Origin of the sequence: Brevundimonas sp. (assembly GCF_046295595.1) — a bacterium.
In the GTDB taxonomy this organism is placed as follows: Bacteria; Pseudomonadota; Alphaproteobacteria; order Caulobacterales; family Caulobacteraceae; genus Brevundimonas.
Genome location: NZ_JBKBMX010000020.1, coordinates 1 through 55,207 on the forward strand (window position 1 = coordinate 1; position 55,207 = coordinate 55,207).

General features: G+C 70.0%; 50 protein-coding genes and 2 tRNA genes. 26 read left to right on the forward strand and 26 right to left on the reverse strand.

What is annotated here, in order from left to right:
- On the reverse strand, window positions 1-889 hold an 889-nt coding region (locus ACK4JY_RS12370; RefSeq protein ID WP_409606137.1), incomplete at its 3' end, for an outer membrane protein.
- A gap of 340 nt (window positions 890-1,229) precedes the next feature.
- On the opposite strand from ACK4JY_RS12370, the gene argB reads away from it, so the two are divergent.
- From argB to dapD, 3 genes are read left to right on the forward strand one after another with little or no spacing between them, the layout of a single operon-like run.
- A complete protein-coding gene (gene argB / locus ACK4JY_RS12375; protein WP_409606139.1) occupies window positions 1,230-2,156 on the forward strand; it encodes an acetylglutamate kinase in 927 nt (308 codons plus the stop codon).
- A complete protein-coding gene (locus ACK4JY_RS12380; RefSeq protein ID WP_409606141.1) occupies window positions 2,153-2,815 on the forward strand; it encodes a pyrimidine 5'-nucleotidase in 663 nt (220 codons plus the stop codon). Before argB ends, ACK4JY_RS12380 begins: the two co-directional genes overlap by 4 nt.
- Window positions 2,812-3,678 (forward strand): 2,3,4,5-tetrahydropyridine-2,6-dicarboxylate N-succinyltransferase, encoded by an 867-nt coding sequence (gene dapD / locus ACK4JY_RS12385; RefSeq protein WP_409606143.1) that lies wholly within the window; start codon window positions 2,812-2,814, stop codon window positions 3,676-3,678. The genes ACK4JY_RS12380 and dapD overlap by 4 nt, the downstream gene beginning before the upstream one ends.
- Here the strand turns inward: dapD and ACK4JY_RS12390 are convergent.
- Window positions 3,675-4,901: a PQQ-dependent sugar dehydrogenase gene (locus ACK4JY_RS12390; RefSeq protein ID WP_409606145.1), complete on the reverse strand. Its 1,227-nt coding sequence runs from the start codon at window positions 4,899-4,901 to the stop codon at window positions 3,675-3,677. The genes dapD and ACK4JY_RS12390 overlap by 4 nt on opposite strands.
- Window positions 4,902-5,087: 186 nt before the next feature.
- On the opposite strand from ACK4JY_RS12390, the gene ACK4JY_RS12395 reads away from it, so the two are divergent.
- A tRNA-Met gene (locus ACK4JY_RS12395) sits at window positions 5,088-5,164 on the forward strand.
- A gap of 63 nt (window positions 5,165-5,227) precedes the next feature.
- On the forward strand, window positions 5,228-5,521 hold the full coding sequence (locus ACK4JY_RS12400; protein ID WP_409606147.1) for a hypothetical protein: 294 nt from the start codon (window positions 5,228-5,230) through the stop codon (window positions 5,519-5,521).
- A 4-nt stretch (window positions 5,522-5,525) separates the two neighbouring features.
- Here ACK4JY_RS12400 and ACK4JY_RS12405 read toward each other — a convergent pair whose 3' ends face one another.
- A complete protein-coding gene (locus ACK4JY_RS12405) occupies window positions 5,526-6,149 on the reverse strand; it encodes a TlpA family protein disulfide reductase (RefSeq protein WP_409606149.1) in 624 nt (207 codons plus the stop codon).
- Between the two features lie 61 nt (window positions 6,150-6,210).
- On the opposite strand from ACK4JY_RS12405, the gene argH reads away from it, so the two are divergent.
- The 3 genes from argH to lysA are packed head-to-tail and all read left to right on the forward strand — an operon-like array spanning window position 6,211 to window position 9,108.
- Entirely contained in the window at window positions 6,211-7,575 is a 1,365-nt protein-coding gene (gene argH, locus ACK4JY_RS12410; protein ID WP_409606227.1) for an argininosuccinate lyase, read from the forward strand.
- The gene (locus tag ACK4JY_RS12415) at window positions 7,575-7,811 is read left to right on the forward strand and encodes a hypothetical protein (protein ID WP_409606151.1); all 237 of its coding nucleotides are present in this window, start codon (window positions 7,575-7,577) and stop codon (window positions 7,809-7,811) included. The genes argH and ACK4JY_RS12415 overlap by 1 nt, the downstream gene beginning before the upstream one ends.
- Window positions 7,812-7,815: 4 nt before the next feature.
- Window positions 7,816-9,108 (forward strand): diaminopimelate decarboxylase, encoded by a 1,293-nt coding sequence (lysA, locus tag ACK4JY_RS12420; RefSeq protein WP_409606152.1) that lies wholly within the window; start codon window positions 7,816-7,818, stop codon window positions 9,106-9,108.
- Window positions 9,109-9,542: 434 nt separating this feature from the next.
- Here the strand turns inward: lysA and ACK4JY_RS12425 are convergent, their stop codons facing one another.
- Window positions 9,543-10,076 carry a phosphoribosyltransferase gene (locus tag ACK4JY_RS12425; protein WP_409606154.1) on the reverse strand — a complete coding sequence of 178 codons (534 nt, stop codon included), beginning with the start codon at window positions 10,074-10,076 and terminating at the stop codon, window positions 9,543-9,545.
- Window positions 10,077-10,101: 25 nt separating this feature from the next.
- Window positions 10,102-10,995 (reverse strand): MJ0042-type zinc finger domain-containing protein, encoded by an 894-nt coding sequence (locus ACK4JY_RS12430; protein ID WP_409606157.1) that lies wholly within the window; start codon window positions 10,993-10,995, stop codon window positions 10,102-10,104.
- A gap of 66 nt (window positions 10,996-11,061) precedes the next feature.
- Between ACK4JY_RS12430 and ACK4JY_RS12435 the strand changes: the two genes are divergently transcribed.
- Genes ACK4JY_RS12435 through ACK4JY_RS12455 form a run of 5 tightly spaced genes read left to right on the forward strand, consistent with a single transcriptional unit; the run spans window position 11,062 to window position 14,598 of the window.
- On the forward strand, window positions 11,062-11,772 hold the full coding sequence (locus ACK4JY_RS12435; protein WP_409606158.1) for a cell division ATP-binding protein FtsE: 711 nt from the start codon (window positions 11,062-11,064) through the stop codon (window positions 11,770-11,772).
- Complete coding sequence (locus ACK4JY_RS12440; protein WP_409606160.1) at window positions 11,769-12,647, forward strand: cell division protein FtsX; 879 nt, start codon at window positions 11,769-11,771, stop codon at window positions 12,645-12,647. The genes ACK4JY_RS12435 and ACK4JY_RS12440 overlap by 4 nt, the downstream gene beginning before the upstream one ends.
- 9 nt (window positions 12,648-12,656) lie before the next feature.
- The gene (locus ACK4JY_RS12445) at window positions 12,657-13,286 is read left to right on the forward strand and encodes a YdcF family protein (RefSeq protein WP_409606161.1); all 630 of its coding nucleotides are present in this window, start codon (window positions 12,657-12,659) and stop codon (window positions 13,284-13,286) included.
- Window position 13,287: 1 nt separating this feature from the next.
- The gene (locus ACK4JY_RS12450; protein ID WP_409606163.1) at window positions 13,288-14,028 is read left to right on the forward strand and encodes a lysophospholipid acyltransferase family protein; all 741 of its coding nucleotides are present in this window, start codon (window positions 13,288-13,290) and stop codon (window positions 14,026-14,028) included.
- Between the two features lie 48 nt (window positions 14,029-14,076).
- Entirely contained in the window at window positions 14,077-14,598 is a 522-nt protein-coding gene (locus ACK4JY_RS12455; RefSeq protein WP_409606165.1) for a hypothetical protein, read from the forward strand.
- 1 nt (window position 14,599) lies between these two features.
- On the opposite strand, the gene pdeM is transcribed toward ACK4JY_RS12455, so the two are convergent.
- The 5 genes from pdeM to ACK4JY_RS12480 are packed head-to-tail and all read right to left on the reverse strand — an operon-like array spanning window position 14,600 to window position 18,846.
- Window positions 14,600-15,331, reverse strand: coding sequence for a ligase-associated DNA damage response endonuclease PdeM (gene pdeM, locus ACK4JY_RS12460; protein WP_409606167.1), 732 nt, complete (start codon window positions 15,329-15,331; stop codon window positions 14,600-14,602).
- Window positions 15,328-18,009 (reverse strand): ligase-associated DNA damage response DEXH box helicase, encoded by a 2,682-nt coding sequence (locus ACK4JY_RS12465; protein ID WP_409606169.1) that lies wholly within the window; start codon window positions 18,007-18,009, stop codon window positions 15,328-15,330. Before ACK4JY_RS12465 ends, pdeM begins: the two co-directional genes overlap by 4 nt.
- Window positions 18,006-18,179, reverse strand: a complete 174-nt coding sequence (locus ACK4JY_RS12470; protein WP_409606171.1) for a hypothetical protein — start codon at window positions 18,177-18,179, stop codon at window positions 18,006-18,008. Before ACK4JY_RS12470 ends, ACK4JY_RS12465 begins: the two co-directional genes overlap by 4 nt.
- The gene (locus ACK4JY_RS12475; RefSeq protein ID WP_409606173.1) at window positions 18,176-18,595 is read right to left on the reverse strand and encodes a type II toxin-antitoxin system VapC family toxin; all 420 of its coding nucleotides are present in this window, start codon (window positions 18,593-18,595) and stop codon (window positions 18,176-18,178) included. Before ACK4JY_RS12475 ends, ACK4JY_RS12470 begins: the two co-directional genes overlap by 4 nt.
- The gene (locus ACK4JY_RS12480; protein WP_409606175.1) at window positions 18,595-18,846 is read right to left on the reverse strand and encodes a type II toxin-antitoxin system Phd/YefM family antitoxin; all 252 of its coding nucleotides are present in this window, start codon (window positions 18,844-18,846) and stop codon (window positions 18,595-18,597) included. Before ACK4JY_RS12480 ends, ACK4JY_RS12475 begins: the two co-directional genes overlap by 1 nt.
- Before the next feature lie 141 nt (window positions 18,847-18,987).
- On the opposite strand from ACK4JY_RS12480, the gene ACK4JY_RS12485 reads away from it, so the two are divergent.
- The 4 genes from ACK4JY_RS12485 to hisC are packed head-to-tail and all read left to right on the forward strand — an operon-like array spanning window position 18,988 to window position 24,665.
- Window positions 18,988-21,831, forward strand: a complete 2,844-nt coding sequence (locus ACK4JY_RS12485; RefSeq protein WP_409606229.1) for an ATP-dependent DNA helicase — start codon at window positions 18,988-18,990, stop codon at window positions 21,829-21,831.
- Window positions 21,828-22,868: a DUF2125 domain-containing protein gene (locus ACK4JY_RS12490; protein ID WP_409606177.1), complete on the forward strand. Its 1,041-nt coding sequence runs from the start codon at window positions 21,828-21,830 to the stop codon at window positions 22,866-22,868. Before ACK4JY_RS12485 ends, ACK4JY_RS12490 begins: the two co-directional genes overlap by 4 nt.
- Window positions 22,868-23,551: a hypothetical protein gene (locus ACK4JY_RS12495; protein ID WP_409606179.1), complete on the forward strand. Its 684-nt coding sequence runs from the start codon at window positions 22,868-22,870 to the stop codon at window positions 23,549-23,551. The genes ACK4JY_RS12490 and ACK4JY_RS12495 overlap by 1 nt, the downstream gene beginning before the upstream one ends.
- Window positions 23,552-23,567: 16 nt before the next feature.
- Window positions 23,568-24,665 (forward strand): histidinol-phosphate transaminase, encoded by a 1,098-nt coding sequence (gene hisC / locus ACK4JY_RS12500; protein WP_409606181.1) that lies wholly within the window; start codon window positions 23,568-23,570, stop codon window positions 24,663-24,665.
- A 10-nt stretch (window positions 24,666-24,675) separates the two neighbouring features.
- On the opposite strand, the gene ACK4JY_RS12505 is transcribed toward hisC, so the two are convergent.
- The 4 genes from ACK4JY_RS12505 to ACK4JY_RS12520 all read right to left on the reverse strand — a co-directional run bounded on the left by ACK4JY_RS12505 (window position 24,676) and on the right by ACK4JY_RS12520 (window position 29,531).
- The gene (locus ACK4JY_RS12505) at window positions 24,676-24,882 is read right to left on the reverse strand and encodes a hypothetical protein (RefSeq protein WP_409606183.1); all 207 of its coding nucleotides are present in this window, start codon (window positions 24,880-24,882) and stop codon (window positions 24,676-24,678) included.
- 68 nt (window positions 24,883-24,950) lie between these two features.
- Window positions 24,951-25,760, reverse strand: coding sequence for a TIGR02186 family protein (locus ACK4JY_RS12510; RefSeq protein ID WP_409606184.1), 810 nt, complete (start codon window positions 25,758-25,760; stop codon window positions 24,951-24,953).
- Window positions 25,757-26,680, reverse strand: coding sequence for a sulfite exporter TauE/SafE family protein (locus ACK4JY_RS12515; RefSeq protein ID WP_409606186.1), 924 nt, complete (start codon window positions 26,678-26,680; stop codon window positions 25,757-25,759). Before ACK4JY_RS12515 ends, ACK4JY_RS12510 begins: the two co-directional genes overlap by 4 nt.
- A gap of 103 nt (window positions 26,681-26,783) precedes the next feature.
- Window positions 26,784-29,531 (reverse strand): hypothetical protein, encoded by a 2,748-nt coding sequence (locus ACK4JY_RS12520; RefSeq protein ID WP_409606188.1) that lies wholly within the window; start codon window positions 29,529-29,531, stop codon window positions 26,784-26,786.
- A 228-nt stretch (window positions 29,532-29,759) separates the two neighbouring features.
- On the opposite strand from ACK4JY_RS12520, the gene ACK4JY_RS12525 reads away from it, so the two are divergent.
- Window positions 29,760-29,954, forward strand: coding sequence for a hypothetical protein (locus tag ACK4JY_RS12525; protein ID WP_409606190.1), 195 nt, complete (start codon window positions 29,760-29,762; stop codon window positions 29,952-29,954).
- A gap of 60 nt (window positions 29,955-30,014) precedes the next feature.
- Window positions 30,015-30,524: a pyridoxamine 5'-phosphate oxidase family protein gene (locus ACK4JY_RS12530; protein WP_409606192.1), complete on the forward strand. Its 510-nt coding sequence runs from the start codon at window positions 30,015-30,017 to the stop codon at window positions 30,522-30,524.
- On the opposite strand, the gene argF is transcribed toward ACK4JY_RS12530, so the two are convergent.
- The 4 genes from argF to ACK4JY_RS12550 all read right to left on the reverse strand — a co-directional run bounded on the left by argF (window position 30,521) and on the right by ACK4JY_RS12550 (window position 35,418).
- Window positions 30,521-31,441 (reverse strand): ornithine carbamoyltransferase, encoded by a 921-nt coding sequence (argF, locus tag ACK4JY_RS12535; RefSeq protein ID WP_409606194.1) that lies wholly within the window; start codon window positions 31,439-31,441, stop codon window positions 30,521-30,523. The genes ACK4JY_RS12530 and argF overlap by 4 nt on opposite strands.
- On the reverse strand, window positions 31,438-32,613 hold the full coding sequence (locus ACK4JY_RS12540; protein ID WP_409606231.1) for an aspartate aminotransferase family protein: 1,176 nt from the start codon (window positions 32,611-32,613) through the stop codon (window positions 31,438-31,440). Before ACK4JY_RS12540 ends, argF begins: the two co-directional genes overlap by 4 nt.
- A gap of 972 nt (window positions 32,614-33,585) precedes the next feature.
- The gene (locus ACK4JY_RS12545; protein WP_409606196.1) at window positions 33,586-34,509 is read right to left on the reverse strand and encodes a M28 family metallopeptidase; all 924 of its coding nucleotides are present in this window, start codon (window positions 34,507-34,509) and stop codon (window positions 33,586-33,588) included.
- An 87-nt stretch (window positions 34,510-34,596) separates the two neighbouring features.
- Window positions 34,597-35,418 carry an ABC transporter permease gene (locus ACK4JY_RS12550; protein ID WP_409606198.1) on the reverse strand — a complete coding sequence of 274 codons (822 nt, stop codon included), beginning with the start codon at window positions 35,416-35,418 and terminating at the stop codon, window positions 34,597-34,599.
- Between the two features lie 409 nt (window positions 35,419-35,827).
- Between ACK4JY_RS12550 and ACK4JY_RS12555 the strand changes: the two genes are divergently transcribed.
- The gene (locus tag ACK4JY_RS12555) at window positions 35,828-36,346 is read left to right on the forward strand and encodes a GcrA family cell cycle regulator (RefSeq protein WP_409606200.1); all 519 of its coding nucleotides are present in this window, start codon (window positions 35,828-35,830) and stop codon (window positions 36,344-36,346) included.
- 484 nt (window positions 36,347-36,830) lie between these two features.
- Here ACK4JY_RS12555 and apaG read toward each other — a convergent pair whose 3' ends face one another.
- Window positions 36,831-37,238 (reverse strand): Co2+/Mg2+ efflux protein ApaG, encoded by a 408-nt coding sequence (gene apaG / locus ACK4JY_RS12560; protein ID WP_409606202.1) that lies wholly within the window; start codon window positions 37,236-37,238, stop codon window positions 36,831-36,833.
- Window positions 37,239-37,362: 124 nt separating this feature from the next.
- Between apaG and ACK4JY_RS12565 the strand changes: the two genes are divergently transcribed.
- Together ACK4JY_RS12565 and ACK4JY_RS12570 are read left to right on the forward strand one after the other, a co-directional pair.
- Window positions 37,363-38,394, forward strand: coding sequence for a 2'-deoxycytidine 5'-triphosphate deaminase (locus ACK4JY_RS12565; RefSeq protein WP_409606204.1), 1,032 nt, complete (start codon window positions 37,363-37,365; stop codon window positions 38,392-38,394).
- Window positions 38,395-38,573: 179 nt separating this feature from the next.
- Window positions 38,574-39,383 (forward strand): lipid A-modifier LpxR family protein, encoded by an 810-nt coding sequence (locus ACK4JY_RS12570; RefSeq protein ID WP_409606206.1) that lies wholly within the window; start codon window positions 38,574-38,576, stop codon window positions 39,381-39,383.
- Between the two features lie 123 nt (window positions 39,384-39,506).
- On the opposite strand, the gene ACK4JY_RS12575 is transcribed toward ACK4JY_RS12570, so the two are convergent.
- The gene (locus tag ACK4JY_RS12575; RefSeq protein ID WP_409606208.1) at window positions 39,507-41,273 is read right to left on the reverse strand and encodes a gamma-glutamyltransferase family protein; all 1,767 of its coding nucleotides are present in this window, start codon (window positions 41,271-41,273) and stop codon (window positions 39,507-39,509) included.
- Window positions 41,274-41,437: 164 nt separating this feature from the next.
- Here ACK4JY_RS12575 and ACK4JY_RS12580 point away from each other — a divergent pair.
- Window positions 41,438-41,514, forward strand: a tRNA-Arg gene (locus tag ACK4JY_RS12580).
- A 253-nt stretch (window positions 41,515-41,767) separates the two neighbouring features.
- Here ACK4JY_RS12580 and ACK4JY_RS12585 read toward each other — a convergent pair.
- The 5 genes from ACK4JY_RS12585 to ACK4JY_RS12605 all read right to left on the reverse strand — a co-directional run bounded on the left by ACK4JY_RS12585 (window position 41,768) and on the right by ACK4JY_RS12605 (window position 45,807).
- Entirely contained in the window at window positions 41,768-42,514 is a 747-nt protein-coding gene (locus ACK4JY_RS12585; protein ID WP_409606210.1) for an SDR family oxidoreductase, read from the reverse strand.
- Window positions 42,515-42,556: 42 nt separating this feature from the next.
- Window positions 42,557-42,910: a cyclophilin-like fold protein gene (locus ACK4JY_RS12590; RefSeq protein ID WP_409606212.1), complete on the reverse strand. Its 354-nt coding sequence runs from the start codon at window positions 42,908-42,910 to the stop codon at window positions 42,557-42,559.
- 133 nt (window positions 42,911-43,043) lie between these two features.
- Window positions 43,044-43,466, reverse strand: coding sequence for a cupin domain-containing protein (locus ACK4JY_RS12595; protein ID WP_409606214.1), 423 nt, complete (start codon window positions 43,464-43,466; stop codon window positions 43,044-43,046).
- 83 nt (window positions 43,467-43,549) lie between these two features.
- Window positions 43,550-44,629, reverse strand: coding sequence for an alpha/beta hydrolase (locus ACK4JY_RS12600; RefSeq protein WP_409606215.1), 1,080 nt, complete (start codon window positions 44,627-44,629; stop codon window positions 43,550-43,552).
- A gap of 14 nt (window positions 44,630-44,643) precedes the next feature.
- Window positions 44,644-45,807 (reverse strand): MFS transporter, encoded by a 1,164-nt coding sequence (locus ACK4JY_RS12605; protein ID WP_409606217.1) that lies wholly within the window; start codon window positions 45,805-45,807, stop codon window positions 44,644-44,646.
- A gap of 152 nt (window positions 45,808-45,959) precedes the next feature.
- Here ACK4JY_RS12605 and ACK4JY_RS12610 point away from each other — a divergent pair, with 152 nt between their 5' ends.
- Entirely contained in the window at window positions 45,960-46,856 is an 897-nt protein-coding gene (locus ACK4JY_RS12610; protein ID WP_409606219.1) for a LysR family transcriptional regulator, read from the forward strand.
- 6 nt (window positions 46,857-46,862) lie between these two features.
- Here the strand turns inward: ACK4JY_RS12610 and ACK4JY_RS12615 are convergent, their stop codons facing one another.
- Window positions 46,863-48,533 (reverse strand): winged helix-turn-helix domain-containing tetratricopeptide repeat protein, encoded by a 1,671-nt coding sequence (locus tag ACK4JY_RS12615; RefSeq protein ID WP_409606221.1) that lies wholly within the window; start codon window positions 48,531-48,533, stop codon window positions 46,863-46,865.
- 203 nt (window positions 48,534-48,736) lie between these two features.
- Here ACK4JY_RS12615 and ACK4JY_RS12620 point away from each other — a divergent pair, with 203 nt between their 5' ends.
- On the forward strand, window positions 48,737-49,852 hold the full coding sequence (locus tag ACK4JY_RS12620; RefSeq protein ID WP_409606223.1) for a hypothetical protein: 1,116 nt from the start codon (window positions 48,737-48,739) through the stop codon (window positions 49,850-49,852).
- A partial coding sequence (locus ACK4JY_RS12625; RefSeq protein WP_409606225.1) for an autotransporter-associated beta strand repeat-containing protein occupies window positions 49,815-55,207 on the forward strand: 5,393 nt, incomplete at its 3' end. The genes ACK4JY_RS12620 and ACK4JY_RS12625, both read left to right, overlap by 38 nt.

Below are 55,207 nucleotides of genomic sequence, written 5' to 3' on the forward strand. Positions count from 1 at the left end.
AGTTGGCGGCTTGCGTCACCACCGAGGAGGCTTCGGCCGTCAGGTCGGAGCGATCCCAGTCGAAGTACACCACGAACTCACGCGCGGTCGGCGCCGGAGGCGGCGGCGGCGGGGGGGGAGGAGGCGGGGGCGGCGGGGGCGGGGGCGGCGGCGGCGGCGGCGCGATATAGGCCGGCTCCGTCGCGCCGAACGCATAGCGCAGGCCCAGGCTGATGGAGTGGTCGGTATAGCGACCCCCGAAATCGCCGACGTCGATCGTCGGCGACGTGTCTTCCGTCACGATCTCCATGTTCGAGACCAGATAACGATAGGTCAGGTCCAGGTTGGCGCGCTCGCCGAGCGCCCAGCTGAGACCCGCGATGGCCTGCGCCGCCAGCTCGGTCGAGCTGGTGTCGGACGAAACGACGACCGCACGGTTGCCGGCGAGAGCGCCGAGCATTGTGGTGCTGACTTCATTGATGCCGGCGCCCATGCCAACGAACGGACGCAGGCTCGAATCGGCCATGCCGAAGTCGTAGAGCACGTTCATCATCAGCGAGGCGGAGGTCACCTCCCCGTCGATGGTCGTCTCGCAGGCGCCGGTGGCGGGGAAGATGTTGCACAGGGCCGGCGAGCCGCTGCCGTTAATGGCGCCGATCGAGCCGGCACGATAGCCGCCCTCAAGTTCGACGCGCCAGTTCGGCGTGAACCGGTAGCCAAGGCGGGCGAAACCCGCCCAGTCTTCGTCCACTTCGATCTCGTCGATGAAGCCGTTAACCTCGACGTGAGGCGCATGATAGCCAACGTCGACAGCACCATACCAACCGTTCGGATCGGCAGCCGCGGCGCCAGCCGACAGGGCCAAGGCCCCAACGGCGCTCGAAGCCAGAATGAAAGTCTTAACGCGCATGGGTGGATGCCCTCCGCAGCCCTTGTTGATTTTTCTGGGCGGGACGCAAGTCGCCGCTTGCCTCCTCATAACAGCCTCGCTGGCGGAGGTCGAGCCGGACAAGCTCCAAACACGGCGAGCGTGATGATTCAGCTACAGAAGTGACATTCCGGGCCTCCCGGTCAGCCGAACAGACGAGTGGAAGGCGGGTCATGGGCCGGAGAAGTCCCCGTCGCGGCGTTCGGCCCGCGATCCACGGTCCTCCTTATCGCAAGAGCGGCTGATCCGCCGACGGCTGTCGGCGCGCGCCGGTCCGGTTTCATGATGACACGACCGTGGCTTGGCTTTACGGACCCGCGGCATGGACGAGACAGAACGGCAATCCGAGGATCGCGGCTGGGACACGGCGAAGACGCTGGCCGAGGCCCTGCCGTATATCCAGATCTACGATCGCAAAACCGTGGTGATCAAATACGGCGGCCATGCCATGGGCGAGAGCGCCGTGGCGAAGCAATTCGCCGCCGATGTCGTCCTGCTCAAGCTGATGGGGGTGAACCCTGTGGTGGTCCACGGCGGCGGACCGCAGATCAGCGCCATGCTGGAGAAGGCGGGGGTCAAGTCCAGCTTCGTCGACGGGCTGCGGGTCACTGATGCGGACACCATGCAGGTGGCCGAGATGGTCCTGTCCGGCGCGGTCAACAAGGAGATCGCCCACTGGATCACCATGGCCGGCCGCAAGGCCGACGTGCGCGGCATCGGCCTGTCGGGCAAGGACGCGGGCCTGCTGACCGTGGAAAAGACCCGGCGGACCAAGCGCGACCCGGACAGCATGATCGAACACGAGGTCGATCTGGGCTTCGTCGGGGAGCCGACCCGGGTCGATCCCAAGCTGGTGGTTCGCCTTCTGGAGTCCGACGCTGACTGGGTGCCGGTCATAGCGCCGATCGGGGTGACCGAGGACGGCCAGACCTTCAACGTCAATGCCGACACCGTGGCCGGCGCCATCGCTGGCTCGCTCAACGCCAAGCGGATGCTGCTGCTGACCGACGTGGGCGGGGTCAAGGGCGCCGACGGGGAGATCATCCGCCAGATGACGGTCGGGGAGGCCTCGAAGCTGATCGAGGACGGCGTCGCCACCGGCGGCATGATCCCCAAGCTGCAGACGGCCATGGCCGCGGTGCGCGACGGCGTCGAAGCCGTCGTCATCCTCGACGGACGCCGCCCCCATGCCATGCTGGTGGAACTGTTCACCGAGCACGGCGCGGGCACCTTGGTGAAGGCGTCTTGATCGATCTGGCCCATGTCACGGCCTGGGTGTTCGACATGGACGACACCCTCTACCCCCGTGATCAGGGCCTGATGTCTCTGGTCCAGGCGCGCATCAACGCCTACGTCGTCGAGGCGGTAGGGCTGGATCCGGAGTCCGCGGGCATACTGCAGCGGCAGTTTCTCGACGAGCATGGCACCACCCTCGCCGGCCTGATGGCCAATTATACGATCGAGCCCGAGCATTTCCTGCACGACGTCCACGACGTGCCGATGGATGCGCTGGAGCCGAACCCCAGGCTGCGCGAGCAGTTGCTGCGGCTGCCCGGGCGGCGGTTCGTGTTCACCAATGGCGCGCGGGAATACGCCGGGCGGGTGCTGGACCGGCTTGGCGTGACCGACTGTTTCGACGGCGTCTTCGCTATCGAGGACGCGGATTTGACGCCCAAGCCCGAACCCTCGACCTATCGCCGCATGCTCCAGCGGTTCGGCTTCGAACCGCGCTCCGCCGCCTTCTTCGAGGACACCCCCCGCAATCTCGAGGCCGCCAAGGCCATGGGCATGGCGACGATCCTGATCGGCGACGGCCATGGCAAGCCGCTGGGCGACCACATCGACCATGTGGCGCCGGATCTCGTGGATTTTCTCTCAGAGCTGACTTTCAGGGACGCCGCCGCATGACCGCCACCGTCACCGCCGACCGCGCACATCTTGAGGCCGTCATCGAGGCGGCCTGGGAGGAACGCGCCAACGTCTCGACCCATGGCGAGGTCCGCAAGGCGGTCGAACAGGCCCTCGACCTGCTTGACGCCGGCGAGGCGCGCGTCGCCTCGCGCGGGGACGACGGCGTCTGGACCACGCATCAGTGGTTGAAGAAGGCGGTGCTGCTGTCCTTCCGCCTCAACGACAACGAGATCGTGCGCGGCGGCGACCGCGGTCCGGCCAGCCACGCGCCGGGCGTGGGCCCGTGGTGGGACAAGGTGCCGAACAAGTTTGGCGACTGGACCGCCAACCACTACAAGGCGGCCGGCTTCCGCTCCGTCCCCGGCGCGATCGTGCGGCAGGGGGCCTTTATCGGCCGCAACGTGGTGCTGATGCCGTCGTTCGTGAACATCGGGGCCTATGTCGACGAAGGCTCGATGGTCGACGCCTGGGCCACGGTCGGGTCGTGCGCCCAGATCGGCAAGAATGTGCACCTGTCCGGCGGGGCCGGCATCGGCGGGGTGCTGGAGCCGCTGCAGGCCAATCCGACCATCATCGAGGACGGCTGTTTCATCGGCGCCCGCGCCGAGGTGGCCGAGGGCGTCATCGTCCGCGAGGGCGCCGTTCTGGCCATGGGCGTCTATCTGTCGGCCTCGACCAAGATCGTCGACCGGGCGACCGGCGAGGTCTTCCGCGGCGAGGTGCCGGCGTATTCGGTGGTGGTGCCGGGATCGCTGCCCGATCCGAACGGCGGGCCGTCGCTGTACTGCGCCGTGATCGTCAAGCGGGTCGACGCCCAGACGCGGGCCAAGACCGGCGTGAACGAACTGCTGCGCGACTAGCGCGCCGCCAGCCGCACCAGCTTGCCGTTGGCCTCGTCGGTGATCGCCCAGACGGCGCCGTCCGCGCCCACGGCCACATCGCGCACCCGCTCGCCCAGATCGGTCAGCAGCCGCTCTTCGCCGACAACGCGGTTCCCCTCCAGCACGAGCCGGGCGATGTGTTTGTCCTTCAGGGCCGCGACCAGCAGGTTACCCTGCCAGGCCGGGAACATGGCTCCGTCGTAGACGGCCATGCCGCCGGGCGCGATGACCGGGTCCCAGTAGTAGACGGGCTGTTCAATGCCCTCGCGGGCCGTCACGCCTTCGCCTATGGGAGTGCCGCGATACTCGACGCCATAGGTGACCTCAGGCCAGCCGTAGTTGAGACCCGCCTGGTCAAGATTGATCTCGTCGCCGCCGCGGGCGCCATGCTCGACGGTCCAGACCTGATCGCCGGCGATGGCGATGCCCTGGACGTTGCGGTGACCCAGCGACCAGATTTCGGGCAGCGCCCCTTCGCGGCCGACGAAGGGGTTGTCCTGCGGCACGGAGCCATCGGCATTGATGCGGATCGTCTTGCCCATGTGCGAGCCGAGGTCCTGGGACTGCGTCCGCATCGCCGCGTCGGACCGCTCGCCGAGGGTGATGAACAGATGGCCGGCCCCGTCGAAGGCCAGCGACGAACCGAAATGCTTGTCGCCGTCATAGGTCGGCAGGGCGCGGAAGATGACCTGGGCGTTCTCGATGCGTCCGCCGTCCGCGGACAGTCGCCCGCGCGCCACCGAGGTGGCGTTGCCGCCGTCGCGGGGCTCGGCATAGCTCCAGTAGACCAAGCGGTCCGCGGCGAAGCTGGGGGCCACGGCCACGTCCAGCAGACCGCCCTGTCCGCGGGCGTCGACCCGGGGCAGGCCGGCGATCGGCTCGCCGACGACGCCCTCGGCGGTGATGATGCGCAGCCGGCCCGGCTTCTCGGTCACCAGCCAGCGGCCGTCGGGAAGCAGGGCGAGGCCCCACGGGTGTTCGAGGCCGGAGGCGACGACCGCATGCGCCAGCGCGGTTTCCGTCCGGACGGCGGGCGCACGGGTCTGACCCGGGAAGGCCGGCTGCTGGTCGGGGGCGTTGGCGGCGCGCGTCTCGAGCGGCGCGCCGGCGGCTCCCGCCGTCGCCGGATCCTGTCCGTTGGCTCCACAGGCGGCGGCGAACGACAGGACCGAGACGGAGGCGGCGAGGGCGAGCAGGCGCATGGCGGAAATCCTTTGGAAGCGTACGGCGAAGCAACGGTCGCTCAACCTTGGCGTTCCCGGCCGCGGGTGCAAGGAACGATGTGACGCACGCCACGTCCGCGACGACTTGAATCCGCCCGCGCCCCCCTCTATAGGCACGCCTCTTCCGGCGGACAGACCAGTTCCCGCCGGGACCCGGAAGATCGGGGCTGGGTAGCTCAGCTGGTTAGAGCGGTGGATTCATAACCCACAGGTCGGCGGTTCGAGCCCGCCTCCAGCCACCATTCCGCAACCGGTCCCCCTTCCCCGCGTTCACGGCAAAGGTTTAACGCCGAAGGGGACTTCCCATGCGCATCCATATCGCCGCCGCCGCCATGCTCGCCTTGGGCGCCGCCGCCTGCACCCCGGCCGAGCAGGACGAGGCCGGAGCCAAGGCCGAGGTGGCGGGCGAGCGGGCCGGAGAGGTCGCCGCGGAGGCGGGCGAGGTCCTCGAATCGGGCGCGCTCAAGGCCGCTCGCGCGGTCGAGGAGGGCGCGGGCAATGTCGCCGACCAGCTGGAAGAGAACCAGGCCGAGGCCGCGGCCGATGGTCGGCCCGGCGCGGTCGATCCCGCCACGGACGAACGCGTTCCGGCCGAGTGATCCGTCAGGCCGGCTCGGCCAGCAGGGCGTCGACCAGCGCCCTCGCTTCCGGGCTGGCCCAGTCGGCCTCGCCCGAGAAATGGGCGCGGATGCGGCCCTGACGGTCCAGCAGCACCGTCTGGGGCATCTTGCCCTCGCCGGGCAGTTCGAACGGCAGCTGGAATTTCATGTCGCTGTAGAGCGGCAGGGGCTCGTGCACGTCGATGAAGTTGCGGGCGTCGGCCAGGCCGTCCTCGGTGGCGTCGACATTGATCGGCAGGACCACCAGCTGGTCGTCGGCATAGGCATCGTCCAGCCGGGCGAGGGTCGGCATCTCGGTGCGGCAGGGCGCGCACCACATGGCCCAGAGGTTGACCACCACCACCTTGCCGCGGAACTGGCCAAAGGTCGCGTCGGCGCCGTCGCGGGTCTTGAACACATAGGCCGGAGCCATCGGCGTGGTGGCCGGAGTCTCCAGCCGGGCCAGCGATCCCGTGGCGAAACGGGCCAGTTCGCTCTTGGCGGGCGCGACCGGGGCGGCGGCTTTGTCGAACAGGGCGGGATAGGCGTATAGCAGCGCCGCGCCGCCGATCACGCCAATCAGCAGCGCGCCCGCAACCCCGCCGATGACCGCCCTGGAAACCTTCATGCCCGACCAGACGCCTCCCGATCCCGAGACCAAAGCCGAGCCGACGGCGAAAGGTCAAGACATGTGGGGCGGGCGCTTCAGCGCGCGACCGGCGGACATCATGCAGGCGATCAACGTCTCGATCGGGGTGGACCGGCGGCTGTGGGCCCAGGACCTGGCCGGGTCGCGGGCGCATTGCCGCATGCTGGCGGCGCAGAAAATCATCACCGGCGCGGACGCCGAAGCCATCCTCGGCGGGCTGGACGCCATCGAGACCGAGATCCGCGACGGGACCTTCCCGTTCCGCGACCAGTTCGAAGACATCCATATGAACGTCGAGGCGCGTCTGGCCGAACTGATCGGCGAGCCGTCGGGGCGGCTGCATACGGCGCGCAGCCGCAACGACCAGGTGGCGACGGACTTCCGCCTGTGGGTGCGGGACGCCTGCGACGCGGCGGTCGAACAGCTGAAGGGGCTGCAATCGGCCCTGCTGGCGCGGGCGGAGCAACACGCCGGCGACCTGATGCCCGGCTTCACCCATCTGCAGCCGGCCCAGCCGGTGACTTTCGGCCACCATCTGATGGCCTATGTCGAGATGTTCGGGCGCGACGCCGCGCGCTTCGCCGACGCCCGGGCGCGGATGAACGAGAACCCCCTCGGCGCGGCGGCCCTTGCCGGATCGCCCTTCCCCATCGACCGTCAGATGACGGCGGCCGAGCTGGGCTTCGACCGGCCGATGGGCAATTCGCTGGACGCCGTGTCGGATCGCGACTTCGCCCTGGAGAGCCTCGCGGCCGCCTCCATCTGCGCCGGGCATCTGTCGCGGCTGGCCGAGGAGATCGTGGTGTGGATGACGCCGCAGTTCGGTTTCGTGACCCTGCCCGACGACCTGACGACCGGCTCGTCGATCATGCCGCAGAAGCGCAATCCCGACGCGGCCGAGCTGGTGCGGGCCAAGACGGGCCGGATCATGGGATCGCTGGTGGCCCTGTCGACGGTGATGAAGGGCCTGCCGCTGGCCTATTCCAAGGACATGCAGGAGGACAAGCCGCCGGTGTTCGAGGCGTTCGACGCCCTGACGCTGGCGCTGGGGGCCATCACGGCGATGGTGTCGGCTCTGAAAGCCGACACAGAGCGGATGCGGGGGGCGGCGGGGTCGGGCTTTTCGACCGCGACCGATCTGGCCGACTGGCTGGTGCGCGAGCTGAACCTGCCGTTCCGCAAGGCGCACCATGTGACCGGGGCGGCGGTGAAGCGGGCCGAGGCGCTGGGCGTGGATTTGTCGCAACTGCCGCTGGCCGAACTGCAATCGCTTGAGGCGGGCGTCACCGAAGCGGTTTACAAGGTGCTCACCCCTGAGGCCTCCTGCGCCAGCCGCCAGAGCTTCGGGGGCACGGCGCCGGAACAGGTCCGCGCGCGCATCGCCGAGTGGAAGACGCGTCTGTGATGAAAAAGCTGGTTCTCGTGGGCTTCGCGGCCCTGGTCGCTGTCTCCGTCGCAGGGTGTGGCCGCATGGCCGATCTGGACGCGCCGCCGGCCAAACGCGCCGAGCGCAGCCTGCCGGACGGTCGCGGCCCCGGCCCGGTCGAGCCGGCGACGGTCTACCGCCCGCCCAGCGAGGCGCCGATCGACGGCGGACCCAGCTCGAGCCCGTTCGGCGGCTCGGGGTCGAGCCCCCGCTAGACCGTTGAACCATTTCGACCGTATCGACGGCGCCCTCCATGCCGAGGCGGCGCCTCTGGAGGCAATTGCCGGGGCCGTCGGCACGCCCGTCTATGTCTATTCGACCGCCACCCTGACGCGGCATTTCGGGCTGATGCGCGACGCGGTGGCGGCGCACCGGGGGGCTCTGGGCGGGTCCAGCAAGGACGGGGCCCTGATCGCCTTCGCGGTGAAGGCCAATTCGAACCTGTCGGTGCTGGCCACCCTCGCCCGGCTGGGCTGCGGCGCCGACACGGTGTCGGAGGGCGAGATCCGGCGGGCGCTGGCGGCGGGCATCCCTGGCGAACGAATCGTCTTCTCCGGGGTGGGCAAGACGGACGCCGAACTGGCCTTCGCCATCGAGGCCGGGGTGCGGCAGATCAACATCGAGAGCGCGGTGGAGCTGGACCGGCTGATCGGCATTTCGGCGGCGAAAGGGGCGGCGCCGGAGATCGCCATCCGGGTCAATCCCAAGATCGGCGCCGGCGGTCACGCCCGGATCACCACCGGCGGGGCGACCGACAAGTTCGGCGTGCCGGCCGAGGAGGCCCCGGCCCTGTACGCTCGCGCCGCGGTCTCGCCGCATGTGACGCCGGTCGGGCTGGCCTGTCACATCGGCAGCCAGATCACCACGCTGGAGCCGCTGGAGGCGGCGTTCCGGGCGCTGCGCGAGATGACGCTGGCGCTGCGGGCCGACGGGCTGGCGGTCAGCCGGCTGGACCTCGGCGGCGGGCTGGGGGTGCCCTATCACGGCCAGACCGACCTGCCGGCGATCGCCGACTATGTGGCCATGGCGGCGCGGGTGCTGGACGGGCTGGGGGTCGAGGCGGCGTTCGAGCCGGGGCGGCTGCTGGCGGCCAACGCCGGGGTGCTGCTAAGCCGGGTCATCCAGGTCAACGCCCGCAGCGACGGGCGGACCTTCCTGGTGCTGGACGCCGGGATGAACGACCTGATGCGGCCGGCGCTGTACGACGCCTTCCACGATGTCGTGCCGGTGCGGGCCCGGGCGGGCGAGGCCGGACCGTACGATCTGGTCGGGCCGATCTGCGAGTCGACGGATGTGTTCGCGCGGGAGCGGATGATGGCGCCGGTCGAGGCGGGGGACCTCGTGGCCTTCATGGGGGCCGGGGCCTACGGGGCGGTGCTGGCGAGCGAGTATAATTCGCGGCCGCTGGTTCCGGAGGTGCTGGTGGACGGCGACCGCTGGGCGATGGTGCGGGCGCGGCCGACGTATGATGAGATGTGGGCGCGGGAGCCGAAGGCGGAGTGGCTGGGGTGAAGTCGGATTTTACCCGGGTAGAACTTCGGTTTTATGAGTCCGATGAGTCTCTTGAGTCGCATTGGCGCGCGCCTGTGGCGGCGCGGGCGGCGGTTCGATTGTCAAAGACCGGCGCTCGTCGGCGCCCTCCCTCACATGGGACGGGTATTATGCGCGCGGTTGGCCCTATGGCGGGAAGAACGGTTTGAGAATCGGCTAGTTAGCTGATTTTCCATGCGAATATTTTCATAACCCGACTATAGATTCGCGGATTGTAAGCACAGCGTCACGTTGGCTTCCTTCTCCCCTCCGGGGGAGAAGGTGGGCGGCGAAGCCGCTCGGATGAGGGGGATGTTTGGGTGGACTGGCTGGCGGCTGGTCCGGAGCCGGCTTACCCCTCATCCGGCCCTCCGGGCCACCTTCTCCCCCAAGGGGAGAAGGAAGAGCACGGCGGTTCAATCCAGGGCGCAGATGTCGGGGAGGCCGCGGAGGGTTCCCGCATGGTCGAGGCCGTAGCCGACGAGGAAGCGGTTGGGGGCGTCCCAGCCGACGAAGTCGGGCTCGGGGGCGCGCGGCAGGGGCCAGGGCTTTCTGGCGAAGACGCAGGTGATGACATCGGCGGCGCCCGCCTCGGTCGCGATCCGCACCGCCTCGGCGAGCGACAGGCCGGTGTCGAAGACGTCGTCGAGGATCAGCACCTTCTTGCCGGCGATCGGGCGCTGGAAATTGGCGTAGATGTCGATCTTGCCGCGGCTTTCCTTCTCGTCGCCGTAGGAGGCCAGCCACAGGGCGTCGAAGCGGACGTTGCGGCCGATCCGCGCCAGGGCCCGGGTCAGGTCGGCGGCGAACCACAGGCCGCCGGTCAGCAGCACCGCCGCCACCGTCTCGTCGTCGATCACCGGGGCGATCTGGCGGGCCAGGTCGGCGACGATGCGCGCGACCTCCGCCTCGGGCAGCAGGACGGTGGGGGTCGTCGGGGTGTCGGCCATGCGAGGCCGATACCGCCTCGGGGCCTCAGGAGTCGATAGCCACCGGCACCGCATCGATCGGGCGCATGTCCAGTGGGGCGGAAACATCGGGGGCGAGAGCGGGGCGCAGACCCACGGCCTCGGTGGCCGGAGCGGCGGCGGCGGCGGTGGAGGCCGGGGGCGTATCAGCCGTCGGCAGCGGGCGGTGGACGACCGGCGGGGCGGCGGCGACGGCGGCGACGGGCGCGGCGTCGAGGATGAAGTCGACGCCGACGCCGGCGCCCTTGCCGCCGGGATCGGAGATGGTGGCGGCGAAGCCCTGGACCTTGCCCGGCAGGACCGGGGCGGCGTCGATGCGCACCACGGCATGGCCGATCTCGGCCCCCTGACGATCCAGCAGGGCGACGCGCACGGGCGGGGCGATCCGCTCCTCGTCGCGGACATTCCTGAGCGCGCCGGAGACCAGCACCTTGCCGGGGTCGTTGGGCGCGGCACGGGCGGTGATGGCCTCGAACTCCAGCCCGGTCGGATTCACCGTCAGGCCGACAGCGGCATAGGCGGCGGCGGCGCGGGGCGCGAGCTCGACCACCTCCACGCGGAACAGCCAGGCGGCGGTGAGCAGGGCGGCGAAACCGGAGGCGATGCCGGCCCAGACGGCGCCGTGGGCGGCGGCCCGGCGCAGGCGGCGCTGTTGCTCGGCGCGGGCGCGGAAGGCGCGGGGCAGTTCGGGGGCGGGCGTCGCGGCCAGCGACTCGGGCTCGGCGGCGCGGGCGGCGGGCGGCTCGACGCCGGGGGGCGAGGCCGACAGTTCCAGCGGCTCCTCGAGAGTGGCGCGCCAGGTGTGTTTGCAGTCCTTGCAGCGGACCATGCGGCCGCCGGGCCCGATCGCCTCATCGGGGGTGAAATAGCTGGTGGCGCAGGACGGGCAGGTCAGTATCATGTGCGCTGACTGCGAGGCTCTTCGCCCCCTCCCGTCGCGGCCTGGCCGCGTCCTGACCCGAAATCGATGCCCGTCCAGCCCCGCCGCGCCGCCATGACCGCCTCCGCGACCGACACCGTCCGCCTCGCGGGCGTCGGGTTCGGCTATGCGGACGGCCCCAGCGTGCTGCGGGACGTTAACCTCATATTGCCCGCTGGCTCTTTCCACTTCCTTACCGGGCCGTCGGGGGCGGGAAAGTCGACCCTGCTGAAGCTGCTGACCCTGGCGCGGCGGCCGACGGCGGGCCGGCTGGAGTTGTTCGGAGAGGAGGCCGGCGCGGCGCCGCGGTCGGCCCTGCCCGGATTCCGGCGGCGCATGGGGGTGGTGTTCCAGGACTTCCGCCTGCTCGATCACCTGTCGGCCTTCGACAATGTCGCCCTGCCGCTGCGGCTGGCCGGGGCGAAGCGCGAGAGCTACGCCGGGGACGTCGCGGAGATGCTGGACTGGGTCGGGCTGGGCCAGCGGATGGACGACCGGCCGCCGACCCTGTCGGGCGGCGAGAAACAGCGGCTGGCCATCGCCCGGGCGGTGGTCACCCGGCCCGAGCTGATCCTCGCCGACGAGCCGACCGGCAGCGTCGACGCGGTGATGGGCGAGCGGCTGCTGAAACTGTTCCAGACCCTGAACCGGCTGGGGACCACGGTGCTGATCGCCAGCCATGACGAGGCGCTGGCGCGGGCGTCGGGGGCGTCGCTGCTGCGGCTCGCGGGCGGACGGCTGACCGGGAGCGCGGCATGATCCGTCGGTGGTTGGGCCGGGACGGCGTCCTGCCGCGCGACGGCGGCGGCGAGCCGTGGCTGGCCGCGGTGATCGCGGTGCTGTGCTTCCTCGCCTGCCTGTCGGCGGTCGGGGCGCTGGCGGCGGACCGGGCGGCGCATGGCTGGGCGATGCAGCTGCGCAGCGAGGCGACGGTGCAGGTGCGGCCGCGGGTCCATGAAACCGGGGCCGAGGCGGCGGCGCGCGCGGCCCAGACCCTGGCGGGGGTGACCGGGGTCGAGGAGGCCGAGGCGATGGACCGCAAGACGGCCGAGGCCCTGCTGCGGCCGTGGGTCGGGGACGCGGTGCTGCCCGACCTGCCCCTGCCCCATCTGGTCACCGTGCGGCTGGACCGCGACGCCCCGGCCAGCGCGGTCAGCCTGAGCCGGGCCCTGGCCGAGGCCGGGGTTGACGCCACCGTCGACGATCACAGCCTGTGGCGGGGCGAGGTCGAGCGCTCGGCGGCGCTGATCACCGCCCTCGCCGTCGCCGCCTTCCTGCTGACGGCCGGGGGGGCGGCGGCGGCGATCGTCTACGCCACCCGGGCCGGGATGGCGGCGCAGCGGACCGTGATCGAGACGCTGAGCCTGAACGGGGCCTCGGACAGTCGGATCGCCGGCCTGTACCAGACTCGCTACGGCCTGCTGGCGGCGGGCGCCGGGGCCGCCGGGACGGTCGCGGCCATGGCGCTGGTGGCGGGGCTGAGGTTCCTCGGCGGGTCCGAGGGGGTGACGCCGGCCCTGCCGGTGGCGTGGAGCGACCTGCTGATGCTCTCGCCATGTCCGCTGCTGGCGGCTACGGTGGCGCTTGTCGCCGCGCGGATCACCGCGCTGGCGCGACTGGGCGGGGGACACTAGGTTAACGCCATGAAGTTTCTCACCTTCATCGCCATCATCGCCGTCATCTGGCTGGCCGGGCTGTTCGCCTTCGCCGAGCGGGTGCGCGGCTATGCGCCGGCCGCCGAGCCGGCGCGGGCCGACGCCATCGTGGCCCTGACCGGGCCCTCGGCCGAGCGGGTCAACACCGCCATCCGCCTGCTGGAGCAGGACAAGGGCCAGCGGGTGCTGATCTCGGGCGTCAACCGCGAGGTCCGTCGTCAGGAGCTGCGCGCCCTGACCCCGGGCTCGAGCCGGCTGTTCAACTGCTGCGTCGATCTGGGTTTCGAGGCCGAGGACACCATCGGCAACGCCCAGGAGATCGCCGCCTGGGCCGAGTCGAAGGGATATGACAGCCTGATCGTGGTGACCTCGGACTATCACATGCCGCGGGCCCTGACCGAGATCCGGGCGGCGGCGCCCGAGCTGGCGCTGACGCCCTATGCGGTCGAGACGCCGTCGCTGGACGATTCCGAATGGTGGCGGGCGGCGGTGACGGCGCGGCGCATGACGCTGGAATATATGAAATACCTCGCCGCCCTCGGCCGGGCGCTGGTCGGCCATGTCGGCGAGCGACCGGCGGCCGAAGGGGCGGCGACGCCGACCGAAAAGGCCGCCTGACGTGACCACCCTGCGTTCGCTTGTCTTCGTGCTGTGGCTGTATCTGTCGATGGCCCTGTTCGCCGTCGGCCTGTCGCCAGCGCTGCTGATGCCCTATCCGCAGGCCATGTGGGTGATCCGCAACTGGTCGCGCTTCGTGCTTTTCGGGCTGCGCTGGATCGCCGGGGTCAAGGTTGAGTTCCGCGGCTTGCAGCATATGCCGGTCGGCGCCGGCCTGATCGCCGGCAAGCATCAGGGCATGCTGGACGTCATCGCGCCGTTCGCGGTGCTGCCGGACAATTGCTTCATCATGAAAAAGGAGCTGCGCCCCCTGCCCTTCTTCGGCTGGTTCGCGTGGAAGACGGGGATGATCGCGGTCGACCGCTCGGCCCATTCCAAGGCGCTGAAGGAGATGGTGCGGCAGGCGCGGACACGGTTCGCGCAGGGGCGGCAGATCCTGATCTTCCCGGAGGGGACGCGCACGCCAGTCGGGGCGGCGCCCGATTACAAGCCGGGCATCGCGGCCCTGTACCGGGACCTCGACTGTCCGTGCGTGCCGATGGCGACAAACTCGGGGGTGCATTGGCCGGCGCACGGGTTCCGGCGCTATCCGGGGACGGTGGTCTATGAGTTCCTGCCGGCGATCCCGGCGGGACTGAAGCGAGCGGCGTTCATGGCGCTGCTGGAAGAGCGGGTGGAGGGGGCGAGCGACGCGCTGCTGGCGATCGAACCGAACCCCATGCTCACCGCCCCGGCCCAATAATCCGTTCATCCTGACGCGCTAGCCTGTGGCCATTCGCAGGAGGATGGCATGCGGAGTCAGGCGGTCACGATGGCGGCGTTGCTGGTCGCGACGGCGGCTTGCGGCGCGAAGCCGGAGGAGCCGCCGGTTCTGGTGGAGGCGGGGCAGATCGAGCCGCTGCTGGAATTCTCTCGCCAGTTCAACGGGCATCGGGTGTCGGTCGACGGCTATGTCCATATCGACGACGGCCCCGGCGGCGCGGCCATGGTCTACACCCTGATGAGCCGTCCGCGCGGACTGGGTGACGCCTTGGTCCGGTTCGAGGCCGAGCGCGGGACAGGGCCCAACCGGCTGGATTTGCCTGTGAAAAGCGAGCGGCGGCCAGAATGGGCGGGCGGCCACGAGGTTCTGCTGGTGGACCTGACGAATGCGCGGTTCATCGACGGGGCGGGGGAGGCCCATTCGATCCGCGACAAGGTCCGGGTCACGGGCGAGCTGGCCTCGCTGCCGGCGAACAAGGATCCCGGCTCGCCCACGGGCTGGCGGCACCGGCCGCGGCTGATCGACGCGACGTTCGAGGCGGCGCCCTAAGCTAGCGCAGCTTCTCCCACGGCAAGGCATGCACCTTGCCGGTTCCCAGCGCCGCCGCCATGGGCGGGTCGGCGAAAAGGCCGGCGATGGCCGGGTCGCGCACATCCAGCCCGCCGGTGAAGGCGCCGAAGGCGGGGAGAACGGCGCGGCGGCCGTCGGTGACGAAGGCGGGGCGGCGGACGCCGCGGCCGTGGGCGGCGACGCGGGCGGCGGGGTGGAGGTGGCCGGCGATCTCGCCGGGGCGGACGCCGGGCTGGGGCTCGTGGATCAGGCGCAGGGCGCCGAGGGAGAGGGTCTCGACCACCGCGCCGGGGAGGGTCTGCACCGGGTCGGCGAGGGCGGCGATGTCGTGGTTGCCTTCCAGCCAGACCCAGTCGCGACCGGTCGCGAGCCGGTCGAGACGGGCCCGGTCGTCGGGGGCCATGCGGCCGACGGATTTCGTGTCGTGGAAGCTGTCGCCGAGCAGGACCACCGCGGCGGGCTGGAGGGCGTCGATCTCGGCCTCGAGCCGGTCGAGGGTGGCGCGGCTGTCGTAGGGGGGCAGCATCTGACCGCGGGCGGCGAAGGCCGAGCCCTTCTCCAGATGCAGGTCGGCGGCGATCAGGGTGCGGTGGTTCACCACCCACAGGGCGCCGGAGCAGCGCAGCACGCAGGGCTCGCCCTCGATCGAGACCTGCAGGCCGCCGCTGGGGCAGCGGGCGGGCGACAGCAGGGTGCGCAGGGCGGCGTTCACGAGGCGCCGGCCAATTCGGGCGGGGCGTCGGCCATCACTTCGGCGATCAGGTCGGCCTCGTCGAAGCCATAGGCGCTGGCGTCGAGGATCATCTCGGCCGCCTGGCCGCCGCCGACGCGCTCGCGGCCGATCTGGACCAGGACCGGGACGCAGAAGGGCGACGGGCGTTCGAGGCGGACGGGCTTGATATGCCCCCGGATGCGCTCCAGCAGCTGGCCGAGGCGGGCGACGTCGAGCAGGCCGGCGGCGGCGTCGGCGCGGGCGGTCTTGAGCAGCAGGTGGTCGGGTTGATGGCGGCGCAGCACGTCGTAGATCAGATCGGTCGAGAAGGTCACCTGGCGGCCGGTCTTCTCGTTCCCCGGCTGGCGTTTCTCGATCAAGCCGGAGATCAGGGCGCAATTGCGGAAGGTGCGCTTCATCATGAAGCTCTCCTCCAGCCAGCTCTCTAGGTCGTCGCCGAGCATGTCGGGCTCGAACAGGGCGTCGAGATCGAGCTGGTCCATCGGCTTGATCGACCAGATGGCGAGCGAATAGTCGGTGACGACGAAGCCCAGCGGGCCGACGCCGAGCCGGTCGAGCCGGCGGGTCAGCAGCATGCACAGGGTGCCGTGGGCGAGGCCGCCGGCGAACGGATAGGCGACGAGGAAATGGCGGCTGCCGCGCGGAAAGGTCTCGACCAGCAGCGTATCCGCGTCGGGGATGGCGGATTTTTCCGCCTGCAACTCCAGCCACTCCTGCACGTCGGGCGGCAGGACGCGCCAGTGGTCGCGGTCCTGGATCATGGCGCGGACGCGGTCGGCCAGCGAGGTCGACATGGGGAATTTCGAACCGCCCCATGAGGGGATCTTCGGGTCCTTGTCCTGGGCGTGGGTGACGAGGGCGTCCATGCCGACAATGCCCTGAAAGGCCCAGACCTGGCCGGCGAAGACGAAGGTGTCGCCGGGCGACATCTGCTCGAAATAGTTCTCCTCGGCCTCGCCGACCTTGCGGCCGCCGATCAACTGTTTCGACGCCCCCCCGCGGCGCGAGGCGATGCGGACGTTGAGGGTGGCGGCGGCGACGATGGTGCCGACGTTCATCCGGTGGCGCTGCGCCGTCTGGGCGTTACGGGCCTTCCATTTGCCGTCCTGGGTCCGGACGATCCGCGCGAACCGCTCATAGGTGCGCAGGGCGTAGCCGCCGGTGGCGACCAGATCGACGACCTCTTCGAACTGCTCGTACGTCAGGCCGCGATAGGGGCCGCAACCAGTGATCTCCGCATACAGATCATCCATGGCGAAGGGTTCGGAGCAGGCGCAGCCCATGACGTGCTGGGCGAGGGTGTCGAGGGTGCCGGTGTGGACCGGCTCCCAGTCGAAGGCGTTCTCGGCCACCGCCTCGCGCGCGGCCTGGCATTCCAGCATCTCGAACCGGCTGGCCGGGACCATCAGGGCGCGCGAGGGCTCGTCAAGGCGGTGGTTGGCGCGGCCGATGCGCTGGACCAGGCGGCTGGCGCCCTTGGGCGCGGCCAGCTGTATGACAAGGTCGACGTCGCCCCAGTCGATGCCGAGATCCAGCGTCGAGGTGCAGACCACGGCGCGCAGATCGCCGCGGGCCATGGCCGCCTCGACCTTGCGCCGCTGCTCGGCGGCGAGCGAGCCGTGGTGCAGGGCGATCGGCAGGCTGTCGTCATTGATGGCCCACAAGGACTGGAAGACGAACTCGGCCTGCCAGCGGGTGTTGACGAAGATCAGCGTCATGCCCGAGCGTTTGAGCGCCTCATAGACCTCGGGAATGGCGTGCTGGCCGGTGTGGCCGGCCCACGGGACCCTGCCCTCGGAGACGAGGACGTCGACGACGGGCGGGGCGCCGGGGTCGCCGCGGACGATCACCACATCGCTCTCTCCAACCCTTCCTCTTCCTTCTCCCCTCGGGGGAGAAGGTGGGCTGCGAAGCAGCTCGGATGAGGGGGCTGGTTCAGTCAGCAAACTCTCTAGCGATGAGCCTAGAGTCGGCATCCCCCTCATCCGGCCCTCCGGGCCACCTTCTCCCCCGAGGGGAGAAGGGGACACAACGGCGCCCGGCCTCAGCCAGTCCGCGATCATCTCCGGATCATCCACCGTCGCCGACAGCGCCACGCGGCGCATCGCCGGCGCATATTTCTGCAGCCGCCCCAGCCCGAGGTTCAGCAGGTCCCCGCGCTTGCCGCTCCAGATCGCATGCACCTCGTCCAGCACGACGCATTTGAGGTCGGCGAAATAGCTGGGCGCGCCATCCCAGGCGCAGAACAGGGCCAGCTGCTCGGGCGTGGTCAGCAGGATGTCCGGCGGGAAGTCGCGCTGGCGCTGACGTTTCGACTGTTTGGTGTCGCCGGTGCGGCTCTCGACGTGGATGTTGAGCCCGATCTCGCGGATCGGCGTCATCAGGTTGCGCTCGACGTCGGTCGTCAGGGCCTTGAGCGGCGAGAGGTAGAGGGTGTGGACGCCGGAGCCGGGGCCGGTCTCGGGCTTGGGCCCGCGCTCGGACAGTTCGATCAGCGAGGGCAGGAAGCCGGCCAGGGTCTTGCCGCCGCCGGTCGGGGCGACCAGCAGGGTGTGCGAGCCGGCTTCGGCCGCCGCGATCATCTCGAGCTGGTGGCGCCGGGGCGCCCAACCGCGCGAGGCGAACCAGTCGGCGAAGAGTGGGGGAAGCTGTGTCACCCGCCCGCCCGCGCGCTTTCGCAATAGCCGCCGTCAGCCCAGCGCCCGCCTGCGTCGAGACAGCGGTCTATCGCCATGAACTCACTGAAGAAGAACCACCAGATGAAGACGGCACCCAAAATCAGCGCGACGCCGAAGCTAATCAGGCAACCGATACGACGACGCTTCATGGCTCGTCCCACGGCGACAGCACACGGCAACCGCTGGGCTCGAAATGGCGTACATTGCGAGTGACCACCGTGAGACCATGGACATGCGCGGTCGCCGCGATCAACTCGTCCGTCATCTGCGATGGGCGGCCGGCTGCTCGAGCGGTTTCCGCGAGAGCGGCCCATCGCTCGGTGACGTCCAGATCGACGGGCAGGATGCGCTCGCCGTATCTGAGGATCAGGTCCGCCAGCCAGAAATCGAGATCATCCCGTCGCCGACCGGGTTCAAGCCGAACGATGCCCCGCCGAAGTTCGCCCACAGTGATCACGCTGATGTGCAGGTCCGACAGCAGTTGATCCCCGAGCCAGCCGATCACGCCCTCGTCAGGCCGAGCGCGCTTGGGCTCACTGATGACGTTGGTGTCGAGCAGAAACATCAGAAGGGTTCGATTTCCCGAGCCGGACGGCGGTCGCGTTCCAGATCGACGCCATCAAGCGAGGGACCGTTGAGGAGCCAATCCTTGAAATCGCGCGACGCGCGCGGGTCTTTCAGACGTCTGAAATCCTCCGCCGAAAGCACCACGGCGGCATCTTGGCCGTGGATGGAAATCTCCTGCGGGCCCTCAGTCCGCGAACGGCGGATTACCTCAGAGAGGTTGTCCTTGGCCTTGGCGAGGCTCCAGTTCATGACCAATTCCATTATGGCTATGCTTCATGGCCATATATCACGCGGCTCACGCCGCGGCAACGGAATGTTCCCGTTCCGTTTCACGCCCTTCCGCGCTATCTGGAGGGGGTGTCCACCGACTCCCTCACCTCCGCCGCCCAGATGACCGGCGCCGAGCCGTGGCTCGTGCTGCCGCCGGCGCTGGCCGTGCCGCCGGGGGCGGGGGCGATCTGCGACGACGAGGGCGCGCGCAAGATCGGGCGGGGGGCGGCCGAGGGGGCGTTTACGACGGGGCCCGTTCTGGTGGCGCATGCCTCACTGACGGCGCGGCGGCTGGGGATCGCGCCGCCGGGACGGTCGGCGGATCTGCTGGATGTGCTGGAGCTGTTCGCCTTCGTGCGGCCGGCGCGGTTCTGCGCCCCGTCGCCGAGCGGGCTGGCGCTGGCCATGGGACAGGCCGAGCCGAAGGGGGCGGAGGCGCAGGCCGAGGCGCTGCGCAAGGCCGCCGACGGGCTGCTGAAGGAACTGGCCGATCCGTCCTATCCCCATCGCGAGGACGCCTTCACCCTGGCCGAGACGCTGGGGCGCGCCGGCTGGGGCTGGGCGTGGCGGGTGCTGGGGGCGCTGCAGCATCAGCCGGTGCGGGAACGCAACCTGCGCGGCAGCGGGCTGGACGCCTGGTCGCGGCTGCCGGAGTGGGAGGACGAGGCGCCGCGCGGCGAGGCCGGGTCGGCGCCGGTGGACTCCGAGAGCGCACGCATCCGGCTGGAGAAGCTGCTGCAGGCCTCGGGGCTGGACGAGACGCGGCCGACGCAGTCCGACTATGCCGCCGAGGCGGCCTTCGCCTTTTCGCCCCGCAATGAGGAGGGCCGGCCGCGGGTGCTGCTGGCCGAGGCGGGGACCGGAACGGGCAAGACGCTGGGCTATCTGGCGCCGGCCAGCCTGTGGGCCGAGCGCAATCAGGGGGCCGCCTGGGTGTCGACCTACACCCGCGCCCTGCAACGGCAGATCGACCGCGAGAGCGCGGCGCTGTGGCCAGACCCGGTCGAGCGCAAGAAGAAGACCGTCGTCCGCAAGGGGCGCGAGAACTATCTGTGCCTGCTGAACCTGCAGGACATGGTGCAGGCGGCGCAGCTGGGGAACGGCGACCTGATCGGCATGGCGCTGGCCAGCCGCTGGGCGCTGCACACCCGCGACGGCGACATGACCGGCGGCGACTATCCGGGCTGGCTGCCGGGGCTGTTCGCGGTCGGGCCGAGCCATCAGGCCAGCGCCGCCAATCTGGTCGACCGGCGCGGTGAATGCGTCCACGCCGCCTGCCCGCACTACCGCACCTGCTTCGTCGAAAAGACCATCCGCGCCAGCCGCCGGGCTGATCTCGTGGTGGCCAACCACGCCCTCGTCATGACCCAGGCGGCGTTTGACGGTGCGCGCTCGGCGCGCGGGCTGAAACAGGACGGCGAGACGGCGGCGCTGAAGCGGATCGTGTTCGACGAGGGCCACCATCTGTTCGACGCGGCGGACAGCGCGTTTTCCGCCTGCCTGTCGGGGCAGGAGGCGGCCGAGCTGCGCCGCTGGATCCGCGGGCCCGAGGGACGCGGGCGGCGCGGGCGCGGGCTGGAGCAGCGGCTGGGCGACCTGTGCGCCGACAATGAGGCGGCGACCAAGGCGCTGCAGGATGCGGTGCGAGCGGCGGCCCAGCTGCCTGGCGAGGGGGTCTCGGGGCGGATCGCGCCGGCCTCGGGGGAGGTCAATCCGGTCGGGCCGATCGAGCGCTTCCTGCTGGCCGGGCTGGAGCAGCTCCGGGCCCGGACCAGCGAGAACGCATCCGGCAGCGGGACCGAGTTCGGGATGGAGTGTTCGCTGCGGCCCGTGACCGATCCGGTGCTGGAGACGGCGCGCGAGGCGGCGCAGGCGCTGGCGGCCGTCGAGGCGCCGCTGCTGGCCCTGGCGCGGCATCTGGAGGACATCCTCGACGACGAGGCGGCCGAGCTGGACGGGTCGCAGCGGTCGCGGATCGAAGGCGCCCTGCGCGGGCTGGACCGGCGGGCGCGGATGACCCTGCCTGGGTGGCGGTCGATGCTGGCGGCGCTGGAGGTCTCGTCGGACGAGCCGGACCCGGACTTCGTCGACTGGCTGTCGGCCGAGGCGGCGTTCGGACGGATCATGGACGTGGCCCTGCGGCGGCACTGGATCGACCCGACCGTGCCGCTGGAGGCGGCGGTGATCATGCCGGCGCACGGGGTGCTGGTGACCTCGGCGACCCTGTCCGATCCGAACTCGGACGATCCGTTCGACATGGCCCGGCTGCGCACCGGCTCGGCGCGGCTGATCGAGCCGGCGCGGACGCTGAAGGTCGAGAGCCCGTTCGACTATGCGGCCAACGCCCGGGTCATCGTCGTCAACGATCTGGTCAAGGACGACCCGCGCCAGACGGCGGCGGCGATGCGCGAGCTGTTTCTGGCGGCGGGCGGCGGCGGGCTGGGGCTATTCACCGCCATCCGGCGGCTGAAGGCGGTCTATGAGCGGCTGGGGCCCGATCTGGCGAAGTCGGGCATCCCGCTTTACGCCCAGCACGTCGATCCGCTGGAGGTGGGCGCACTGGTCGATGTGTTCCGGGCCGAGCAGGACAGCTGCCTGTTGGGCACGGATGCGGTGCGTGACGGGGTCGACGTGCCGGGGCGCTCGCTGCGCATCCTCGCCTTCGACCGGGCCCCGTGGCCCCGCCCCGATCTGCTGCACAAGGCGCGGCGGGCGCGGTTCGGCGGCGAGGGCGCCGGCGGCCGCAATTTCGACGACGCCCTGGCGCGGGCGAAGATGGCCCAGGCGTTCGGCCGGCTGATCCGCCGGGCCGACGACAAGGGGGTGTTCGTCATGCTGGACGCCGCCACGCCGACACGGCTGTTCGCCAGCCTGCCGCCGGGGACCGAGGTGCAAAGGATGGGGCTGGCCGACGCGGTTGAACAGGTTGGCGCGTTCCTCTCTTCTGATAAGGAGCGCCCATGAGCGACACCCCTGCCCGCCACTCCCGCCGCGGCCTGATCATCCCCTTCGCCATCGTCGGCGTGCTGCTGGCCGTCTGGACCGGCTGGTGGTTCTACCTCGCCGGTCAGATCGAGACCCGGCTGGCGGTGCAGGAGCAGGCCCTGCGCGACGACGGCTGGGGCATCACGCACCAGCCGGCGACGGTTACGGGGTGGCCGTTCCGGACCCGCGTGGCCTTCCCCGAGGCGCGGATCACGGCGCCGTCCGGGCACGGAGTCTCGGCGTCGGAACTGGTGGCCGAGGCCAATGCGTGGAACCCGGGCCACTGGGTGCTGATCGCGCCGGACGGTCTGACCCTGGCCCGCCCCGGCAAGGGCGAAATCGCCATCGGCGGTGAGGGCGCGCGGATGAGCGTCAGCCATTTGCGCGACCGCTTCCCGGACCTGCGGGCCGAACTGATCCGGCCGACCTTCACTCCGTTGGACGGCGCCGAACCCTTTCCGATCGCCTCGGCCGAGCATGTGCAGTTCGAGATGCGGCCGCATCTGACCGACGGGGCGGCGACGACCGACGAGGTGGATGTGCTGTTCCGGCTGGTCGAGGCGCGCGGTCGGCCGGACGGTCCGGTCGAGGGGGCGACCCGGAGCGGGGTCCTGAGCCTCGAGCTCGAAGCCACCGTTGAGCAGGCGAGCCGGCTGCGCGGGGCGGACAGCGCCGGAGTGTTCGCCAACTGGGCGGCCGCCGACGGGCGGTTCACCGCCGTGAAAGGCCGGCTGCAGGCCGGCGACAGCCGCGCCCTGATCGCCAGCGAGGCCCTGGCGGCGCGCGAGGACGGCCGGCTGGAAGGCCAGCTGGCCCTGACCGCCGAACGGCCGGCGGCGGCGATGGCCGGACTGGCGGCCTCGCGCTCGGGGGCGGTCAACCGGATGGCGGCGGCGGGGGCCGCAGCGGCTTCCGGCGTGCAGGGCGACCGGCCGGTCGATCTGGTGCTGCGCTTCAGCGAGGGGCGCACCTGGCTGGGGCCTTTCGCCTTGGCCCCCGCGCCGAAGCTGTTCTGATGCTGGTCGAACCGCCCGAGGACCCGGAACGGCTGGCGCTGGACCGGGCCCTGACCGGGGCGGTGCGCGCGCGGCTGGCCGGGGGCGTCCGGCCCACGCCTGACGCCGAGGCCATCGCCCTGCGCGCGGTGCTGAAGGACCTGTCGCCGCCGGAAGCGGCCGCTGTCCGCTCGGTGCTCGGGCGGATCGACGCGGCCCGGGGCGCGCCGCTGATCGTCTGGGGCCCGGCCAGCCAGGTGCTGGCCGCCGACCGCTACGGCCTCGTCGCCCGGATCGCCGCCAAGCCGGAAGCTGGACTGGCGGCCGTGCGCGAGGGCGGGCGGGCGCTGATGGACCTGACCGCCGCCTCGGCCTGGTGGGGGCGGCTGCTGGCCGAGCCCGACCTGCGCGTCGTCGCCGCCCTGCCCGATCACGGCGCCGGCCAGCCGCGCGCCCTGATGGTGCAGCGCGCGCTGTCGGGGCCTACCGGGGACGACCGCACCTTCTGGATCACCGACAGCGCCCTGCCGGGGACGCGAATCGTCGCCGCCCTCGCGGCCTCGGGTCTGGCCGCGACCCCGCTGATCGAGGCGGGCGGCTTGAAGCTGTTCGCCCTGGCGGGCTATGTGCAGGCCGAGGACGGCCGGCTGAGCGACGCCCCCGGCTCCCTGAAAGGCGTCATCGGCGCCGCGCCCGTATTCTGATCTTGAGGATTTCCCCATGACCGACGCCACCGCGCCCGCGCCCAAGCCCGGCATCCTCGACATCGCCCCCTATGTCGGCGGCAAGTCGCGCATCGACGGCGTGGCCGAGCCGATGAAGCTGTCGTCCAATGAAAACATGCTGGGCGCGGGTGCGAAGGCGCGCGAGGCCTATGAGGCGGCGGTCCGCAACATCCACATCTATCCCGACGGCCGGGCGACGAAGCTGCGCGACGCCGTGGCCGAACAGCACGGGCTGGAGCCGGAGCGGCTGATCTTCGGCAACGGCTCGGACGAGGTCTTCGCCCTGCTGAACCAGTGCTACCTTACCCCGGGCGACAACATCGTCACCGGCCAGTACGGCTTCCTCGCCTATCGCATCAGCGCCTTGGCCAATCAGGCGGCGGTCAAGCTGGCCCCGGAGCCGGAGTTCAAGGCGACGCCCGAGGCCCTGCTGGCCCAGGTCGATGAGCGGACCCGCATCGTCTATGTCTCCAGCCCGTCGAACCCGACCGGCAGCTACAATACCGCCGAGGAGATCCGCCGACTCCACGAGGGCTTGCGGCCCGACGTCCTGCTGGTCGTCGACGAGGCCTATGCCGAATACGTCACCGAGGCCGACTGGGAGACCAGCTTCGGCCTTGCGCGCGACAGCGAGAACATCGTCGTGACGCGGACCTTCTCGAAGATCCACGGGCTGGGCGGCCTGCGCATCGGCTTCGGCTATGCGCCGGCGAAGGTGGCCGAGGCGATCGACCGCATCCGCCTGCCGTTCAACGTCTCGGTCCCCGGCATCGAGGCGGCAGTCGCCGCCCTCGGCGACGAGGCGCACCAGCAGGCGTCGCGCGAGCTGATCCAGACCTGGCGGCCGCGCCTGACCCAAGCCATCCGCGGCTTCGGCTTCGAAGTGCTGCCCAGCGCCGGCAATTTCGTGCTGGTCCGCTTCACGGACGAGAAGCGCAACGCCGGGGCCGCCAACGATTATCTGAACTCCAAGGGGATCATCGTGCGTCAGGTCGGCGGCTATGGTCTGCCGGACTGCCTGCGCATCACCATCGGCACGGAAGACCAGAACCGCGCGGTGCTGGACGCCCTGAGCGAGTTCGCGGCGACCTGAGGGCGGCGGGTCAGCCGTTCCAGCCGCACCGCTCCCTGGCGCAGCTGAGGTAGCACTGGGTCCAGGCCGGGCCGCCGCCCGGGTTGGTTGCGTAGCAACGGTACTGGCATTCCATGTAGCAGAAGTCGTGACGCCGCTGCGGATTGTCCGGGGCCTGGGCGGCCGTGGCCGTGGCCATGGCGACGGCGAGAACGGTGGCGCTGTACAGTCTACGCATTGCGGAACCCTCCATGCCTGACGGTAAGCTCTGTTCGCCTAACCGGGTTCCGCGGAAAGAGGGTTAACTCAGCTGCGGCGGAAGATGCGGCTGGCCGCCCAGCCGGTGAAGGCCGCCAGCAGGACGCACAGGACGCCGTAACTCCATGGACGGTTCTGGGCGAACTCATAGATGTCGCGCTCGATTCCGACCTTTTCGACCGTCAGGGTGAGGTTGGAGACCGAGACCGGGGCGCCGTCCTGGAACAGCCAGACCTCGGCGAAATACTGGCCCGTGGGGGCGACCGCCGGGAGTTCGATCTCGGCGCGGAACAGGCCCTGGTCGACGAACTGCACGCCGTCGGCCGCCGTGTCATAGAGCGCCGCCGCCTCCCGCAGGCGGATGACGGCGCGGCGCCAGTCCAGATAGTCCTCTCCGAGACGGCTGACGACCACGTCGCGCACGCCATAGCGCGTGACGGTGCGGCTCTCCTCGGGCGCATTGATCCGCAGGTGATCGAGGCCGACGCCGAGGCGGCGCAGCTGGCCGAAGTCGGCGATGTCGCCCAGAGGCCGCGTCGAGGCGGTCATGTAGAAGCCGGGCGCGCCCTCGAACAGCACGGGGCGGCTGTTGAGCCAGATGCCCATGTTGCGGGTCTTCTTGACCAGGCGGACGGGGCTGTCGGGGCCGCGCACCACGACCACGACGTCGGTCGGCGTGTCCGTGGGATTGAACACAGCGCCGTACAGGACGATCGAGGCTCCGCTGAAGCTGGAGTCGACCCGGACCCGGGCGTTGGTCATGGCGGCGGCGACGCGCGCCTGTGCGGTGGTGGCGGTCGAGCGCTCGGGGGCGGGGGCCTCTATCGCGGGCGGCGGGGGCGGCAGGGCGGCGATCATTCGGCCACCCCCGGAGCGAAGGCGAACAGGTCAGACGGGCGCACGAACAGCTCGAGCCCCATCTGGATGCCGACCAGCAGGACGATCAGTCCGAGAAGGGCGCGCAGTTCCTCGGCCCGGAAGCGACCCGACCAGCGCGCGCCGTACTGGGCCCCGACGACGCCGCCCAGCAGCAGGATGGTCGACAGGACGATGTCGACGGTCTGGTTGCGGCCCGCCTGCAGGATGGTGGTCATGGCGGTGGTGATGATGATCTGGAACAGGCTGGTGCCAACGACCACGCTGGCCTTCATGCGCAGGACATAGAGCATGGCGGGAACGAGGATGAAGCCGCCGCCGACGCCCATGATGGCTGACAGCACGCCGGCGAAGGTCCCCAGGGCGAAGGGCGGGATGGCGCTGATGTAGAGACCGGAGCGCGGGAAGCGCATGCGCAGCGGCAGGCCGTACAGCCACATCGGGCGGCGGCGTTCCTTGTGCGGCGTCACCTCGCCCCTCACCCGGCGCAGGATCTGGCCGAGGCTTTCGTAGAGCATCAGGGTGCCGATGGCGCCGAGGAACAGCAGGTAGGACAGGGCGACGGCGAGGTCCGCCTGGCCGAGCAGGCGCAGGTAGCGGAACAGTTCGACGCCCAGCAGGGCGCCGAGCACCCCGCCCCCTGCCATGACGCCGCCGATGCGATAGTCGACCGCCTTCTGGCTGGTGTAGCTGATCACGCCGGAGGTCGAGGAGGCGACGACGTGGCTGGCCTGGCTGGCCACGGCGACCGCCGGCGGAATGCCCATGAAGATCAGGATCGGGGCCATCAGGAAGCCGCCGCCGATGCCGAACAGCCCGGACACGAAACCGACCGTCGCTCCCAGCAGGACCAGGAACGGCCAGTTCACCGAAACCTCGGCGATCGGCAGATAGATATCCAAAGGACGCGCCTTCGGCTGGAACTGAGGCTAGGCGCCGGGAAGGCGACGGTGAAAGTGTCCTAGACGCAAGCCGTGGCCACCGCCACCGCCTGCGCCAGAAAGATCAGGCGAGCGGCTCGACCTGGAAGGCGTCCGCCGCCGCCCGGGCCTCGCCGCGCGCGGCGTCCGGCAGGGCGGCCCTGAGGCGCTCGACCGCCGACTGGGCGTCGCCATCGCCGGCCCGGGCCGCGATCAGATACCATTTGTAGGCCTCGGACAGGTCCGGCTGGATGCCCTCGTCGCCGGTCTCATAGAGTTTGGCGACGTTGAACTGGCTGTCGACCAGACCGTTTTCGGCCGCCTTGCGAAGCCAGTTGAGCGCCTCGGGGCGGTCCTGGGCCCCGCCGACGCCCTCGAACAGATACATGCCGTAGTTATGCATGGCGCGGGCGTCGCCGCCGTCGGCCGCGCGACGGACCCAGACGCGGGCCTCGGCCGGACTGGCGGTCAGGCCCGCCGTGCCGCTCTCGTAGAGGCTGGCGAGGTGTAGTTGCGCCGGGGCGTAGCCGAGAACGGCGGCCTGTTTCAGCGTGGCGGCGCCGGCGGCGTCTTCGGCGTCCAGTTGTTCGATGGCCTGGCGATAAAGGTTGGCCCCGCGAGCCTGGTTCTCGGCCGAGGCTTCGGTCGGGACCACCGCCAGGGCGGCGATCGGCTGCACCTGGCTGTCCGTCGGACCGCCGAGACCCGGCAGGTTGAGCCCGGCGCCGGTCAGCTCGCCGAAGGCCACGGCGCCGCCGGCGGTCAGCAGGACCGCCACGGCCGATGCGCCCAGCGCCTTGCGAACCGTGTCGCCGCCCCTGGCCTGTTTGTCGAGCCGCTCCTGCAACAGGGATTTGCCGCCGCGCTTGAGACCGAAGCCGGCGCGCGGCGGCGCCTCTTCCGGCGTGGCCATCGCCGCCCGGGCGGCGTCGATCGCCTGACGGGTGGTCGAGGCGCGACCCTGGGCCGCCGCGGCCCGCAGCGCGCGCGGATCGACGAAATCGGTCTCGCCGGCGAAGTCTTCCTGACCCGGATCGAACGGCGGCGCGGTCGCCGCCAGGGCGTCGGAGACGTCGGCGCCGCCGAAACCCTGCCCGAAGGGGACCGACGCCGCCGAAGGGGCGGCCGGGGCGTGCGCCTGAACCGGAGTCACGGGCTCGGCGGTCGGCGAGGCGTCCGGGGCGCGGCTGCCGAACGGGGCGGACGCGGGCTCGGCGGCGGGGCCGCGCATCACCGCGTCGAACACCGTCGCCGCCGTCAGGGCCTCGTCGCGGGGACGCGGTCCTGCCGCGGGTTCGGGCTCGGGCGCGGCGAGGTCGGCGGACCAGGCCTGTTGCTCGGCGAAGTCCGGATCATCGAAGCCGGCGTCGGGGAAGGCGGTGTCGGGGAAGGCCGCGGCGCGCCAGTCCGGCTGGGCCGTTTCCGGCGCCGGGGCCGACTCGGCGCGGCGGCCGATATTCTGGCGGGCCTCGGCGATCAGGGCGGCGGTGCGTTCCTCGGACAGGCGCATGCGCTCGGCCAGTTCGCCCGAGGCGCGGTCGTAGTGCTGCTCGATACGGCTGGAACTGTCGACGAGGCGGCGGCCGATGTCTTCCAGCGCCTGCTGCGACCGGCGCTCCGACTGGGCGATCCGCTCGCTGAGACGATCCGAGATGCGGGTGATCTCGCCGCCCAGCTTTTCCAGCGCCATCGCGTGGCGGTCGTCGGCGGCCACCAGCCGCTGCTCCAGCCCCTGGGCGAACCGGCCCATGTCGGTCTCGACCTTGCGGCTCAGGGTCTCGCCCAGCTTTTCGAGATGCGCCGACCCGCCGTCCTCGATCTGACCGACGCGGCCGTTGAGGTTCTGGGCGATGCGCAGGACTTCCTGACCCATCGCCTCGACGGCGCGGGCGGACCGCTCCTCGGACGCCTTGACCTGATCGCCGATCGCCAGCACGGCGCGCTCGATCCGGTCCATCCGGCCTTCGCTTTCGGCCGCCTCCATCCGGCGCATCATCTCGGCCCGGTTGGCCTCGACCTGGCGGCTGAGAGTCTCGGCCAGCTTTTCGAAACGCGCCGCCTCGCGGACGCCTTCCGGCTCGACGCGGCTTTCAGCGGCGCGGAGCCGCTGATCGAGGTCGGCGAAGGAGCGTTCGAGACCGCGCAGGGCCTCGGTGGTGCGGCTCTGCGCCTGATCCAGTCGCTGGCCGACCTGGGCCAGCAGATCGGCGCCGACGCCGGGGCCGGCGACCTTTTCGACCGCGTCCATGCGCTGGCGCAGCTCGTTAACGCTGCCGCGCTGGCGCTCCTCGATGTCGTAAAGCCGGCCGGCCAGCGCGCCGAGCGTGGTCTCGACCTTGCCGAAGGTCTCGGCCGTCCTGGGGCCGACCTCCTGCTCGAATTTGCGCAGCCGGCGATGGCCCTCGCGCAGCTCCTCGGAGATGTCGTCGAGACGGCGGTCGTGCGAGCGGCCCGACTCGTCCTGACCGTCGAGACGGCGCACGAGGCCGGAGACGGCCTGGTCGACGCCCTGGATGGCGACGGTCGAGCGGCGTTCGGCGGCTTCCAGCCGGCCGGCGATGGCGTCGATCGAGGCGCTCAGCCGCTGCCATGGCTCCTCGCCGGCGCCGTAGGCGTCGTCGACGCGGCGGCTGCGCGAGCGGCGCTCATAGCTGTCGACGGCATGGGGGCGGCGCGACAGGGGAACCACGCCCTCGTCGTCGTCGCCGTCCTCCATGATCATGGTGTTGAGCCACTCGCCCAGGGTCATCCCGGAGCGGCGAGCGAGGTCCTTGGCGATCTCGCGCGCGCGGGGCTCGATCCCCTTTACGCTCCACGGCGCGGCTGCGCTCACTGATTCGACTCCCGACCTTTGACTCAACGCTACTCATCCAGATCAGGGGTGTAAACGCGTGGTTAACCCCAAGATGTAGGGCTTTCCCATGTTTCTGTGGAAAGGCCTCACAACGAAGCGAGTCTCGCGCCGCATCTGTTAACGGCTCGTGAAGATTAACCGCTCGGAAAGGACTCGGCGCTTGCCCGCGGAGCCCCCACAGCCCACTTGGCGCAGATGAGCCTGACCGTGACCCTCGCCCTCCTCGCCGCCGTCATCGCCCTCGTCGTTTTCGCGGGCTGGCGCGGGGCGCGGCCGTCACAGCCGCATCTGGGCGTGCGCATGGTCCCGTGGCGTTTCGTGATGGTGCTGGCGGCGGCCCTGACCCTGCCGCTGTTCGTTCACGTCGCGGCCCTGCTCGGGGTGTTGCCGCCGCCGCGCTAGGGGAACCGGGCGGGCCACGGGTCATTCCTGATCCACCCCCCCGATATCAGGAGACGCCAAATGGCCGACAGGAACCTCACCGTCCGCGAAGCCGAGGAAGAGTTCTGGAACCACCTCGAGAAGTCGAACACCGGCATGCTGGGTCTCGACCAGCCCGGCTATCACGCCCAGCCGATGACCGCCTTCCGCGACAGGGAGACCAGCACGATCTGGTTCTTCACCCGCGAGGACACCGATCTGGCGAAGGACGCGGCCGTGGGCGGCGGGCAGAGCGCCATGTTCCACTACGGCTCGAAGGACCAGAACGTCTGGGCCTGTATCCACGGCGAACTGTCGGTGCAGGGTCATGACCGGGAGATCATCGACCGCTACTGGAACCCGGTGCTGGCCGCCTGGTACCCGCAGGGCAAGGACGATCCGGCCCTGACGATCCTGCGCTTCGAGGCCGGCGACGGCCGCGTCTGGGTCAACGAGGGCGGCTTCTTCAAATTCGCCTATGAGATCGCCAAGGCCAATGTGACGAAGACCCTGCCGGACGCCGGCGATGTGGTCGACGTCAACCTGCGCTAGCCGGCGAAGCACCAGGCCAGCACGGCCTTCTGGGCGTGGATGCGGTTTTCGGCCTCATCCCAGACGAGCGAGCGGGGGCCGTCGATGACGGCGTCCGTGACCTCCTCGCCCCGGTGGGCCGGCAGGCAGTGCAGGAAGACGGCGTCGGCGGCGGCTCCCTGCATCAGGGCGTCGTCGACGCCATAGCCTTCGAAGGCTTCCAGCCGCTCTTCATAGTCGCCGTCGCCCATCGACACCCAGGTGTCGGTGACGACGACGTCGGCCCCGGCCACCGCCTCGCGCGGGTCGCCAGTCAGGGTGACTGAATTGCCGCCCTTGGCGAGGTCATGCAGGTCGGGGTGGAAGTCCGCTGGGCAGGCGACGTTGAGGTGGAAGCCCAATTTCGGCGCCGCATGCATGAAGCTGTGGCAGACATTATTGCCGTCGCCGACCCACGCGATGGTCTTGCCGGCGATCGGCCCGCGGGCCTCCTCGATGGTCATGATGTCGGCGAGGATCTGACACGGGTGCGAGCGGTCGGTCAGGCCGTTGATGACCGGCACGGTCGCGACGCGGGCGAAGCGTTCGACGTCCTCGTGATCATTGGCGCGGATCATCACCGCATCGACCATGCGCGACAGGACGCGGGCCGTGTCCTCGACCGGCTCGCCGCGGCCCAGCTGCATGTCGCCGGCGTTGGCGATGATCGAGGCCCCGCCCAGCTGGCGGATGGCGGCGTCGAAGCTGAACCGGGTGCGGGTCGAATTCTTTTCGAAGATCATGGCGAGGACGCGGTCCTTCGCCGGGGCGTCGGCGTCGGCGCGGCCTTTGGGCCAGCCCTGGCGCGCGGCCTTGCGGGCGTGGGCGTCGTCGAGGATGGCGCGCAGGTCCTCGGCGGACAGGCGATGCAGGTCGAGGAAATGGCGCACCATGGTCACGCCGCCAGCTTGCCGCGGGCCACGTCGCAGGTGCGCTCGAAGCGTTCGACCGCCTCGCGCGCCTCTTCCAGCGTCAGGTTCAGCGGCGGCAGGACGCGGACGCAGTTGTCGCCGCCGCCGGCGACCAGCAGCTGGTTCTCGTCGCGGGCCCAGCCCATGAATTCGCGGTTGTTGGGGACCAGTTTGACGCCGATCAGCAGGCCCTTGCCGCGCACGTCGACGATGACGTCGGGATAGCGCTGGGCGAGGCCGTGCAGTTGCTGCTTCAGATAGCCGGCGATCTCGTTGACGTGGGCGAGGGTCTCCGGCCTCGAGATTTCGCCGAAGGCGGCGCCGCCGACGGCCATGGCCAGCGGATTGCCGCCGAAGGTCGAGCCGTGCACGCCGACGGTCATCCCCTTGGCCGCCTCTTTCGTGGCGAGGCAGGCGCCGATCGGGAAGCCGCCGCCGAGGGCCTTGGCCACGGCCATGATGTCGGGGGCCATGCCGGCCCATTCATGGGCCCACAGCTTGCCGGTCCGGCCCATGCCGCACTGGACCTCGTCGAAGATGATCAGGACGCCAGTCTCGTCGGCCAGCTGGCGCATCCAGCGCAGGTCCTCGTCCGGGGTGGCGCGGCAGCCGCCCTCGCCCTGGACCGGCTCGAGGATGACGGCGCAGGTGGTCGGGTTGCGGAACGCGGCCTCGAGCGCGGCCTTGTCGCCCCAGACCAGCTGGTGGAAGCCTTCCATCTTCGGGCCGAAGCCCTCGGTGTAGCTTGGGTTGGCGGCGGCGTTGATGGCGCCGTAGGTGCGGCCGTGGAAGGAGCCGTCGAAGCCGTAGATGTCGATCCGCTCGGGCTGACCGTTGGCGACGTGATAGCGGCGCGCCGTCTTCAGGGCGCATTCGACCGCTTCCGTGCCCGAGTTGGTGAAGAAGACGACGTCGGCGAACGACTTCTCGCACAGGGCGTCGGCGAGGGCTTCCTGACCGGGAATCTTGAAGATGTTGGAGACGTGCCAGAGCTTTTCGGCCTGGTCCTTGACGGCCTGGACGAGGACCGGATTGGCGTGGCCGAGGGCGTTGGTGGAAATGCCCATGACGCAGTCGAGGTATTGCGTCCCGTCCGTGCTCCACAGACGCGCGCCCTGACCACGATCCACCTCGAGCGGCGCGCGGTTGTAGACACCCATCAGATGTTCATTGGACACGGATCGGACCTCCAAAAGCGAGACGGTCCCGGCGCGAAAGGCGTCGGGACCGCTTGAAAAAGGGTCTGGCCTTGTCGGACGGGGACCGGGGTTAGTCAACACCGGGGGGTGTGGGGTGTGGGGTGTGGGGTGTGGGGTGTGGGGTGTGGGGGTGGAGGGATGAGGGATGAGGGATGAGGGATGAGGGATTGGGGATTGGGGATTGGGCATGCGTCTGCGCCGCTTGTCGCCAAACGGTTGGGGAGGTTGGCGGAGCGCGGGCGTTCGGCCCGGAACCGATGTGGCCCCCTGCTTTCGCGTTACGGGAGCCTTGATGTGTTTTCGGCTGAACGCCTGCGCTCCGCCGTGATCGTGGCTTCCGAGCGCTTCGGGGCGGGCATCTCAGGGCGGTGCGGGTCTTGCCAATTTTCGGCCCCGCGGCCTTCACCCTTTAGGCCCTTTCGAAACTAAGCCCGGGCGGGCAGGAGCGGCCAGGCCCCTGGGCTCCTCCGTTTCAAACCGGAGGACAGTCCCTTTCCATGCCGCAAGGGGGAGCAACCCGTCCCGCAGGATGGTCCAGTTCCGCCGTGCGCGCCCGTGAAGGCGACGCCCGGCGTCCCGCAACGATCACACCCGCCGCACGCGGTTGGCCCTGGCGCCAGACGCCCTCCCCCGCGACGGGATGAAAGGCATTGTAAGGGAGGCCGGCCCTAGTACAGACAAAACGGTTTGGGAAAAGGCTAGTGCGTTGTTTAGGCGCGAGAATATTTTGATAACCAGACTATAATTTCGCGGATTGTAAGCACAGTGTCACGCGGTTTCCTTCTCCCCTCCGGGGGAGAAGGTGGCCCGGCAGGGCCGGATGAGGGGGATGTTTGAGGCCGGTCGTCTGTCAGCCGGTCCGGAGCGACTCACCCCTCATCCGCCCCTCCGGGGCACCTTCTCCCCCAAGGGGAGAAGGACAGGATCGGGGCGTCACTCCGCCAGTTGCGCGTCCAGCCGTTCCACCAGCGCCGCATAGACCTCGCCGGCGGTCTTCACCGTGGCGGGGTCGATCTGCTCCATGGTGTCGCCGTCGGAGTGGATCAGCTGGAAGACGCGCGGGACGAAGCCCTCGGCCAGGCCGGGGGTCTCGCCGCCGTTGAAGGCGAGCCACATCTGGTGGGCGCCGACCTCGTCCTGGAAGCCGAGCGAGACGGTCGGGACGACAGGCGCGGCCGGAGCGCCCTGGGGACGGCCGACGCCGGAGAAGGCGCGATCGTCCGAGGGCGGATAGATCGGGAAGCCGACGCACTGCATGGCCCGCTCGGCGCACAGCTCCTGGACGGCGCGGGTGACGAAGGCCGACTGGGGCCCGTTGTTCTGGCCGTACATCAGGGTGTCGCCATAGCCGGCGACGTCCGAGTTCACCACCGCGGCGACATTGGCAAGACCGTGCGCCTCGATCCATTTGCGCGCGCCGACGAGGCCGAGCTCCTCCTGGTCGAACAGGATGATCCGCACGCGATGGTTCAGATCCTTGCCCTTGAGAATTTTGGCGGCCTCGATGACGCCGACGACCGAGGCGGCGTTGTCGACCACGCCATGGGACAGGCTGCCGTCGCGCAGCACGACGGCGTCATAGTGGGCGGTCAGCAGGATTTCGCGCGGGCCGTCGCCGATCGTGACGACGACGTTGCGCCCCTCCATCTCGCCGCCCCGGGGATTGCCGCCCACGAAGGTCTCGACCACCGGCTCGAAGCCGGCGGCGCGCAGCTGGTCGACCACCACGCCAGTGCGGGCCTCATTGGTCGGCTGGACATAGGCGGCGACCTGGGCGCGCAGGTCGAGGTCCTGCGCCGCGACCGACGTGGAGAGGACGAGAAGGGCCGCGGCGGCGGCAAGAGTACGGAACAGCATGGAACCCCCTGGAGTGCGAAGGGGCATGGCTAGCGCGACCGTGGCGGGAGCGCACCTTAAAAGGCGGTTATCCCGACCGGCCGGCCCCTAGCTCTTCAGCCGCCAGCCGGATCTGAACACCCGCCAGCAGGCGTACGCCATGACCAGGGTCAGGACGGCGCTCATCGCCACGCCGATCCAGACGTTGCTCTCGGCATGGCCGATGAAGCCGAAACGGAAGCCGTCGATCATGTAGAAGATCGGGTTGAAATGGCTGATGGTGGCGAACGGCTCGGGCAGGTTGTCGACGAGGTAGAAGGCGCCGCTGAGGAAGGTCATCGGCAGAATGACGAAATTCTGCACCGCCGCCAGCTGATCGAATTTCTCGGCCCACAGGCCGGCGAAGACGCCGAGCATGCCCATCATCAGCGAGGCGGTCAGGCCGAACCACAGGATGGCCGCGAGGTTGGCGACGCCGAGGCGGGCGAACGGCAGGACGCAGACGGCGGTGACCAGGCCGACGACCACGCCGCGGGTGGCGGCGCCGAGGGCGAAACCGATGGTCAGCTCCAGCGGACTGAGCGGCGGGGTCAGGAAGTCGGTCGAGGTGCCCATGATCTTGGCCTGGATCAGGCTGGACGAGGCGTTGGCGAAGGCGTTGTTGAGCACCGCCATCATGATCAGGCCGGGGGCGACGAACTCGGCGAAAGGGGTGCCGTGCAGCGGCGGCCGGGCGCCCTGCAGCGCCACCACGAAGACCAGCATGTAGAGCAGGGTGGTCACCACCGGGGCGGCGACGGTCTGGGCCCCGACCTTCCAGAAGCGCCGCACCTCGCGCAGATACAGGGTCTGGACGCCGATCCAGTTGACCCCGTCGTAGCGGCGCGGTTGCGGGAGGCCGGAGGGGCGGGTCGAGGCGAGATCGGTCATGGGGGGCAGATGCGCTGGCGGGGGCGGGTGTGCAAGGGGCGGCTGCGCCGCCAGTGGTTAGTGGCTAGTGGCTAGTGGCTGGCCGACGCCGGGGGCGCGGCGCGGGCTGCGCCGCCCTTCCGCCGGCAGGGGCTGGAATCAGGCGGTGACTGGCGGTGACGCTTCATGGCCTGCGGAAGGGCGGCGCCGGACGTCCCGCTCCACAGGCGGTAGCCAGCCACTAGCCACTAATCACTAACCACCCGGCGGCGCAGCCGCCGACGTTAACCATCCCTACATCTGGTTCCTGTGGACGGAGTGATTCGCACATCTTGCGTCTGTTAGGGCCTCGTTTACGATTAGTGGTAGGTCGAGAGCCCGGGAGGGACCTCTGGACCCCATATATTGAATCCGAGACCCGGAGGGTGGCATGACCGCAGGCTGGACTGAAGACCGCGTTGGCGCGCTGAAGAAGCTGTGGCTTGAGGGCCAGTCGGCCAGCCAGATCGCCAAACAGCTGGGCGGCGGCGTGACCCGCAACGCCGTGATCGGCAAGGTGCACCGCCTCGGCCTGTCGGGCCGGGCCGCCCCGTCGCAGCCGGCGCGCGCCACCTTCCGCCCGTCGCGGCCGCGCCCCGCCGCGCCGCCGACCCAGGCCCCGTCGGCCCCGCGCCGCATCGAGGCGGTGCAGCCGCGTCCCGCCGCCGCCCAGGTCCCGGCCCCGATGCCCGATCTGCCCGGCACGGCCACGGTCATGACCTTGGGCGCCCATATGTGCAAATGGCCGATCGGCGATCCGTCGTCGAACGAGTTCAGCTTCTGCGGCCGCCGCTCGTCGGAAGGCGTCTATTGCGTCGAGCACGCCCGGGTCGCCTACCAGCCGCAGGTCCGCAAGGGCGGCAAGGACGGGGCGTCGGAGCTGGCGCGGTCGCTGCGGCGGTACATCTAGAAGGGTGGTTAGTGGCTAGTGATTAGTGGCTGGCCGCCGCCGGTGCGAAGGCGCGGTTCGCGACGCCCTTCCGCCGCCGGTGAAGCGGCAATCACTAACCACTAATCACTAATCACTTCCCGGCCACACGGCTGTCACGAATGGCTCCTAGAGGAGCCGCCGTCCGCCTCCCGCCGCGTTCGCGCGGCGGTGAGACTGGGGCGGGGCTGCGGTTATCCGGGTTGACGCAGCCCCTCACCCCCCGCTGGGGGGATTTCACACGAACGCTGATGGGAAGTGGCTAGTGGCTAGTGATTAGTGGCTGGCCGCCGCCGGTGCGACCGGCCCCGTCCGCGCCGCCCTTCCGCTGACAGGGCGGGAAACGCTGTGGCAATCGACTGGCATTTGCCGACACCTGGTGGCGGAAGGGCGGCGCTGGCAGTCCGGCTCCGCAGGCGGCGGCCAGCCACTAATCACTAGCCACTAGCCACTCCCTGCCCACCCCTCAGTTCAGCACCCGCCGCTCGCCCGGGACGTCGAGGCTGAAGGCCGGGATGGCGGCTTCGAACGCGCGGCCGGAGGCGTCGGTCATGGCGTAGCCGCCGACCATGGAGCCGCTGGGGGCGCCGAGCGGGCAGCCGGAGGCGTAGGTGTAGCTGGCGCCCGGCTTGATCACCGGCTGTTCGCCGACCACGCCCTCGCCGCGCACCTCCTCGACCCGGCCCTGGGCGTCGGTGATGACCCAGCGGCGGGCGATCAGCTGGATCGCCTCGCTGGTCAGATTGACGATCTCGACCTGATAGGCCCAGACCCAGCGGCCGGCCTCGGGGTCGGACTGGCCGGCCAGATAGCTGGGGCGGACGCGGACGAGGACGCCATCGGTCTCGGCTTCATAGGCGGGCGTGTCGTGCATCCGCGCATGGTCGCCCTCGCGCGCCGAAGGTCAAGCGTCAGCGCCCGGGAGGCGAGGTCGCGGGGCTTGCCCGGGACGGAACAGTTTGGGGGAGACGGGGCGCGGAATCGTGTAATCGGAGGCGATGCAGAGCTTTTCGACCTCCCTCCCCGGCATCCTGCCGTCGCAATCCCTCGAGGCGCTGATCGCCGGCGGGGCGATCGTCTCGCAGACCCCGTTCGACGCCGACCAGGTGCAGCCGGCCAGCCTCGACCTGCGGCTGTCGGACCAGGCGTGGCGGGTGCGGGCCTCCTTCCTGCCGGGCCAGCGCGAGGTCGAGGACCGGATCACCGACGTGGCGATGCACGCCATCGACCTGTCGGGCGGCTATGTGATGGAGAAGGGCTGCGTCTATATCGCCCGGCTGCAGGAGCGGCTGAGCCTGCCCAAGGGGCTGATCGCGCGGGCCAATCCGAAGAGCTCGACCGGCCGGGTCGACGTGTTCGTGCGGCTGCTGACCGACCGGGGCGCCCGTTTCGACGATGTGGCCGAGGCCTATGAGGGGCCGCTGTATCTGGAGATCGCGCCGCAGACCTTCTCCATCCTGGTGCGGCCGGGGACGCGGCTGAACCAGCTGCGGCTCAAGGCCGGCGATCCGCCCAAGCTGGAGACCCGCAGCGTCGGCGTCGATCTGCAGGGGGCGGACGGAGCCATCGTCGGCTTCCGCGGGCGGCGCCACGCCGGGGTGGTCGATCTGGACCGGATCGACGGTCATGATCCGCGCGACTTCTGGGAGCCGCTGCGGGTGCGGCGCGGCGAACTGCTGCTGGACCCGGGCGAATTCTATATCCTGGCCTCGAACGAGGCGGTCGAGATCCCGGTCATGCAGGCGGCGGAGATGACGCCGATCGATCCGTCGGTGGGCGAGTTCCGGGTGCATTACGCCGGCTTCTTCGATCCGGGCTTCGGCACCGACGAGGCGCACGGGGCCGGGTCGAAAGGGGTGCTGGAGGTGCGCACCCACGACACGCCCTTCCTGCTGGAGCACGGCCAGATCGTCGCCCGGCTGGTCTATGAACCCCTGACCGAGCGACCGTCACGGCTGTATGGCGAGGGCGGCAGCCACTACCAGAGCCAGGGCCTGAAGCTGTCGAAGCATTTCCGCGCCTGGGCCTGACCCGGAACCGGCGCCACAGTCCGGACGTTCCGCGGTCACGAAAATGTCTGTTGGCGTTCCGCCTTCGATCGTGCACGGTCAGGGACGTTAACGGACTGAGGGGACCGTTGATTTTGCGTTCGATGGCGTTCTGTGCGGGAGTTCTGGCGTCGGCGGCCTGTGCCGCTCCGGCCTTCGGCATGGCGTCGCCCGTCTTGCAGGACGCGGTCGGCGACCCCTGGCGGGTGCAGCGCGAGCGCCCCGCCACCGTCTCGGACCTGCTGGTGCGCCTCGACCGCGACTCGCGCTTCGAGGCCGGCGACGAGGCCCTTGGCGTCGGGGACGGCTGGATCGGCTACGATCCCGCCCGCGAGACGCGCGCCCCGTGGGCCGCCTCCAACCGCGACATCTGGTACGAGGGCGCGAGCCACAGCGAACGGCTCCGGCTGCGCACCGAGGGGCCGCTGCGCCGGGCCGACGGATCGCCGCTGCCGCCGGGGCCGATGGACCCCGCGGCCCTCGACGCCGAACACTATGACCTGACCTGGACGCGCGGCTGGACCGAAAGCCTCGGCCAGACCGAAAGCGGCCTCGACGTCACCCTGACGCAGCATCTGGGCGTCGGCGTCGGCAGTCGCGGCCAGGTCACCGAGGCCGGCGCAACCCTGCGCATCGGCCGCGACCTGAACAAGCTGGTGCCCGAGGGCGAAGAGACCTTCGGCGAGCGGTCGCGCTGGTACGTCTACGCCGCCGGATCGGGCCGGGCGGTCGGCTACAACTGGGCCCGCAACCGCGACGGCGACTATGCGCGGTCGGGCGTCAGCCACGACTCTGGCGCCTTCCTCGGCGACGCCTCGCTGGGCGTGGCCCTGCGCCGCGGCCCGGTGCACGGCTCGATCGGCCTGGTCTATCGCGAGATCGAGGCCGAGGGCGTGCACGCCGGCCATGGCGTCGACACCGATGTGTCAGAGGGGCTGATCGCGTTCCAGCTGTCGATCAAGCCGGAGTAGGGAGCAGGCAGCAGGCAGCAGGCAGCAGGCAGCAGGGACGACGGAGCAGGGTTCAGCGGCCAGGTCTTTCTTCTCCCGCTGCCTGCTGCCTGCTGCCTGCTGTCTGACTACTCCCCCGCCTGACTACTCCACCCGCGCCACGCCCTCGCGCCGGTCGTCGGCGGCGCCGTCCCAGGCCCAGGCGCCGTCGGGGCGCTGGCGCCAGATGGCCCCGTGCAGGCCGGAGTTCTCGCTGGCGTTGGGCTCCAGCGCGATCCCCCGCGCCGCCAGCCCCTCGCGCAGCGGCGCGGAGAAACGGTCCGTATCGGCGCCGAAGCCGTCGCCCCGGGCCACCAGATTGGGCAGGGCGAAGGCGTCCTCCATCGACATGCCCCAGTCCAGCACGGCGATCAGGGCCTTGGCGTTGTAGGCGAGGATCGAGGGGCCGCCCGGGGAGCCGAGCGCGCCGACGAACCGGCCCCGGCGGTCGAGGATGATCACCGGCGACATCGACGAGCGCGGCCGCTTGCCGGCGGCCACCGCATTGGCCGCGGGTCCTCCGTCGGGCCGCAGCGGTTCGAACGAGAAGTCGGTCAGCTGGTTGTTGAGGAAGAAGCCGGCCGCCATCCGGCCCGAGCCGAACACGCTTTCGACCGTGGTGGTCATGCTGACCGCGTTCCCCGCCGCGTCGACGACGACGAAATGCGAGGTCCCGGCCGGCTCGCGCGTCCGGTCCGGCCCGGCGAAGACGCCGCCCGGCGGAAAGCCCGGCTGGGCCGCCCCGACCAGGGTCGGGGCCTGGGCCGCCCGCGCGGCCACATAGTTGGGGTCCAGCAGGCCCTGAACCGGCACGCCGGTGAAGGCCGGATCGGCGACATAGCGGTCGCGGTCGGCGTACATCAGTCGCTGCAGCTGGGCGAAGGCGGTCCAGGCGTCGGCGCTGCCCGGCCCATCCCGAATGTCGGGGGTGGCTTCGGCCATGGCCAGCAGCTGCAGCAGCGCCACGCCGCTGGACGGCGGCGGCGGCACGCAAACGACATGGATGCGGTAGGGCCGGCACAGGGCCCCGCGCTCGAGCGGCCGATAGCCGGCGAGGTCGGCTTCGGTCAGGGCGCCGGGCCGGGGGCCGGCCTGCACCGTGGCGACGATCTCGCGGGCGATGCGGCCGCGATAGAAGGCGTCGGCGCCCCCTGCGGCGATCTCGGCCACCGTGTCGGCATAGGCCGGATTGCGCAGCACGTCGCCGGCGGCGTAGCGGCCGCCGCCCGCCTTGGTGAAATAGGCGTCGGCCCAGCGGGTGCGGGCCTGGCCCCGGGTCGCGGCGATGAAGCCGGCCAGCCGCGGGCTGACGACGAAGCCGTCGCGCGCCAGCCGTTCGGCGTCGCCGAACAGGTCGCGCCAGGGCAGCGCCCCATGCTCGGCCTGGGCCATGGCCAGCAGGGCCACCGCGCCCGGCGCGCCGGTCGAGCGGCCGCTGAGCACCGCGTCGGCGAAGGCCAGCGGCTCGCCATCTTCGTAGAACAGTTCCGCGGTGGCGGCGGCCGGGGCGGTCTCGCGCCCGTCATAGCTGGTCACCGCCTCCGTGGCGGCGTCGTAGTGCATCATGAAGGCGCCGCCGCCGAGGCCGGAGGATTGCGGCTCGACCAGACCCAGCACGGCCTGCACCGCCACGGCCGCGTCGACCGCCGAACCCCCCTCGCGCAGCACCTTCATCCCCGCCTCGACCGCCAGCGGATTGGCGGCGGCGACGAACGGCCCGCGCGCCGGGGCGGCCGCGGCGACGGGCGCGGCCGGCGTGGCCGTCGCCTGTCCCGCGCCACCGCCCGCGCCGGCGCAGCCGGTCAGGGTCAGAAACGCGCTGGCGGCGAGGGCGATCAGGGCGCGCGAGGCGGGCGGGGAGGCAGGGCGCATGGGGAGGTCCGGACAGGCGAAGGCGGGGGGACCCGCAACCTAGGCCCGCCCGACATCGCCGCGAAACCCCTGCCTGCGAAAACAGCGCAGGAAAGCCGCCTTCCGGGTCTTGCCCCCCCGCCCCTTCCCGGCTAGATACCCGCCCTCGCCGTTCGCGGCCAAGCGCGCCCGTAGCTCAGCTGGATAGAGCATCAGACTACGAATCTGAGGGTCGGACGTTCGAATCGTTCCGGGCGCGCCATTTCTCCGTTTAAACAATAGTTTTACGTACCACCGCCTACAGGGCGGTGCGGTGGCGGGGTGTAAACCCTGTTTGCCAGGCGGGACCGGCCGCCGAAATTCCTGCCATTCCCCACCCCGATCAGTCGGTGCTCTTTTGGCTGCGCGGGGTCGCCTCTCGTTCAACGCGGCGGGTGGGAAGCTCCGCTGCCCGGGGACTGCATCGAAACCCCGGTGCTGCCGACGGCCCCGGCAACGGCCTGCCTTCGCGAGCCTCAGAGCTCCTGGGCGGTCGGCCTGAAGAGGATCTCGTTGATGCCGACATCTTCGGGTTCGTTGATGGCGAAGGCGACCAGCCGGGCGAAGGTTTCGGCGGGCACCCCGATCTGGGCCACATAGTCCCGGTTCGCTTGCTGAACGTCCTTTTCGCTGATGTGGTCGAGGAGCTCCGTCTTGACGGCGCCCGGCGAGATGATCGTGACGCGAACGTTGTGGGGCGCCATCTCCTGCCGCAGTCCCTCCGAGACCGCGCGCACCGCATACTTGGTCGCGGAGTAGACGGCCGAGCCGCTGAAAATCTTGTGGCCCGCCACCGAGGACAGATTGATGATGTGGCCTGATTTCCGCGCGATCATGTGCGGAAGGGCGGCGGCGACCCCATACAGGACGCCCTTCAGGTTGACGTCGATCATCTGGTCCCACTCGTCGACCTTGACCCGCTCCAGGGGGGACAGGGGCATCACGCCCGCGTTGTTGATGAGCACATCAATCCGACCATAGGTCTCGACAGCGGCGTCCGCGAGTCGCTTCAGGTCGTCCCGCTTCGTCACGTCTGTTTCTACGGCCCGGGCCTTCCCGCCCGCGTCGATGATCTCCGCCGCCAAGGCGTCGATGCGGTCTGCGCGCCGAGCCCCGAGGACGACGGCAGCGCCCTCTCTGGCCAGGTGGCGGGCGGCTGCCGCGCCCATCCCGCTGGACGCGCCGGTGATGACGATGACCTTGCCTGCGATGTTGTCTGTCATTGGACTCTGCCTTGATCGGGGAATTTGCGGTGTAGCGCCGGGTCAGTTTTCCGGGATGATCTCGACGCGTGCGGTGGCGGCGCCCATCCCCGCCAGCGCCTCGGCGTTGCCATCGAGACGGCCGAGCCGGACGAGGCCGGGCGAGTAGGCGAAGTCGCGATAGTAGATCGCGAGATTGCCCCATGGGGCGAAGTAGGCGATGTCGCCGACCGCTGGATCAGCGCCTTCGGGGGCGCCGGCGATGGTCAGGCGTCCGGGATCAGCGACCTTTTCCGTCCGGTTGTAGTCGCTGAGCGTCAGCTCGATGGGCAGCAGTGACGCGAAGTCGCGCGCTGTTTCGTTGTCTTCCAGAATGGCGGTGAAGGTCCCATCCGCCGTGATGATCCTGATGCGCATCGGCCTCTCCGTGGCGGCTTGCGTTTGCTCCTGCCTGTGCGGGAAGGAGGCGTTATTCGCCCCCTGGTCGGAGCAGGCGCCGGCGGAGACGGCCGCGATTACGGTCAGCAGCCATCCCCAAACGAGCATCGCCTTAGTGCCCGTCTTTGTGAGCTGCCGCGTCTCCGAGATACTGCTCGTCCGTCACCTGCTCCAGCCATGTGACCGGCGACCCGTTCAGGCTCTCCTGAATAGCGATGTGAGCCATGGCGACGTGGGGCGTGGCGCCGTGCCAATGCTTGTGCCCGGGCGGGCACCACAGGATGTCGCCAGCGTAGAACTCAAGCTTCGGCCCGCCTTCGATCTGGGTCCAGCCGACGCCCTCCGTCACGATCAGGGTCTGGCCGAGCGGATGGACGTGCCAGGCGGTTCGCGCGCCGGGTTCGAAGCGAACGATGGCGCCGCCCACGCGGGAGGGCGCCTCACGCTGGAACTGGCTTGAGATCGTGACCTGGCCTGTGAACCAGTCTGCAGGACCCTGGACGGTCGTCTGGTCGGCGTTGCGGGTGACTTCCATGATCGGGGGCCTCTCCTGAGCGTGGACGGAAGATGCGATGAGAGCGAGGGCGGCTATCGCCGCGCTGGAGGCTTGCGAGAGGGTCATGCGGTCAGCGCCTCGTTGAAGAATGTGTCCAGCCGAGCGAAGGGGATGAGGTCCACACGGTCATAGAGATCGATGTGGCGGGCGCCGGGGACGACGATCAGTTCGCTGCCCGCAACCTGTTCGTGGATCGTCTCGCTCATGTAGCGGCTGTGCGCCTGATCGCCGGTAATCACGAGCACCGGGCGCGGGGCGAGGTCGGCAAGGTGGCGCATCTGGCCGAAGTTGATGTGCGACATGCCGCTGGTCAGGGTGAAGCCGCCGATCGACCGGGGATGATGGCCGCGTGCCTCGACGTAGTATTCCCAGAACTCCCGCGTGATCGGGTCGGGACCCGTGGCGGGCATGGTCGCGGGGAAGGTCGGCTGGAGTTGCGGGGAGCCTCGGTCGACATCGGTCCAGCGCTGGGCGGCGAGGTCGTCCAGCGACTTGCGACGGTCGGCGGCGCTGGCGCCGTCCTCCCAGCCGTTTCGCATGACGCGGCTGATGTCATAGAGGGCGGTGGTCGCCACGGCCTTGATGCGGGTGTCGACCGAGGCCTGGCTCAGGGCGAACCCGCCGCTGCCGCAGATGCCGATGACGCCGATACGGTCGCGATCCACATCCGGCAACGTCCCGAGGAAATCGACGCCGGCGCTGAAGTCCTCGGCGAACAGTTCGGGCGACGTGACGTGGCGCGGTTCGCCGCCGCTTTCGCCATTGTATGAGGGATCGAACGCCACGGCGACGAAGCCGCGCTTCGCCATCTCCTGCGCATAGATGCCGGCGCCCTGTTCCTTGACGCCGCCGTGGGGCGGTCCGACCACCAGCGCGCGGTGTTTCCCCGCCCCGTTCAACGACCTTGCGCGATAGAGGTCGCCGGCGATCTCGATGCCGTAGCGGTTGCGATAGCGCACGGGCGTCCTGATCACGTCGGCGGACAGGGGGAAGGTGTAGCCGTCGTTCTGGAGGGGCATGGAGAGACTCCGGTTCGTGGATTTAATGGCCCGCGCAAGCAGCGGCTGCGGCAGGAGGGAGGCGGCGAGGCCGGCCCCCAGAAGGGTTCGGCGGGTGCTGACGAGGCTGGATCTGTCGGTCATGACGGTCCTTTCGGTCACAGGGAGATTGCGGGCTTGAGGAGGCGGCGACCGTCGCCGGTCAGGGCGACGGCGGCGACGGCGAGGGCGACGCTGGCGAGGAAGGTCGCGGTGATCGAAAACTGGTCGAGGAGCAGTCCGCCGACGACGGCGCCAAGAAGGATCGACGCCTGGATGGCCGCGACCATGATGCTGCCGGCCGCCTCGGGCGCGTCGTCGGCGTTCTGGGACATCCAGGTCATCCAGATCACCGACATGGCGGTGTTCATCGCGCCCCAGAGCGCAAGGAACAGGCCGGCCGCCACCGCCGAGCCGCCGAGGAACAGCAGGGCCAGCGTGCAGCCGCCCATCAGCAGGGCCGGCAGCCGCAGCAGGCGCGCGACATTGCCCTTCACGAAGCGTCCGGAAGCCCAGGTGCCGACGAAACCTGCGCAGCCCAGCACCAGCAGGAGTAAGGACAGGAGCGTCACATCCGCCCCGGTGACCCGCTCAAGGAACGGCCGCAGGTAGGTGAACATCGTGAAGGCCGAGCCCCACGACAGCATCGAAGCGACAAGGCCGATCAGGAAATAGCGCCGCTTCAGCAGGTCGAGCATCGACCGGAAGCCCTGCGTCTGACTGGCCGGCAGGGAGGGCAGCGCCATCACGAGCCAGGCCAGATTGACGGCGACCAGCGGAGCCAGCGCCCAGAACACCTCACGCCAGCCGAACAGGCCGCCGAGATAGCTTCCGATCGGCGTGGCGAACGCCGCTGCGATGGCCTGACCGCCATACATCAGCGAGAGGGCGCGGGGCACGTCGGCCGCCGGAACCAGACGCATGATGACGGCGGTGGCCAGGGCCCAGAAGGCGCCGATGCAGATGCCCAGCAGGGCGCGACCGATCATGAGGACGGTGAAGTTCGGCGCGGCCGCCACCAGCACCAGCGACACCAGCATCGCAGCGGTCATGCCGACGAGCACCCATTTGCGGTTCAATCGTCCGGCGACGGTGGTGACGACCATGCTGGCGGCCACCGCGAACAGGCCGCTGATGGAAATCGCCTGTCCCGTCTGTCCAACGGAAGCGCCCAGCCCCTCCGCCATCGGCGTCAGCAGGCTGACAGGCATGAACTCCGAGGCGATCAGCAGCGCGACGCACAACGCCATCGACAGCACCGCGCCCCATGCGGGGGCTTTCATTTGCTCGGCATCAGTTATGGCTGTCGCCACGATCATCGGACGTCCTCAGGATTGCTGGGGGCCAACCTAGAGGGACATAGACAAAACGATTAGCCATTGAGATCGGCATGAACTAATCGACAAGAACGATTAATCCTCGCGACGTTCAAGCCATGGCCGGTCCCGATCTCAACCAGTTGACGTGGTTTCAGGCCGTCGCCGAGGAGCGCAGCTTCACCAAGGCGGCCGCCCGGATCGGCGTGGCGCAATCGACGCTCAGCCACGCGATCAGACAGCTCGAAACCCGAATGGGCGTCCGGCTGCTGACGCGCACGACCCGCAGTGTCGCCCTGACCGTCGCCGGCGAGCGTCTGTTGCAGACGATCACCCCTCGCATCGCGGAGATCGAGCAAGAGATCGCGGCGCTTACGGCTTTTGGCGAGAAGCCTGCGGGCTCGATCCGGCTGACCCTTTCGGACCATGCCCTGGAAAGCGTTGTGTGGCCCAAACTCCGGCCGGTCCTCGGCTCCCATCCGGAAATCAAGGTGGAACTGGTCCTGGACAGCACCTTCCGAAACATCGTCGAGGAACGGTTCGACGCCGGCGTCCGACTGGGCGAGAGCGTGGAAAAGGACATGATCGCGGTCCGTATCGGAGCGGACTGGCGCCTGGTCGCGGTGGCCTCGCCCGCCTATTTTGCAGCGCGCGGCAGGCCAGCACATCCGCAGGAGTTGGTCGGGCATAATTGCATCAACATGCGCCACGAGACGTCCGGCGGTCTCTACGCCTGGGAGTTCGAGAAGGACGATCAGGCGCTGCGCGTGCGTGTGGATGGCCAGCTCACCTTCAACAACTCCTACGCCATGATCGACGCCGCGGTGAGCGGCCTCGGCATCGCCTATGTGCCCGAGGACATTGTCGCGTCGCAACTGAAGTCGGGCGCTCTGGAAATCGCCCTGGACGACTGGTCGCCGCTGTTCGACGGCTATTTTCTCTATTACCCGAGCCGCCGTCAGAACCTGCGGGCGTTTCAAATCATCGTCGAGGCGTTGCGGCACCGATCCGGTTGACTGTCGTCAGCGCGCCGGAAGTCCGGCTTCCACCATCGACTCGAGGACGGATTCGGACGCCTCCACAAAAGCCGGGCTGGCGTTCGTGGTGGGGGCCGGGACGTTGAGCGCGCTGGAGCCGGGCCTCAATCTCAACCCCTCCTGCATCGCCGCCCGGGCCTCGGCCGTGCGGCCGGTCCGTTGGTAAGCCGCGGCCAGAAGCATGTGCGATCGCCCCGACCCCGACGTGATGGCGATGGATCGGTGGAGCCATGGCAGGGCATCTTCGGCGTTTCCCAGCAGAAGATGGGCCATTCCCGCGCCAAGAAGCCAGGTCCAGCGCGACACTTCGGGCGTGCCGTACCGGTCGGCCTGCTGGAAGGTCGCCAGCGCGTCCTCGAAACGCCCGAGATAAATCTGGCCAAGGCCGACGTGATACAGGGCCAGGCCGTTCCACGGATCGAGGCTCAGCGTTCTGGAGCAGGCCACCAGACTGTCGACGAACTGATTGGTGGCGCTGAGAAAGCGGCAATAGGTCTCGGCCACGGGGATGGAGTCCGGCTTTACGCGCAGGGCGCGTTCCAGCGTGGCTCCGGCCTGGTCCCGGGCGGCGGCGGCCTCCTCCGGCGTGTACCAGGCCATCTGGATCCCGCGCAGTTGCAGGCCGGCGAGGGCGACGCCCAGGTCGATGTTGTCCGGATCTCTGACCAAAGCCTCCTGCAGCATCGCTTCGGCGATTTCGAAACGCTCGCGGGACGTCTGGTTGATGGAGGCGCTGGCCTGATCGATGACGACGCGGGTGTTTCGCGCCGACGCCGCCGATGCGGCGGTCGCGCCGTCGCCCTCCAGCAGGTCATTGAGGCGTCGCGCCAGCAGATGCCCGACCCCGGCCGTCAGCCGCGACTGCTGAAGCTCGGGATCGCGCGCCCCGGCGTCGACGGCGGCGTCGGCCACCGCCACGACCTGACCCGTGGATGTGCGGATCAGGCGGGCCTGCAAGGTCCATGAGCCCGCCGCCCGCCGCAGCTCGCCCCGCACCACGAAATCCGTGTCTGCCGTTGACGATGCGGCCGCGGTCGACGGCGCCGTGACAACCCGGATGCTGTCGATCCGGGCGAAGCCGTCGACGAGCCGATCGGAAATGGAGCGCGCCATGTCCGGGCCGTCCGGGTCGCCGCTCGCGTCAGTCATCGGGATCACCGCGATTGACGGCGGGCCACGCCCGAAGACCAGGTCGCCGAACGCCGACGCCCAGACCGCGAGACCGACGATGAGGCACAGCCCGATCACCGCCGCCGCGATCCCCGGCCAGCGCCAGCCGCGCCGATCCACAGCGCGCGGGTTCCCGGTCGCGGCCATGGGGGCGACGGGGTCAGGCTCAGGCGGAACCGTCTCATCGTCCGTCACCGCGACCGTCAGGATGTAGCCCCGTCCGGGAACCAGCCTGAGCAGCTCGCGCCGGTCGTCGCCGAGGGCGATGCGCACTTCGCGAACGCATTGAAACAGGCCGTCCTCGCCGACATGGACGTTCGGCCAGAGGGCGTCGATCACCTCCTGCTTGCTGACGACGCGGCCGGGGTTCCGGACCAGCAGGAGCAGCAGCGAGAAGGGTTTCGGCCGCAGCCTGACGGGTGCGCCATCGGGACCGCGCAACTCGGCCCGGCGCTCGTCCAGTTCGAAACCGGCGAAACGAAACACGCACGCCCCCCGACGCCGCCCGGACGCTTGTCGCGCGTCATGCCTCGCGGCCAGTCGTTTCAGATATCAGAAAAATATCAGAACGCCAGCAGTGCGCCATCAGGACGCCGGTGTCCCGCCATGGGACGCCCTGACAACGGCGAGGGGCGCGTCCGCTCGCCGACGGGCCGACTGCGCCCGGCTTTCGGGGGGCTTTGACGACAATGGCGACTTCTGTTCCGAATTCCGCCCGGCGGGCGACGGCGCGCCGCGGCGCCCTGCTCTGCTCGACCGCCCTTGTCGCGGCGGCGCTCGCCTTCGCGCCCCAGGCGGCGCAGGCGCAAGAGGCGATCGACGGCGGCGCCCACGAGATCGTCGACGGGGACGGCCTGGGCGAGGGCGCGCCTCCCTCCACCCGGCCAAGCCCCTGGATCGTCGGCGGCAACCTCACCGTCGGCGAGATCACGACGGGCCTGCTGACCGTACGCAACCGCGGCTCGGTCTCGAATGACAACGGCTGGATCGCGATCGGGTCGGACGCCACCGGGACGGTGACTGTCACGGGACCGGGCTCTACCTGGACCGTCGGCGCCGGCCTGTCGGTGGGGCAGTCCGGCGCGGGCGCCCTGACCATCGCGGACGGCGGCGCGGTGCTGGCCGGCAGCGCATCAATCGCGAGCCACGGCGGAACCAGCACCGCCACGGTCACGGGGCCGGGGTCCAGCTGGACGGTGACCAATTCCCTGAATGTCGGCGAAGGCGGCGCGGGAATCCTGACCATAGAGGACGGCGGCGCCCTGACGACCGGCTACGCCAATCTGGGGCGCTTCGGCGGCTCCGCCGGGACGGCGACGGTGACGGGCGCGGGGTCGAGCTGGACCAACGCCGGAAGCCTGTTTCTCGGCGAGGTCGGAACCGGGGCGCTGTCCGTCGCCGAGGGCGGCGCAATGTCGAGCGGCGCGATCTACATGGGCTACGGCTTCGGCGCCGGCGGGACGGCGACGATCACCGGTACCGATTCGACCCTGACGGTGACCGGCGACCTCTATGTCGGCATGAACGGAAACGGCTCCGTAACCGTGTCCAACGGGGCCCAGTTGTCCACGACCAACTCGGTCTACCTGTCCTACGGACCGGGTTCCGGCGCGCTGACGGTGACCGGCCCGGGCTCCACCGTCTATTCCGGCGGCCCGTTCTCGCTCGGAGGCGACGTCGGCGACAGCATCGCGACGGTGTCTGACGGCGGACGCATCTACGCCCCCCTGGACCACCATCGGCATCGCCGCGGGCTCGCAGGCGGCCGTGACGGTGACGGGAGCCGGATCCGCGCTCATCAATGACGAGAACCTCACGATCGGCCTCGAGGGCCACGGCGAACTGACCATCGCCGACGGCGCCCTGGTCGAGGCCGACTACGTCGACATCGGCGTGTTCACCGGGTCCAGCGGGGTGCTGCGGCTGGACAGCGGCGGGGTGCTGGCGACCTCGCAGGTCAGCAAGCTCGACGGGGACGCCAGCGTGGTGTTCGACGGCGGCGTCCTGCGGACGACCGCCAACCAGTCCTTCCTCCTCCAGGGCTTCGCCAGTGAGGACGTGACCCTGGCGGCCGGGGGCGGAACGATCGACACCCAGAGCTACAATGTCCACACCGATCTGGGCTTTCAGGGCGTCGGAGGATTGACCAAGACGGGCGCGGGGCGCCTCACCTTCTGGGGCGCCAACACCTATTTCGGCACGACCCTGATCGCCCAGGGCCGTATTCAGGCCGGCGCGGCCATTGTGTTCTCGGCCGCCAGCACCCATGAGGTCGCGACCGGGGCGACCCTGTCCCTCGGCAACAGTGCGCAGACCATCGGCGGACTGGCGGGCGCCGGCTCGGTCCTGCTTGGATCGGCGGTTCTGACCGCCGGGGCCAATGACGCCTCGACCACGTTCGGCGGCGTCATTTCCGGCTCCGGTTCCCTGGTGAAGACGGGCGCGGGAACCCTGATCCTGACCGGCGCCAACACCTGGACCGGCGAGACCACGGTCCGTGACGGAACCCTGACCTTCGATGGCGGCTCGGTCAGCCTGGCCGCAGCCATGATGACGGGCCGAAACGTCGGCGATGACGGCGCCCTGATCATGCGCAACGGCGGCGCGGTCTCCAACACCCAGGGCTTTGTCGGCTACAGCCCGGGCTCGACCGGCGAGGTCACGGTCATGGGCGCGGGCAGCACCTGGACCAACAGCACCGAACTGTATGTCGGACTTAACGGGGGCGGCACGCTGGCCATCGCCGATGGCGGCGCGGTCTCCAGCGCCCAGGGCTTTGTTGGCAACAACGCGGGCTCCACCGGCGATGTCACGGTCATGGGCGCGGGGAGCACCTGGACCAATAGCGGCGGCCTCGCTGTCGGCCACGTCGGCGGCGGAACACTGACCATCGCCGACGGCGGTGTGGTCTCCAACACGGTCGGCGATGTCGGCTTTAGTGGTGGCGCCAGCGGCGCGGTCACCGTTACCGGCGCGGGGAGCACCTGGACCAACGCCTTCGCCCTTTCGGTCGGCCATTTCGGCGAGGGAACGCTGACCATCGCCGATGGCGGCGCGGTGTCCAGCCAGAGCGCCTATGTCGGCAACGCCGTCGGCTCCAGCGGCGCCGTCACGGTCACGGGCGCCGACAGCGCGTGGACCAGTGGTTTCAATCTCTTTGTCGGCGCCTCCGGCGACGGTGCGCTGACCATCGCCGATGGCGGCGCGGTGAGCGCGAGCGGAGTGACTCTCGCGTGGGACGTCGGCGCGACCGGGGTGCTGAACATCGGCGCGGCTTCGACCGATCCGCTGGACGCCGTGGGTGCGGGAACGCTGAACGCCGCCACCGTGACCTTCGGCGACGGCGCCGGCGTGCTGAACTTCAACCACACGACCGACGACTACGATTTCGCCGCGGCCATCAGCGGCCTGGGCGCGGTCAACCTGTACGCTGGCCACACCATCCTCAGCGGCGCCAGCAGCTATACCGGCGGCACCAATCTGTACGGAGGGACGCTGACCCTGGGCCATGACAACGCCCTGGGCGCCTCGACCCTGACCACCTTCGGCTCTGTCGTCGACTATGCCGACGGCGTGACCGTCGGCAACGCCATCGTCATCGATTCCGGCACGACGCAGTTCCAGGTCCTGGCCGGATCGGCCACCCAGGCGGGCGTGATCTCCGAGTCGAACGGCCCGCGCCCGTTCGAGAAGATCGGCGCCGGCGAACTGGTGCTGACCGCCGCCAACACCTGGACCGGCGAGACCAGGATTACGGAGGGAACCCTCCGCCTCGGCATCGCCAACGCGATCGCGAGCGCCTCGGCGCTGACGGTGAGCGCGGACGGAACCTTCGATCTCGATGGCTTTTCGATTGCGGTGGGCTCGCTCGCCGGCGCGGGCAGGGTGACGCTCGGCGCCGGACAGTTGAATGTCGGCTCTGACAACAGCACGACCGTCTTCAGCGGCTCCCTCACCGCCACCGACGGGAGCGGCGCCGCCCTGTTCAAGGAGGGCACGGGCGTCCTGACCGTGGGCGGCGTCGTCACGCTGGCGACCAGCGGTGCGGCGACCAACGTGGTCAAGGTCAATGCCGGCACGCTCGTGGTCAGCGGGGCCGGGGACGTCGCCACGGATATCCTCCAGAATTTCGCCACGCTCGACAACGCCGGATCGGTCACCGCATTCAGCGTTCTCCAGAACTTCGGCACGACGACCAATAGCGGCGCCCTCAGCGGCCTCACGCAGAATTTCAGCACCTTCGACAATCACGGAACCATGGGCCAGCTGCAGGCGCTGGCCGGCGTTGCGACCAACCACAGCACCGGCACGATCGACGGGGGCGTCCAGAATTTCGCCGACTTCGTAACCGCCGGCGTCATCAACGGGGACATCAGTAATTTCAGCACGGCGCTGATCGAGAACCAGGTCAATGGTGGGATCGCCAACGAGGCCAGTGGCGCGACCGTCACGCTCACCGGCGCGGTGACCGGCATCACGTCGTATTATGGAAATGACGGGACCTTGCTTGATCTGGCTGGCTTCAGCACAGCCATCTCTCGTATCGATGGCACTGGAGCGATCGAGCTCGGCAGCGCCGTGCTCACGGTGGGCGGCGCGGGCATGAACGACTCGTTCAGCGGCGTCATCTCAGGCGGCGGCGGTTTGACGAAGACGGGATCGGCGGTTCTCGCCCTCAGTGGCGCCAACACCTGGACCGGCCAGACCACGGTCGCCGATGGCTTGCTGCGGGTGGATGGCTCCTTGACCAATCAGGGCGGCCTGACCGTCGAGAGCGGCGGTGCCCTCGGAGGCACGGGCGCCATCGGCGGCCTGACCACCCTCCAGAACGGCGGAACCCTTGTCGGCGCGGCCGGATCGGTCCTGACGATGAACGCGCTGACGCTCGGCGACGGGGCGATCCTTGATGTGACGCTGGGCGCGCCATCGGCGGACGCCCTGTTCGCTGTCACCGGCGACCTGACCCTGGACGGGGTGCTGGACATCACCGACGGCGGGGGCTTCGGGGCCGGGGTCTATGGCCTGATGACCTATGGCGGCGCCCTCACCGACAACGGACTCGAGATGGGCGATCTGCCCATCGGCTACAGCGCCGGACGGTTCGCGGTGCAGACCTCGGTGGCGGGCCAGGTCAATCTGGTCAACGCGGGGATGGCTTATCTGCTGTTCTGGGACGGCGGCGATCCGGCCAATGCCAACGATGACGCCATCGCCGGCGGCGACGGGGTCTGGACCCTGACCGGCGCCACATGGACCGACGTGGACGGGGCCGCCAACGGCCCGATGAACCCGACCCCCGGGCTGGCCGTGTTCATGGGAACCGCCGGGACCGTTACCCTCGACGACAGCGCCGGCGTCCTGTCGGTGACCGGCCTGCAGTTCGCGGCGGACGGCTATGTCCTGACCGGCGATGCGCTGACCCTGGTGGAGGAAATGGTGGGCGGGGGCGTGGCCATCCGGGTCGGCGACGGCACGGCGGCGGGCGCTGACATGACCGCCGTGATCGGCTCCGACCTGACCGGCTCCGCGCTGCTGCGGAAGACCGATCTGGGCGTGCTGGTCCTGACGGGGAACGCCGCCCACACCGGCGGCACGGAGATCGCCCAGGGCGAACTGCGCATCGGCGACGGCGGGACCAGCGGGTCGCTCGCGGGCGACGTGGCCAACGAAGGCTTGCTGATCTTCGACCGCGCCGACGACGTCAGCTTCGGCGGCGTCATCAGCGGGACGGGGGCGGTGGTTCAGGCCGGCGGCGGGGTGCTGAACCTGACGGCGGCGAACACCTACACGGGCGCCACCCGGGTCGAGTCGGGGACGCTGGACGTGTCTTCGGCCGATGATCGTCTGGGCAGCCTGACGGCGCTGAGCGTGGCCGAGGGCGCGACCTTCGAACTGGGCGCCACGGTCCAGAACGTGGGATCGTTCGCGGGCGATGGCGTGATCTCGGGCGCGGGCGGAACGCTCAGCGCCGGCCTCAACCACCACGCTACGATCTTCTCGGGCGGCATGCTGGTGTCGGCGGTGAACCTGTCGGGAACCGGGACCCTGACGCTGTCGGGCGAGCACGCGGTGGACACCCTGCGCATCTCCAACACCGTGCGCATCGGCGCGGGGGGGTGGAGCGATCTGACCGGAACCGACGGCCCCGTGGTGCAGATGTCCGGCGGCCTGCTGGATCTGGACGGGAAGGCGCTGCTGATCGAGACGCTGGAAGACCTGACCCAGCCGGGGGCTCTGGATCTGGGCGACGGCGGCGTGCTGACCCTCAGCGACGGACGGACGCAGTTTGACGGCGCCATCACGGGGTCTGGCGCACTGATCAAGGATGGCGCGGACGACTTCACCCTGGCGGGCGAGGTGTCCTACGACGGCGACCTGACCATCGCGAACGGCGGTGTCGTTCTGGCGTCGACCGCCGCCCTGACGGGCGATCTGGCGCTGGCGGTGGCCTCGGGCGCGCGGTTCGACCTGAACGACACCGCTCAGCGGCTGGTGGGTCTGTCGGGCTCCGGCCGGGTCGATCTGGGCGCGGGCGCGCTGGAGCTGGCCCTCGGTGACGCCGTGTTCGGCGGCGACTTCGCCGGGACGGGGGACCTGACCCTGTCCAGCGGGGCCCTGAGCCTCGGCGGCGATTCCTCGGTCTTCGGCGGAAGCCTGACCATCAGCGACGGCGCCACCCTGACCGGATCGGGCGCCGTCGGCGGCCTGACCACCATCGCCGACGGCGGCGTGCTGTCCGGGGTTCAGGGCCAGACCCTAGGTCTGGGCGCGCTGGTGTTGTCGCAAGGGTCGACCGTGTCGGCGGCGCTGGGCGCGGCGGGCGACACGGCCCTGTTCGACGTGACGGGCGACCTGACGCTGGATGGCGAGCTGGAGGTCACGGACGTGGGCGGCTTCGGGGCCGGAGTTTACCGCCTGTTCGACTACGGCGGGACCCTGACCGATCTGGGCCTGGACATCGGCGCCACGCCGGACGGGGTCAGCGCGGAGGATCTGTTCGTCCAGACCTCGGTCAGCAATCAGGTGAACCTGGTTTCCCCCTTCGAGGTGGACCTGCGCTTCTGGGACGGCGCGGCCGGTCAGAACGACGGCGTCCTGCAGGGTGGAGCGGGGACATGGAGCCTTTCGGGTCGCGGCTGGACCGGGGCGGACGGGGCGGT

Coding starts and splice junctions, on each gene's coding strand:
- argB (WP_409606139.1), top strand. CDS start 1,230: ATGGACGAGACAGAACGGCAATCCGAGGATCGCGGCTGGGACACGGCG.
- dapD (WP_409606143.1), top strand. CDS start 2,812: ATGACCGCCACCGTCACCGCCGACCGCGCACATCTTGAGGCCGTCATC.
- ACK4JY_RS12390 (WP_409606145.1), bottom strand. CDS start 4,901: ATGCGCCTGCTCGCCCTCGCCGCCTCCGTCTCGGTCCTGTCGTTCGCC.
- ACK4JY_RS12400 (WP_409606147.1), top strand. CDS start 5,228: ATGCGCATCCATATCGCCGCCGCCGCCATGCTCGCCTTGGGCGCCGCC.
- ACK4JY_RS12405 (WP_409606149.1), bottom strand. CDS start 6,149: ATGAAGGTTTCCAGGGCGGTCATCGGCGGGGTTGCGGGCGCGCTGCTG.
- argH (WP_409606227.1), top strand. CDS start 6,211: ATGTGGGGCGGGCGCTTCAGCGCGCGACCGGCGGACATCATGCAGGCG.
- ACK4JY_RS12415 (WP_409606151.1), top strand. CDS start 7,575: ATGAAAAAGCTGGTTCTCGTGGGCTTCGCGGCCCTGGTCGCTGTCTCC.
- ACK4JY_RS12425 (WP_409606154.1), bottom strand. CDS start 10,076: ATGGCCGACACCCCGACGACCCCCACCGTCCTGCTGCCCGAGGCGGAG.
- ACK4JY_RS12430 (WP_409606157.1), bottom strand. CDS start 10,995: ATGATACTGACCTGCCCGTCCTGCGCCACCAGCTATTTCACCCCCGAT.
- ACK4JY_RS12435 (WP_409606158.1), top strand. CDS start 11,062: ATGCCCGTCCAGCCCCGCCGCGCCGCCATGACCGCCTCCGCGACCGAC.
- ACK4JY_RS12440 (WP_409606160.1), top strand. CDS start 11,769: ATGATCCGTCGGTGGTTGGGCCGGGACGGCGTCCTGCCGCGCGACGGC.
- ACK4JY_RS12445 (WP_409606161.1), top strand. CDS start 12,657: ATGAAGTTTCTCACCTTCATCGCCATCATCGCCGTCATCTGGCTGGCC.
- ACK4JY_RS12455 (WP_409606165.1), top strand. CDS start 14,077: ATGCGGAGTCAGGCGGTCACGATGGCGGCGTTGCTGGTCGCGACGGCG.
- ACK4JY_RS12470 (WP_409606171.1), bottom strand. CDS start 18,179: ATGAAGCGTCGTCGTATCGGTTGCCTGATTAGCTTCGGCGTCGCGCTG.
- ACK4JY_RS12475 (WP_409606173.1), bottom strand. CDS start 18,595: ATGTTTCTGCTCGACACCAACGTCATCAGTGAGCCCAAGCGCGCTCGG.
- ACK4JY_RS12480 (WP_409606175.1), bottom strand. CDS start 18,846: ATGAACTGGAGCCTCGCCAAGGCCAAGGACAACCTCTCTGAGGTAATC.
- ACK4JY_RS12485 (WP_409606229.1), top strand. CDS start 18,988: ATGACCGGCGCCGAGCCGTGGCTCGTGCTGCCGCCGGCGCTGGCCGTG.
- ACK4JY_RS12490 (WP_409606177.1), top strand. CDS start 21,828: ATGAGCGACACCCCTGCCCGCCACTCCCGCCGCGGCCTGATCATCCCC.
- ACK4JY_RS12495 (WP_409606179.1), top strand. CDS start 22,868: ATGCTGGTCGAACCGCCCGAGGACCCGGAACGGCTGGCGCTGGACCGG.
- hisC (WP_409606181.1), top strand. CDS start 23,568: ATGACCGACGCCACCGCGCCCGCGCCCAAGCCCGGCATCCTCGACATC.
- ACK4JY_RS12505 (WP_409606183.1), bottom strand. CDS start 24,882: ATGCGTAGACTGTACAGCGCCACCGTTCTCGCCGTCGCCATGGCCACG.
- ACK4JY_RS12510 (WP_409606184.1), bottom strand. CDS start 25,760: ATGATCGCCGCCCTGCCGCCCCCGCCGCCCGCGATAGAGGCCCCCGCC.
- ACK4JY_RS12530 (WP_409606192.1), top strand. CDS start 30,015: ATGGCCGACAGGAACCTCACCGTCCGCGAAGCCGAGGAAGAGTTCTGG.
- ACK4JY_RS12540 (WP_409606231.1), bottom strand. CDS start 32,613: ATGGGTGTCTACAACCGCGCGCCGCTCGAGGTGGATCGTGGTCAGGGC.
- ACK4JY_RS12545 (WP_409606196.1), bottom strand. CDS start 34,509: ATGCTGTTCCGTACTCTTGCCGCCGCCGCGGCCCTTCTCGTCCTCTCC.
- ACK4JY_RS12550 (WP_409606198.1), bottom strand. CDS start 35,418: ATGACCGATCTCGCCTCGACCCGCCCCTCCGGCCTCCCGCAACCGCGC.
- ACK4JY_RS12555 (WP_409606200.1), top strand. CDS start 35,828: ATGACCGCAGGCTGGACTGAAGACCGCGTTGGCGCGCTGAAGAAGCTG.
- apaG (WP_409606202.1), bottom strand. CDS start 37,238: ATGCACGACACGCCCGCCTATGAAGCCGAGACCGATGGCGTCCTCGTC.
- ACK4JY_RS12565 (WP_409606204.1), top strand. CDS start 37,363: ATGCAGAGCTTTTCGACCTCCCTCCCCGGCATCCTGCCGTCGCAATCC.
- ACK4JY_RS12570 (WP_409606206.1), top strand. CDS start 38,574: ATGGCGTCGCCCGTCTTGCAGGACGCGGTCGGCGACCCCTGGCGGGTG.
- ACK4JY_RS12575 (WP_409606208.1), bottom strand. CDS start 41,273: ATGCGCCCTGCCTCCCCGCCCGCCTCGCGCGCCCTGATCGCCCTCGCC.
- ACK4JY_RS12585 (WP_409606210.1), bottom strand. CDS start 42,514: ATGACAGACAACATCGCAGGCAAGGTCATCGTCATCACCGGCGCGTCC.
- ACK4JY_RS12590 (WP_409606212.1), bottom strand. CDS start 42,910: ATGCGCATCAGGATCATCACGGCGGATGGGACCTTCACCGCCATTCTG.
- ACK4JY_RS12595 (WP_409606214.1), bottom strand. CDS start 43,466: ATGGAAGTCACCCGCAACGCCGACCAGACGACCGTCCAGGGTCCTGCA.
- ACK4JY_RS12600 (WP_409606215.1), bottom strand. CDS start 44,629: ATGACCGACAGATCCAGCCTCGTCAGCACCCGCCGAACCCTTCTGGGG.
- ACK4JY_RS12605 (WP_409606217.1), bottom strand. CDS start 45,807: ATGAAAGCCCCCGCATGGGGCGCGGTGCTGTCGATGGCGTTGTGCGTC.
- ACK4JY_RS12610 (WP_409606219.1), top strand. CDS start 45,960: ATGGCCGGTCCCGATCTCAACCAGTTGACGTGGTTTCAGGCCGTCGCC.
- ACK4JY_RS12620 (WP_409606223.1), top strand. CDS start 48,737: ATGGCGACTTCTGTTCCGAATTCCGCCCGGCGGGCGACGGCGCGCCGC.